Source organism: Paenibacillus sp. BAC0078 (genome assembly GCF_054483875.1).
This window is the reverse complement of sequence record NZ_JBTLRW010000011.1, coordinates 57,672-115,342: the sequence shown is the minus strand read 5'-3', so window position 1 is coordinate 115,342 and position 57,671 is coordinate 57,672. Positions and strand designations below refer to the sequence as shown.

The following is a 57,671-nucleotide window of genomic DNA, read 5'->3' as shown; positions in this document are numbered from 1 at the left end:
TTCCCGCAGCTTTTGCGTGGCTTCGACACCATTCTCAACCGGCATATTGATGTCCATCAGCACGATATCCGGTTTGTTTTCATTGCAAAACTCAAGCACCTGAATACCGTCACCGCATTCGCCAATGACCTCAATATCCTCCTCCATATTCAAAATCCGCTTAAGCCCCTCACGAAACAACTGATGATCATCGGCCAAAAGAACTTTTATGGGCGACTTGCCAGGGTTCTGGTTTTCCATCACATTACTCCTTTCCCTTCTCTACATTCGTCGGAATGTGAATGATGATTGTTGTGGCCTGATTCTCGGCTGACAATATTTCCATTCTTCCTTCGAGCAGCTCCACGCGTTCCCGCATGCCTACCAGCCCAAAGCTTTCCCGATTGCCCTGCTCGCTTACCTTCTTCACATTAAAGCCTAATCCGTTGTCCTTCACGACGATCTTGATCAACTGTGCCTGATAAGTAATTTCTACCAACACGTAGCTAGGGAACGCATGCTTCGCCGCATTGGACAAAGCTTCCTGCACCAGACGGTATACCGCTGCCTCCATGGCTGAGGTCAGCCGGTGCTCTTTCCCTCTTGTTTCAAAAGAGGTACGGATCTTCGTCTTCTCCTCATAATCATGCACGTATTTTCTCAGTGTCGGAATCAGGCCTAAATCGTCGAGCGCCATCGGACGCAGATTAAAAATCACCTTGCGCATTTCTTCCAGGCTGTACCGAACCTGACCTTTCAAGTCTATTACTTCGTCCTGTACCAACCCAAATTCCTGCTTCACCAGCATTCTTTCTACAATTTCCGTCCTAAGGACTAGATTCGCCAGCATTTGAGCGGGACCGTCATGAATTTCCCGGGCAATTCTTTTCCGTTCCTCTTCCTGAGCCAGGATAATCTTGAGGCCGATCATCTGCCGATTCTTCGCAGATTCGACAATTCTCGTCACTTGACCCAGTTCCCCGGATAAGTACTCCAAGACAACACTCATCTGGGAGCCAATCGACTCTGCACGCTCTACTGAATTTTCCACGCTGCGGACCCGCAATTGCAGTTCGTCCCGCCTGCTCCGAAGATAGACCTCCCTTTCCCTCGTCATCATGAGTTCAAGCTGTAGCTCCGTTGCTTTCTCATAAGCGACCCGGATATCCTTCTCGGAATAGCGGACAAAATCCCGGCTGACCTCTGTCAGCCGGATACGAGAGCGGTGATACTGCAGCTCAAGCTTGTCTACCTTTTGCAATGTTTCATCCGTTTCATCCATGACCCGCTGCAGTTCTTTGTTAAGCGCAACAAGCTCATCCCGTGCAACCTGCAATATTTCAAATATCTGATACTTGCTGCTCTCCATCACGTCGATGGTATTCTTAATGACGCGATCTATCGCATCGGCTTGAAATTCCACGGATGCTTGCCCCATTTCTATCGGATCGTATTAAAGGCTTTCCTTTAATATTACCATATCACGATTCGATAGTTACGGTCTTCGTTTTCTGTTCCCATTTTACGGATAATCCAAGCTGCTCCGATACCAGTCGAAGAGGTACTAAAGTCCTGCCCTGCAGGATCACAGGCGCTACTTCTGCACCCTGGCGTTTTCCGTTCAGCACAAACTCCTTCTTGTTCACAGTCAGATCGAGGACCTTGGCTCCGCGCAGCACCATAATTTTCTTCGTGTTCGGGTCCCATGCCGCACTGCCGCCAAAAGCATCCAGCACATATTTGATCGGCACATATGTGCTTCCATCTTTGACAATTGGAGAGACATCTATCGCTTTCTTGGTGCCGTTCACAGTCATCGACTTGGAGCCGATGCTCATTGCGGCTGTGCCCTTCGGAAGACCGGCTTCGCTGGACAGCGACGGCATTACGAACGACAAATTGTCAAAAGCAACTGTTCCTGTCTTCGCCCGCTCATCCTGTCCTTCCTCCACATTCACCACGTATAGCCGCTTTAGGGTTGCCGGGAATTTAATGCCGGAGCCTGACAGATCAATATTGAGGCTCTTCCAGCCATTCCAGTCAATCACCTTGGCCAGATCGATATAGGATGTATTTCCGCTTCCGTCTACGACTTCAGCACGCAGCCAGTTTAAGCTCATATCACCCATAACGTCCAGCGACATGGAGGTTGCCGCAGCCGGAATGCTTTTGCCGCTTGTCCCGTTGAACTGGGCATAAGCGTACATTTTACCGCTGCCTGCGGTCATATCATAGCTGAGGGACAGCACCTTGGAGCCTGCCCGCTCAGCGCTGCCCGCTTGGACTGCCGCGGTTCCCACGACACTGCTCACATTGGATGTGAACGCAATCGGGTAGCTCACATTCTCAAAATCCTCCCAAGGAGTAGCTGCCGCTGTGGATAACACAACCGCCGTGCTGAAGCCGTCATAACGGGCGATAGCATATCCTGTAGTAACGCCTGAATCTACCGAATTAACCGTCAGCTTGCCATCCTGCACACTGCCCTTAAAGCCAATAAATTCCCACTTTAGCGCTGATGCCGGAACAGTGAGCGTTGCTCCGCTGCTGGCTACAGCGGTCACTGGGACGGACACGGAGGTACCGGCCGCAAGCGGTGCCGTCGCCGTGCCGACAGTGAGGCTGGAGATATCATCTCCGCCAAGGACGGTAATCTTGGTGGAAGCGCTGGCAGCGCCGCTAGTGGCTGTCAAATTCACAGTTCCCGGCTTAACTCCGGTGGCTTCTCCACCGTTTACCGTCACACTGCCGCCGCTTGACGACCATACTGGACTTAAAGCTGCAACATCAATTGGATTATAGTACGTATCATAGCCTTTTAATGAATAGCTTGCCTTTTGACCGATCAGCAGCACAGAGTTACCGCTAATCTTGATCCCTTTCACTTCCCCTTGCGGAGCCGAGGTATAGACCCCCAGTCCGTTGACGATGCTGCGTTGCTCTGTGCCGTATTCGGTATTAAAGGTCAGGGTAGTCGAGGTTTCGGCAAGCGGCCGGTCCACCATGGTTGTAGAGCCGCCTCCGTCCAGATTCATTCCTTTCCAGACACCGATGTCCGTCATGAAGGATTGCAGCTCGGTCAGCGACATACCAGCACTGTTCGCATTATCTTCGACTGCTACCACATACACATAGCGGCCATCCTGCGAATAGCCCAGAGCCGTGCGCGCGCGGTATCCCCCGATACTGGATGTGGAACGAGAGAACGTTGCCGCCTTACCGTCGTTCACCAGAATGGTGTGTCCCCCGATCATCATCTGCAAGGATGCCGGATCAAGCTCCTGCTGTGTAGTTTTGGAGCGCAGGGTGTAGACACTGCTCAGCTTTTGCCCAACAACCAGATGATTCTTCACGAACGCAGCCCCAAGCCCGTGTGTCCGTAAAATATAAGCTCCTTTTGGTACGGCTATAGGCAACGCCTTATCCGCAGAAATTTGGGTAATAACGTCATTCTCCACCAACACCTCTGTAGGGGTAGTGGAGCTGTTCTTCGGACGATCCAGTGCGGTCCAGGCATCCGTATATATGTATGCGGCATTGGCGTGGCTATAAATGGAACTGCCGCCCTCTGGACTGTACGCTCCTTTGTTGATACCGGATAACGGAAACTGTGATCCGTCCTCTGCGGTTACCAGACCTTCGAAGGAATACTCGTCAATTACCGGTTTCCGGTCTTTGGTCACGGCAAAAGCGTACATTCCGTCGAGCTGCGAAGGTGATGAAACAACGACGCCACCAGATACCTGGCCGCCGATAGGCGCCCCCTCGCCTCCTGTATTGAAATAGTCACCGTTCACGGCAGCAACGGCTCCCGTCTCTTTTGCCATCCCGCCTGTGCTTTGCCGGGTCGTTAATTTCCCGCCTTTACCGGTCATTACATCAATGGAGACATAAGGATTGTTTAGATCTACCCGAATCACATCTGCCAGCCCTGTGGCTGTTTTGCCGGAACGAGACGTTGTAAATTTATATTTCATCATAATGGCACCTGAAGTAACTACCTCTTCACCCAGCTTGGTTACAGCAAAAGAGCCCGCTGCGTGAGCCACAGGTGCCGGTCCGGAGCCAAATTGCGGGATCCCTTCACTGCCGATGACCGGCATAATCCACAGCACTCCTGCCAGTGAGGCAGCAATCCATTTTTTTGCATGCAGCTTCTGTAATCCCCGCGATTGCTCTCCGCGTTTCTTCTCCATGAAAACTTCATTCATTTCAGCGTAACTCTCCCATCTCTTTTTTTAAATACAAGAATCTTTCAAAGTCTGGGAACACGTTCCTAGTTTCCCGCTATACCTTTAATAGACTGATTTTCAGAGGAAAAGTTGCGAATATTGCTAGATTTAAGCCAAAATAGCCCCCTGCTGGAATAGCCTGGTGAACGCAAGCAGAAACGGCTGCGCCGTCTTTAGAAGGATAGCTCAGCCGTTTCTGCGGGAAATTTGCCAACTCTTAATCACAAAAAAAAGGCCCCGCAATAGCGGGACCTCCAGATACATTACTATTTTAATAATCTACAGATACCCTGCAGTCGTAAGCATCCGCTGCAGCATCACCGCAGCTTGAGCTCGTGTAGCATTGCCCTGCGGCTCAAATTTAGTGGTGGTCATGCCCAGGATAATTTTTTGCTGCACCGCTTTGGCTACGAATTCAGCGGCTTGGCTTTGAATTCTGGCACGGTCCTTGAAGGCAGCTAATGTTGACGATGGGGGGCCATTCAAGGTTACCGGATTACCGCTATACTCCATAGCCCGGATAATCATAATCGCCAGCTGCTCACGGGTAATATTATCATTAGGACGGAATGTTGCATCTGTATTTCCGGTAATAATCCCCGCTTTGGCCGCTGCACCAATATAATCGCCAATTTGTGTGGAGGTCTGCACATCCCTGAAGCTCTGCGCTGTCTCACGATTTCCCAGCAGACCCAGACCACGGCTAAGCATAACAGCAAATTCGGAGCGGGTAATTTTCTGCTCAGGGTTGAAGGTGCTGCCATAGCTGCTGTCGATGATATTTTTGGCAGCCAGCTGAGACACAATGGATTTACTCCAGTGACTGCTCATGTCGGTAAAGCTCCGCGTGGAGAGGAACGTTCCTACAACCTGGTTGCCGATCATATTAGCACGGATTACAGTATAGCTTCCTGACGAGCTGAGCTTGGTAGGAAGATAGGCCGCATCATAATAAGCAAGATCCAGTCTGGCGGCTGAAGTCTGATCACTGTTCAGAGTAGAAGTTGTACGCACGGTGTACTCAGCCGGTACACTCAGTGCCTTGGCATTGGTGTAATTATTGCTTACCGCAGCGGACAGACGGACATCCACAAGTCCGGTTATCGTCCGCAGTCCCTGAGTCTGAAGCTTCTGTTCAAACGGTGTGAAAGTACCGGCTGGCACCTTATCGAGCCGCAGAACAAGCGAGATATTTTGACTGTCCGCAATCAAGGTGGCGGCAAGACTGGTCATATTCACATCATTCAGAGCAAGCTTGTATAAGTTATCCCCATAGCGTATCAGGATTTCAGCTTTCTTATCACGATTCACTGCATCCAGCAGCGGCTTGAGCGGCAGCGTCACATAGGCTGCTGGTTCCGTTGAAGGTACTTCAAACGCCAAAGAAGGAGTCCCGAGCTTGATTAAGTAATCATAACTGGCGGTCAGACGGTCGGCGGTCAGGCTGTATCTTTTTACCGACTGGCTGTAAATCGAACGGTCATCTGCCGGTGTCGCCGAGTCGCTTTTGAGAAGGGCATACTCTTTTCCGAACTCACTGGCTGCCAGTGTGCCCAGGTAAGCCGGACGGCCTGCCGCTGTTGATGAGCTTATTCCTGTCAGATTCTGCACGGAAAGCCCGCTAAAAGAAGAAAACGTATTGCCGTTCTGATCCTTAATCACACCTGAGCCGGACATATAGGACAAATCGACGGTTTGACCTGCTTTTATCACACTGGATAGTGTTAATTTAAGGGTATTGCCGGAGAGATAGTAAGACTGTACTCCAATACTGCTGCTATCCGCTCTGACTCCAAACTGATTGGCATACAATGTATTGGACGCCTGCATCGTTTTGCTGAAGGTTACGGTGAGCTCGTCCCCTGTTACTGTTGCAGAACTGATATCCGGTACGGATGTACCGCTGCTGCTCGCTGAAATGCCCAATGGCTGTAGGTTGATGTAGGCGGCACGGTTGCCGTTAAGATCGCTGATTCCGGCTGTTCCCGGTACGTATGAGATGGTAGTCGCCTGATTAGCCACCAGATTGCTTTGAAGCGTCAGCGTCACCTGATTGCCGCTTACCGCAACAGACGTTACGTAATTTGGCGTACTGCCCACCAGCACGGAAAACTGGCTGTTCATCGGCAGATTCGTTGAAGACAAGCCCTCATTATAGGTCAGCACTATATTTTTGCCTGAACCGGTAGCACTTTGAAACAGGGGTGGAGTTGTATCCGCGGCGTTGCGGATATAAAAATCACTGAAATTCCCTATATTCAAGCCATTCACATCCTGCAGCGGATAAGAGCCTGCGGAATAGGCTACGCGAATCGTTTGTGCACTTGTTGCTTCGTTGTTCAAACCAAGGGTTACAGCGCCACCGCTGGAGCTAATAGAGTTAACCCCAAGCGAGTAGCCGTCCGCATACACATTAAACTGGCTGTATGCATTAGGCGAGACCGCCTTTAGAGCATCATTAAAATTCAAAACAACTGTTTTGGAAGAAATCACTCCGTCTTTGGGCATAGACAGTACGGATTGAACACCATTTGTAACTTGACGCAGTGAGAAAGCAGCCGCATTGTTCCCGCTCAAATCCTGTATGTTCCGCAAACCGCCCGTATAGCTGATTTTTACAATCTGTCCAACCGCCACACCTGTACTAAGCGTAATATAAACACTGTCTCCCTGAACGTAGATACTGTCTATCGCACGTTTCTCATCATTAACCGTCACCGTGAAGCTGGAAGGGAGCAGAGCGGCACCTGCACTTAAGGCTTCGTCATATTTCAAGCGAATGGTGCGGTTATTATCCATCTGCGCTGCAGACAACACAGGGGCCGTCTTATCCAATACAGCCGTCCGGAAGCTCCAATTGTTCTTGCCGCTAATCCCACCAAAAACTTCCTGGTTATTCTTGGCGTCTACAAAGGCTCCGTTTGCGATGTCCACATAATAGGTCGTGTTATTTTCTAATGCCGCAGCAGGTGTAATAATATATTCACTTGCCGTAGCACCTGCCGATAAAGGTGCAGTCAGCTTGGTTCCATCCCCTTTATAGAGGACTACCGGATTGGCAACCGTACTATTTAAAACGACATCGCGGTTGAATGTGATTTTAATGGCCGGATTGAGACTTACACCTTCACTGCGGTCCGCCGGACTGAGGGCCCCTATGCCAAAGCTCGTTAGCTTAGCCGTCGTAAAGCTCCAAGTATACGTCCCTGACGCGGGAAATAAATTCCCGTCCTGATCATGAAAAGCCCCCTGTGGTACGGATACCGTATAAAAAGTATTTTCTGGCAGCGGATTCGCAGTTGATGCTGTATCCAGTGTTATAGTACTGGTTCCCCCGCCTGTAACAACCGAAGAGTTGACGTTGAAATATTTAGTATTACCTGGAGAAAACAATGGTGTTAACGTAATGACGCCGGAAGCAGGCATCATCGGACGGTCAAAGACAAGCTGAACATCCCCTGTAGGCGACACTCCAGTAGCCCCTCCAGCTGGCAGGACTGTCACATTTACTCCGGCAGCCTTGGTCGAAAAGCTCCACACGCTGCCACTGGATATTCCGGAGAAGGTTTTATTCTCATCATCTTTTAGCGCATAATTATCGACTAATACATAATAGGTGCTGCCAACTGCAAGCTTATTCGCCAGTGTTAGTCTTACTGTGGTGGAAACCTCGTCAGTCTGCACATCCACCCAGGGTTCGCCGTCTTTGATCTTAAACTCCTGGATCAGTGAATTATTAGCTGAAGAGATAAGCTTGACAGAGCCGCCGCCCCTCACTAGCCTCTTGTTCAGCTTAAAACTGAGCTGCGTCAGCGCTGCCGCATCAACCCGTGAGTTATTCGCCGGTGAGTACTCACTTGAAATAAGCGACGGGTTAGCTATCGGCGCCGTGATAAAGGTCCAGGAAGTAGCCGCAGATTCCGCCCCTGCACCATCCTTGAACACTCCCTTAGGAATGGATACCGTATAACTCTTGTTGGGCTCTAGTTGCTTACCTGCTCCCCACTTGATTTCATAGTCCTTGGCGCTGCCAAACAGTCCGGCACTGCCAACAGAGATTGTAGCAAATGGCGTACCTGAACCTACCGGGGTAATAGTGATATCTCCACTCTGCGGATTCACCACACGGTCAAAGCTTAGTTTGATCGAGGAAGCAACATTAATATTTGTCTCTCCCGCAGCTGGCGAAGTTGCGGTTATGCCAAATTCACTCGCAGCAAAAACTGCCGGTGTTCCGATTCCGACTGATGAAGACACAGACCCCAAGACCAAATCTCCTGCCAGAATGAGTGCCGCCAATATGGAAATTTTTCTTTTCATGCAGTGATAGACTCCTCTCAAGCCATAACTTCGTCTTTACATATATTCTTATATTTCGGCAAAAGAGCTTCCAAAGTTTAGAAGACTTCTATATTGAGATACAGCCAGGCACTCTTTAGTCCATTTTTAGACACACCAAAAAGCCCGCAGAAGCAGCCTTCAACTATCGAAGAGCCGTCCTGCAGGCATTCATACAATATTTTAGTCGAGCATTACGCTGAAAATAGAAAGCAAAGGCATACTTATAGGTCTGCTTGCGCTCTCAGCAACTCAGCTTTGTCTACACGTTCCCATGGAAGATCGACATCAGTCCGTCCAAAATGACCATATGCTGCGGTCTGTCTATAAATAGGTTTGCGCAGATCCAGCATGGAGATGATGCCAGCCGGACGAAGATCAAAATTGCGGCTGATCAGCTTGGCCAATTTCTCTTCACTGATTTTGCCTGTTCCGTATGTATCCACATTAATCGAGACAGGATTAGCTACACCAATTGCATAAGCCAGTTGAATTTCACATTTGTCAGCAAGACCTGCAGCTACCAGATTCTTAGCTACATAACGAGCGGCATAAGCTGCGGAGCGATCGACTTTGGTCGGATCTTTGCCTGAGAAGGCACCGCCTCCATGACGGGCATATCCGCCGTACGTATCGACAATAATTTTACGTCCAGTCAGACCAGCGTCGCCTTGCGGACCGCCAATTACAAAACGTCCCGTCGGGTTAATGAAATATTTGGTATTCTCATCAAGCAGCTCGGCAGGAACCACTGGCAGAATCACATTTTCCTTGATGTCAGCCTGGATTTGCTCAAGCGAGATTTCTTCGGCATGCTGGGTCGATACAACGATTGTATCTACACGTACCGGCTTCTCACCATCGTACTCAATCGTAACCTGTGTCTTGCCATCAGGACGCAAATATTCCAACGTTCCATTTTTGCGGACCTCGGACAAACGTCTAGCAATACGGTGAGACAAAGCAATCGGCAGCGGCATTAGTTCAGGAGTTTCATTGGTAGCAAAACCGAACATCAAACCTTGGTCACCGGCACCAATATTGGCGGTTTCTTCAGCAACCTGTGCAGGATCACGGTTCTCCAAGGCGGCATTTACCCCTTGAGCGATGTCAGCCGACTGCTCATTAAGCGAGCTTAAGACTGCACATGTATTATAATCAAAACCAAATTTCGCACGTGTATAGCCAATTTCCTTGATCGTATTGCGCACAATCGCCGGGATATCTACATATTCAGACTTGGTACTAATTTCCCCGATCACCAGTACTAGGCCAGTTGCAACAGCTACTTCGCAGGCCACACGGGCATTAGGATCATTAGCCAAAAAAGCATCCAGTACCGCATCAGAAATCTGATCGCAGATTTTATCCGGATGCCCTTCCGTTACGGACTCGGAAGTAAACAAATGACGTCCTTTAATAGACACTACAACAACCTCCCATATTGTTAGTCTGACACTGCATAAGGGGGCTCTCCTTAATAGATAACAGGCCATAGAAATAAAATCAGATAAGTTCAAAAAATGAACCTTTCCCAATCGGAAAAGGTTGATGGCTTTCCTCAAAAGTCATATTAACTTATTTGCCGGATGCTGTCAATTGAAGCCAGTCCCTTCACGCTTCGATATTATTGGAAAAGAGACTGCTCGGCCTGCTTCACAAGCCTCTTGGTTATTTCCCCGCCTACAGATCCATTATCGCGGGAGGTGAGGTGTCCCAGATATAATCTGCCACCCATCCCACCACCTATTGTTCCAAGTTCGGAAGCAAATTCTGTATCTGCCCCGCCGCCATAAGAAGCGCCATATAAACCAAATTCAGAAGCAATTTCATACTGCATTTGTTTCAGCATTGCCCGGCTTTCCGGTACCACTGTACGGTTAGTACGTGCCATGATAACGCCACCTCCTGAAGATTTTTTAAGATTACAGGAAGTATTGTACGCGGAATCCATCAGTCTCAATCGCTTCAATCTTTGTCAACTGTGGGAATGAGTGCCGAAGTATACTGCACCAAATAAAAGGGCATCCTATTTTATAGGAAAACAAAATTCTGAAATACCATAATCATTAACCTGAATTTTGCTTATTTTAAGGTATATGTGCCACGGACCATTACAACCAGACCTAATGTTTGTCCGTCTTGAACAGCTATACCCCGACCTTCACGTGGAAAAGACAACAAATGATTGGAAGGAGCAGCAACGCCGTTAGCAAGGTCAGCACCATCCGTTAAATCTGCTACGCCATTGGCATCATTCGAATAAATAACGGCCTTACCGGCTCGAACAATAAATTCTGCACCTGCTCCGGCAATCAAAATTTGTCCAGGTTTTACGTCAACAATTTTGGCCTCGTTACCCGCATTTTGAGCTGGCGTTGCCGTTGGTGCAGCCGTTGCTGCCGGAGTAGCCGTGGCAGTAGGCGCTTGAGTAGCAATGCTACCGCCTTGAATGGCTTTCTGAATCTGTTGATCTACATAGCTCTTGGTAACCACCGGATCATCCGCCGTTCCAGGCTGCGATCCAACACTGGCCCCTTCGGCAAAAGGATTCAATATTGATCCTGCAACAAGGGTAATACCAATAACTGCGGTCACTGCAGATATTTTTGTCAATTTATTCATCGGACAATGGCTTCCTTTCTACTCATGATCGCAATGATGATAAAGAAAAAGGCAGAGAGCATTACTGCTCTCTGCCTTAATTTGAAGCTTAAGTGAAAGGTATTATTTCACTGCGATTGTTGTACCAGTAGTGATTGGGTTAGAGAAAGTGCTTGGTGCTTTAACAACGTCAGTTACAGTATTAGCTGCATTGGAAACTCTAACAGTTAATGTAGCAACCTTGTTCACATCAAACGTTCCGTTAGAAGCAGAGGAATTGTTTTGAATCAGGATGTCACCAGCAGTGTAAGTGCCGCTACCATCAACATCCAAGAACAATTGACCAGCAGCATTCACAAGTTGTTTGAAGGTAACAACATATTTACCTGCGTCTGTACCAGTACCGTTATCAAATGTAGCAATGTTTTGAACATTAGAGCCAGCTACAGTTACGCCATTGATTACGAATTCGAAGTCATCGTAAGTTCCGGCAGTTACTGAAGTAACAGCTTCAGAGAATCCAAGAACAACCAAACCATTGCTGGAGATAGTTGCAGCATTCAGAACTGGTGCCACATCATCATTCAGGCCCAGACCGCCAACAGCAACCGGGTTAGCGATATTTCCAGCTTTGTCCTTAACATTGGTGACATTCAGTGTGTAGTTTTCGGTTTTAGCGATAGAACCAGCTGGCAAGTTGATAATTGCAGTAACATTGGTTGCCGCACTTTCAGATACGCCAGTTCCCAATTCAACTGTCACATATGCGCCAGCAGGAAGAGCCTTACCGTTCAACAAGTAGTTGCTTACATTTTGAACAGATACAAGATCAAGACCGATGTTATCTGTCAAGCCGATCTTAATTTGGTTACCAGCCAAACGATTTGCAGCTGGCACTGCAGTTGCAGTACTTGCTACTACTGGTTTACCGCTATCGGAAGAAGCACCCACAGTGAAGTTCAGAACAGCAGCACCGTTAGCATTTGCTTGAGTGGATTTATCCTTAGCAACACCACTATTTACACGCAAAGTGTAAGTGCCAGAAGTCAGGGCAGTACTTGTAGTAACACGCAATTGCGTGGAATCATTAGCATCAATAGTCGCTCCACCAAGTGTAGGGTTAGAAACTACCACACCGTTAGCATTGATCAGGCTGAAAGCACCTGCAAGGCCAGTAGAAGTAACATCTTCACTAAACTTGATAACAACTTCGCCAGCAGCAATTTTGCTAGTGTCATAAGATGCAGATTGAACTACAGGAGCTACTACGTCTTTAGTCAACGAAACAGAATGACTTGTAGTTGTTTTAGCATTACCCAGAGTGTCTTGAATAGCATCTGTAAGGATCAACGTTCCAGTGAAAGTACCGCTGGAGTTGAATGGTACAGTTCCAATCTCGATAGAAAGAGTTTTGCCGTCAACAGTAGAGTTCAATACTGTCTGAGCATTACCGTTACCATCAAGAAGCTTAACTGCGCCAGTAACTGGAGCTGCAACATTCTTGTCAAATACAACTTTGATCAAGTTATCGCGAGCTGCTGTTACGCTTTGAACTACTGGAGCTACTACGTCAGAGGACACTGCCACGGACAAAGCAGTCGGATTTGGAGCCAGGAAGTTTCCAGCGAAATCTTTGAAGTTCAATGCGCTAATTTCGTAGGATTTTCCAGCATCCAGAGTTTGACCAGTTGATACTTTAATTGTTGTAGGAGTGGAACCAGCTTCGGATTTTGCAGCAACGCCACCTACATATACGATTGCGCCAGTTGGGTCAACTGGTTCAGAGAAAGTAAGAGTAACAACATTTGTTGTTGTCTTAGCTGTTGCACTTGCAGCAGTCAATACTGGAGCCACAGAATCACTGGAAGTCAAAGTTGCTGTATAATCAGCAACTGTTGCAGCAGACGTATCTTTCACGCCAGTCACAGTAAATTTGAATGGAGTTCCAGCAGTGATTCCACCCAGGCTGGAGTTCAAAGCAGCTGGAGTTGTGATTGTCACAGTTCTCTTATCAGCGCCCAATTCAATAACAGTACCGTTTGTTCCTTTGGCAGGAATAGCTTCAGCTTTAGCCATTCCATTGGTTTGGTAAGTATAGTTAGTTACTGTTTTTGCTGAATCTTCATTTACAGTTCTGTTGAATACTACTTGGATTTGCTTAGCATTCAGAACAGTTACAGATTTAACTTGCGGAGCAGTCAATGTAACTGTGTATTTGTAGGAGTAACCGTTGTAAGTGAAGCTTACTTCAGTTGCTTTGTCAGCTACAAGAGCAGTAGTCAATTTGATTTCGGCAGTTTTACCGTCAACAAATGTTACGCTCAAAGTTGTAGCATCCAAAACTTCTACAGTTTTGATTGCTGGCTGTTGAGTCAAGTTGCTAACTGCATAAGCTGCTTCTACTACCAAAGAGCGAGTAGCGTTAGCTTTGAAGTTAGTGCCTTGAGCAACAAGACCTTTATTGATAACTGCTTGAGCATAGCCCTTAGCCCATGCGGATGCAGAGTTATCAGTTGTAGCTGGAGTTTCAAGTTTCAGAGCGCGGAACAATACAGCCGCTACTTCTTCAACTGTTACTTTACCGTTGTAGTCGAAGATACCTTTAACAGTATCTTTACCTTGCATCAATTGAGCTGCAGTAGCAGCTTCGATGTAAGGAACTGCCCAGTTCTTAGCTGTGTAACCTTTGTCTTTGTAAGACAATTTGCCAGTTACTTCAGTAAGATTGAACAGCTTAGTAACGATCTTAGCGAACTCAGCACGAGTCAGATCTTTTTCAAGGTGAGCTTGACCGTCTGGATATCCGTTAAGGATACCTTTAGCTGCCAAAGCATCAAATTTTGCTTGTGGAGTTGTTGCAGTTTCACCAAACGCTACAGAGGCAAACATCGAGAATGCCATTGCTGTAGATAATGCTACGGATAAAATTTTCTTCATAACCTTTTTTTCTCCTCCTTGGACGTTCATGAACTGAGAATTTTCTTTAGTTGGGTAGCTCATGTCACTCATTAGCCGATGCACCCCCTTTCCCGAGTTGAGCATATTAAGTATAAATAATGTCTGTGACGGGTATCACAGAAACTTGTAAACAAATTTAAGGCATGACAATAGTAGATTCCTAATTCTACCTAAGTATTATACAATGTGCCTCAAGTCACGTAAAGCTAATTTTTCCATTCGGCAATGTTCTTTAGCTCCGAAAGCTGTTTAACATGTACCTTGTGTAAATGACTCTACACCTTAAACGCAAAAGTTTTGAGAAAGTTGCGCATTATTCAAAAAATAATTTCAAATTTTGACCTGAGCTTGTTCCAATAGAAGATACATATGTATGTTCTACTAACTATTGTTAATGTTGGGCGGCTACGGAAAACAGTATAGCATAGAGGCTTTAAAAACGTCATTAGCAATATTTGTTAGCAAATAAAAATCATTCGTTTTCAATAGCCCATTAAGCCGCCTCTAAGGGCAAAACAAAAAGCACCGTCTCCGGCGCTTTTTTCTATAGCTATGGACTAACGGATCTTCATCGAAAGTTGGATCAATTCCTGACGTTTCTCCGGACTGGAATTTACATTCTCATACATGGCATCTATTGCCCCGCGATTCTCACGGTAGCTCTTCTCGTGCTTGATTGTGGCATGAGACCACTCAATCAAAGCGTTCTCGGCAATCACAAGATCATTGTACGCGTCATGGAACCCTGTAGCTTGTACAAGCTCTTCCATAAGCTCCTGTGTAATTTCCTGCAGCGCCCGTTTTGCGGCAATCTCCTTCTCCATAACCTTTGCTCTATTCTCAAACGAATTTTTGGCTTTCATGTAATCCAGCTGTGCTTTTGATAAAATCGGCTTCATCGATGGCTTTCACCTTTCAGAAAATAATATTTTCTAAGTTATTGTAACTTAAAACGGTGCAGAATACAAAGTTAATGTCAGCGGTATGTAATTTTATTACAAAAGAACAGGTCCGCGAACAGTTTTCGCGGACCTGCTGTACTATTGCAGCATTAGTTGAAGTTTTTCGGGAAGATGCTTGTGCTCTTCTGTAAGAGCGCTACGGCAATTTTCCCCGCTTCCGCTCTAGTCAGCTTGCCCTTTGGATTGAAATTATATACAGGCTTGGTTTGGCCAGCCATTGTTACCGCGCTGCCTTCCATGATCTTGGCTTTAGATACTGCCTCGATGGCCGGTCTCGAATAGAAGTCCATGCTGCCTGAATCGACAAATGACTTGCTAAGACTGGTTAGCAGCTTGGCATCGTTCAAGGACATTTTAAGCTTCAGCGCTCTTGCGATCATTACCGCACCCTGCTCTCTGGTCAGCGGCTGGTCTGGGCCGAAGAATCCGTCACTTAAGCCCGTAATAATCCCTGCTCTTGCAGCTGTCTCAATATGTTTGAAATCCCATGTGGTTGAAACTGCCTCCGGTACGATATCAAAGAAGGTTTGCTGGCTGTTATTATAGTTCAACGGAATATTCAGCCCTTTGACCAGCAGAGTAGCGAATTCACCACGTGTTGTCGTATCATCCGCTCCAAATTGGTCAAAGCGCAGATTCTCCATAATTCCTTTGGAATAAAGTCCATTAAGAATATTTCTTGCCCAAGGATGATTGGTGATGTCTGAATACCCACGGCGCAGCTTCATTACCGTGTAGTAACCAAATTGATCAAATGGCACTGTAATTGTATGTTTCTTCGTATCAACCTCACCGCCGATGTTCTCCCACTGTCCGGAATCTGTATAACGGAACACTGTAATTGAAGTACCCACCTCATCTACAATGTTCGGATTGAACGTTAGTGTGAGTTCTCCCCGCTGAGAAGGAACGATTTTACGTTCAGCCTCGATTTGTGTAAAGTTACCTTCTATTGAGTATGGCGCAATACCATTGGTAGCCGGCTTATAAAGAGCATCGCCTTTAATGCCTTTTTCTCCAAGTCCACCGCTGAGCCAATAAATATCAGATACCCGGGAGAAATTATTAGTTTCCACTGTTGAGTTGAACCGCAATACCAAGTCAGAAGGTATCAATAATGTGCTAAGGCCTCCTGGTGTTCGGGCATCAGCATCTACGTTAATCGTATTTCCATAATCATTTTTGCGTTCAACGACACCATCTACTGGGTCTGCAATACCAAACAGCAGCTTGGTATCTGGATAGTACTTAGCCGCCCCTGAAGTGGTATAGCCTTTCATTAAGGTTCCTTTCGGGAACGACAACTCCAGAGTCTTGTTGAATACGCTATATTTAGCTGCTACCTTCTCAGCCATGAACTGCGTGTCTATTTGTACTGCACTTGCGTAATACACGTTAATTGTATCATTTAAAGTTGAACCGGCACGCACAATTTGAATTTTGATTGCTGTAGCCTTATCCGGCTTCAATCCCACATAATCCAGAGTGAATCTGTTCGGCAAATCTGAGCGCTTTACAGCTTCAAACTTATCGATCATGACTTTAGTTGCACCTTCAGCCTCAATATCAAAACGGACAAAGTTTTTGTTGACGACAATCTGTGTTCCAACCGTTGCTACCGGAGACAGGATGCGGTATGCGGAAACTTGCCGTTCCACTTCCATACGTTGATTAGTACGCGCACCGGTTTCATTGATCAGCTCCAGATTATAGACGATACTGCCAGCAGTTTCGGCTGGAATGTCCATGATCCGCAGAATGAAATCCTTGCTGCTGCCAACGAAATCATAGTAGTATGTTTTTCCTTTAAAATCAAACGGCAGCGGCCCCTGCTTATCAGACGTACTACCTAGTAGTTTATTATCTAGGGAAAGAAACAGCTCCGAGCCCTGATATAGGTTCAGCTTGGTTGCCGCTCCACCTCTTAGGACGATATCATAGCTGGTTTGACTTGTAATAAACTTTTCGTCCTTATACGTGAATTCTGAAGTCAACCCTAGGATATCGTTCAATTCTTTTTCGGTGTAATCCTTAATGTTCGTATGAGTCAGTGAAGCTCTACCTTTGGATACTTTAGGATGAAATTGCGACAGGTTGGAAACATTGGTATCTACGATATAAATCTTCAGCTCTTTGCGTATTTCTCTCTTGTTCCCCACATTATCCATAGAGGTCCCGGTAAATACAATCTTGTTTTCCCCGTACACCAGTGGTCCATCTGCTTTTATTAGCAAGTCAAAGGAAAATATTGGATTGCTAGTCGGATCAAAGTCAGTTCCCCCAATCGCCGGAGTCAACTTGTTATTCGAAATTCCGTTAACGAAAAATTGTGCATTACTAATATTTTCAAATCCGATGTACTCACCCGAAATTTTCAAAATATTAGAAGCATTCGCTGAACTAAACGTATAGGTCTGACCATCGTTCAAGTTGGCTACATAAATATAGTTTTTGGAGACATAAGCAATGTCTGCATTGTAGAAGGATTGCGATCCTGAATATTGGAATTTCACCTTCTGTTGTCCATTGGAGAACCCAATAACCTTATATACAGCCTCATTAGGTGCCAGCCCTGTGACACTAGTTTGTTTCTCCAAATTAAGTGCAGCACCCAAAGGCAGGTAGGAAGCTACCAGATCTTTTGTTGGTACAGCACTCGACTTGACCAGAATGTAAAAATTAGGTTTCTCAACCTGTGCACCATTTAAAGCCAGCTTGGAAAGTGCTGTACTGGCAACAGCCTCACCATTATATCCGGACAAATAGTACATATCCGTAATAACAGTCTCGCCTGGTAAATATTTATAGGATTCTTTTACCGACGTATTATAGGTCCCGTACTTGATTCCCACAGTTACAGTGGATGTTCCTGCAGTAAGTGTAAACGGAGCAGTGGCCTGAAAGGTAACCAGACGGTACTGAGGGGTTACACCATCTGGGGCCGGTATAATAATTTCTTTTTGTGGTGATGTACCAGAACCTAAATTCACTCCACCATCAGCTTCGATTGTATAAGAGTCGAGCACATTGACCGGAACCACTGTGTCATTAATCTTCACTTCATGATCATCTTCAAAGGACTTGGTACTCGCATTATAAGGCAAAAGCACTTGCCCAATAATATTGGCAGTGGTGTCTGGTGCTGTCAGTGTAGGAACGTTATCAAGTATATTATAAGCCATGTCTTTAGCGCTTGCTGTTTTGCCGTGTAGGATTCTCAAATCAGTAAATGGCTTATTGGTATCAAAATAATACACCGAACGTTTGATTGAAATCGAGTCAGCTGCATTCTGCACTACAATGTCCAGTGTATTCTCTCCAGACTTGAGTGTTAGCGCCGGGGTGAAGAAGGTTCCATCCTCAAGCAGAGAGGTCTGCATGGAAGAGCCACCGTTCAGGGACACGCCTACCTTTGTAGCATTCGTTACTTTACCCTGGAGTGTAATCTGCTGGTTCGGCACAACAACCTTAGTACCCTCATTCAGGTTAATGGCAGTAGGACCGCCTCCAAGCACCTGAAGGGACGAGATAAAAGGAACCTTATCATAAAGAACATAAAATGATTCAGAGCGTTGCAAGGAGCCTTGCATCCCTGAGAAAGTGATTTTATTAAAACCTGTAAACAATGTGAGTCCGCTTGCGATAAACCGGTTATCCGGATTTGTGGTGTCGGTGGTTACCGCACCAGTTGTGGTATGTGTTTCATCGGTCACCCATTTACCCCCACTCTGGGTCATCTGCTGTACAGTAACTTTCATAGTAGAGGCTGTTACCTGTGCATATGTACCCGTAATAGAAAAATTGGGGGCGTTTGTCTTGTATACAGTGTCTCTTGTAATAGAACCGCTGACTTCCATTTGCAGTGCCGCTGTGTTCCGTAGCGTGAGATCATCCGGACTGAAGTAAGTCGTGGTAGCTGCTGCCGCTATGGGCGTGTATTTGCCTGGAAACATAGAAACGATCAGAGCCGCCAGCAGCAGCCATACGAATGGTCTCTTAAAGCGTAACATGTGTATATCTCTCCTTTGAGTATATATTCTCGTTATTCTTCACTTTTTTCTTTATCGGTCGTTACCACAGAATTTTTTAGAAAAAAAGCAAAAAACTCATCCTGAAAAGGATGAGTTTTGTCAGAGAAGGAAGATAATAGCATGGTGCCTATTGAAGCCTGTTACGATTTGGAACCGCGCTCCGGACTAAGTTTTACTCGCATTCTTAGGAGGAAGTCCAACACAGGACGTTTGGTCTTGCTGATGACTCCAGTGATCTCCGCCCCAATCTGCAGGAAGAAGAGCATCACGCAAATTACCACAAAGGTAACCCAGTTCGCTTCGTTCAGAGACGCAGACGTCTGAATAACAGCCAACACTCCAAAGAAAGCGGCAATACCGTAAATAATCAGCACCGTTTGGCGGTGGCTAAAGCCAAGCTCACGCAGGCAGTGATGCAGATGGCCCTTATCCGGGGCAAAAATCGGTTTCTTCTGCAGCTTCCGCCGAATGATGGCAAAAAAGGTATCCGATAGCGGAACTCCAATAATTAAAAGTGGTGTTATAAACGATACAACTGCAATTTGTTTGAACCCAAGCAGTGCAAGCAGCGCTAAGCAAAAGCCCAAAAATAGCGAGCCAGTGTCGCCCATAAATATTTTGGCAGGATGAAAATTAAAGAACAAAAAGCCTACAATACTGCCCAGCAGCAGCAGACAAAGAAGTGCAACCATAGTGTTGCCCATCAAAAATGCCATTACTGCAATTGTAGCAATCGCTATACCGGACACACCCGCAGCAAGCCCGTCCAACCCGTCAATCAGGTTAACGGCATTCGTAACACCGACAATCCAGAAGATTGTCAGCGGAATGGCAATCCAGCTCTCCAAAGAGGAATACGTATTATGAAATGGAATGTTAACGAAATCAACAGTAATTCCAAACCCGAAAACAACGATACAGGCCGCAGCAATCTGGCCCAGCAATTTCACCTTTGCCGAAAGCTCGAACCGGTCATCCAGCCCGCCGATAAGAACGATCAGTCCGCCGCCTGACAGCAGCGCTTTGATGAAATTAGCCTCTCGCGTAGTAAACTCGTAAGGAATGATCGGCAATACGGCAAGCAGGCCGAGCACAAACGCCAGAAAAATACCTAATCCGCCAAGGCGGGGCATAATTTTAGTATGCACTTTACGGGCATTCGGCACATCTGTTGCACCAATCTTGATAGCGAATTTCTTCACCACTGGTGTCAAAAGCAGTGCAAGTCCCATGCACACAATAAATCCGGCGATGTATATGATAAGCATTTGATCAGTCGACCCCCATTTCTCTACCGCATTGAATTATACGCTGAAGTAAAAACAAATTCCAATTCCGTTTTTAGGCTGCTGAAGGGATTTTCACGGTAAATATCCGTATTTCGCTAAGCTTTTGTCACTTTATCTTTCTCACGCAGCACTTTTACTGCGAATTTCGGCAGCGCAAGCATTCTTTTGTACCGGGTAGGTTCCTTGAGAAGACGGTATAACCACTCTGCACGGAGTTTTTGGAAGGCTTTTGGAGCCCGGCGGCTCTTGCCCGAGATTACATCAAAGCTTCCGCCAACGCCCATCATAACCGGGATGTTCAGCCGGGATTTATATTTGGCAATCCAAGGCTCCTGGCTATCAGCTCCTCTGGCAACAAAGAGCAGATCAGGCTGAGCCTGAATAATCTTATTCAAGATTTCTTCATCCGCTTCCGGTCCAAAAAATCCGTCATGATACCCTGCAATGGTGATACCAGGATATTGGGCTTGCAGCCGGGCGGCCGTCTCACGGACCACTTCAGGTGTTGAACCCAGCAGATATACCTTCCAGTTATAGCTTTCGCCTTGGTGCAGCAATTCATGTAAAAGATCAAAGCCTGCTACACGTTCAGCCACAGGATCGTGGCAATACTCTGCTGCCCATACAACCCCTGTTCCATCCGGCACCACCAGCTCCGCCGACTTCATAATTTCCATATAAGCGGGGTTATCCAGAGCGGTCATAACCATAATCGGGTTGGCTGTAATCACCTGATGCGGCTCACGGTTTTTTACCGCTTCCGTCAAATAGGAGACAGTGGCCTTCATATCAACTTTGGATACCCGGATGCCAAAGATTGGCACAGTGGGTACCCTACTATCTGCTTTCACTTATCAATCACCCTTTACGGCGGAAATATTCAATAATCTGGCGGGACGGAGCCTCAGCCTGCTCAGCCAAAGAAGCAATCTGCGGCTCCCGCTTACGCTTCCATTCCTCACCTGACTCCAAAAGCTGAACCACCTCGGCGGCAACTCTATTGCTGTCCAGAGCAGCAGTTGTACCGATAGGCTGGCAGCCAACCCTCTCCAGAAAATGGTCAATCTTCGGGTCATAAGAAATGCCAATGAGGGGAACTCGTCTTCCTGCGGCATAGATCAGGCTATGCAGGCGCATCCCAATCAATACATCACATTGTCCCACCTCACGGAGCATCTGCTGCGGATGAAGAGCATCCTCACAGATACTGAGTGTTCCACCTAGCCCGGATATTTCCTTCTCCAGCTTCAGCATCATATAGCGGGAGGCTTCATTATCTGAAGGATGGTGGAAAGGCAGAAACCGCAGATGAAGCGGCGACTGTGCACAGGCCTTCAGCAAGCCTTCAGCCAAAGCATCCAGTTCCTTGCGGGACTGTTCCCAGAAACGCACTGATATTCCGACAGTTTGCTGAGCCTGGATTTCCAGGTCAGTTGTCCGGCTGGAAACCCCGCTGTCTTCCGGCAGATTCAAGCCCATAACCGGATCGGGAACAACTTCAATCTGGTTTCCGCTTAATCCCATAGTTTGCAGCAGCTGGCGGGACTGCTCGTCCCGCACAGATACATAAGCGCATTTGCGAAACACGGACTTGATCAATGGGTGGAACAGCTTGCGGTTAACCGGCCCTATACCCTGGGCATAGATGAAGGTTGGTTTACCCAGCCATTGGGCAAGCTTGATGATGCCCAGGTAATATGGGATGCTTTTGCTGCCCGTCACATCCTGCAGCAGGCTTCCTCCCCCGCTGATTAGACCGGCGCTGTCCTTGATTGCATTTCGCACCTCGCCGAGCTTCATTCGATGAACGGACTTCACACCGTAAGTTGCAGTTGTCCACTCTGGATCTATGGATAATACAACGGGTTCAATCATTATACCCGCAGCCTGCGAATGCTTCTGCAGTGCGTTCAGAATGGACTGCAGCACCGCCTCATCCCCGCTGTTGCGGAAGCCATAATAACCAGAGATAATTATTTTTTGAGCTGAGGCGACCATCGTCTCCAACATCCTTCCACAAGCTGCCATACACCCACGGCGATGACACCAATGATCAGACCCAGTCCCAGACCCAGCAAGCCGCGAACAAGCGAGATCAGAATCGGTGAATGAATATGTGCAAAGGTATCAATCATCGAAAGCTGGCCAATAACCGCGATAATCATGATAAAAGCTGCATTTCTGTATTTGTAAGCCATAAAAGCTCCCAAGATAAACAGTGGGTGTGCCAATAGGAATTCTTTATTGCGCGGCCGGACTCCGGCGGTATTCTCCAGGAAGGTACGGAATGACATTTCCAGCGAGCTTACATTTCCGCCATTACCGGTACGGCTCAAATAATACATCCCCAAAATCCCCAGGATACCAGCAGCAATTACCCAGGCCAGCGTAATAGGAGTGCGCAGCAGCTTGCCGGTCTTGCTAAAAGCAAACTCTCCACGGTACAAAAGCACATACAGAGCAGTCAGCGCAATCGGCGCCAAGTGAAGCAGACTAACCCCCCGGAACTGATTAAGCACCAGACTGTAGGTGATGTTGTTCAGCAGCGCAATCACAAAAGGTACAGCGCTGAGCGAGATTACCGCTGTCTTGATATACAGCACAAGGCTGTGCGCCAGACGGCGGCGCGGCCCCATAACTGTGTAGGTCAGCGAGTTGCCACGCACCGGCGGCCCCATTTCATTAATTTTCCGGACCGCCAGCACGGTAGCAACAGTAGGCGCACTAATGGCCACAGCAAGCGCCAAGGCCTGCTCGAAAAGCGCTGGCTTAACCAGCATCAGCCCCGCACTACCTACAAGACCAAGCGCCAAGGCCGGCAGAGTAAGCAGCGGAATGAAATAAGAAACAAGCAAGGCTACCATAGCGACAGCGCCAATAACGGCAACCAGCTTGAAGTACCTTTGATAAGAAGAATCCACTACATCAAACGCGGTGGCTTGTCCTAAGGTGAATCCGTTATCCTTAATCTTGTCGACTGCTCCGCCAGGCTCGCTCAGACTGGTTACAAGGTTATCCAGAGTATCGGTAATCTGTGCCTTGGTGGTGTCCCGCGACGGAATTGTATTGAGATAAATCATGCGGATATTGCGGTCCTTGGTAGCAAGTGCAAAGCGGTCAGCTATCGTTTCCGGAGATAAGCCGGAGTCGCCTTCGCTGAGCGAGTATAGCCTTGCTACATTATAATCCAGTTGATAGGCCAATTTATTGAAGCCTTTTTGCTGTACTTTAATATTCTCAATCGTAGCAATACCAATCCCGCGATCTTTTAGAAGCTTGGCAAATGCGGTGATGCTGCCTTGATCGGCGTCATCATTAAATCCTTTAACGGACTCGCCTTCAAAAAGAATACGTTTGACTCCCAGCTCTTCATAGCGGTCGAGAAGCTTGGTAACCGCAGCCTCATTATATGGCAATGAGTCCACAAGACGGGGCACGATGCTAAAGCCTTTACCATGCAGCATATCCAGCGTGAACGGGTCCGGCTGCAGCGGCTTCAGTGTGGCATCCTCCAGCGGAGTTTTTACAATAAGCCCCTGCTGCCCGCGGAAGCTCCAGTCTTCCGTTGCAATTCCCAGGCTGCTGAAGGCATCTCGGATTATCGGTGCAAGCACCTCGTTATTTTTCGGACTGGTAAAAAGAATATACGTATAATTCTCGTTCTCTGGAATCACAGAATCCGTCAGGTTGGCGATATCAGTCGCTCCCCACATCATCAACCGGCGGGCTTTGCGGTAATCATCCAGTGTGTTCTCATAAATCGCCATGCTCTGCACACCGGCAGCCTTTAACCGGTCAAGCTGCTGGGAGATGTAATCCTGCGGATTCGCCCGGTAGCTTGCTGCATCCACCAGGTCACGGTAGTCAAAAACAAATTCAATCGTTTTGGAAGATTTCTCCGTTTGCAGACGATCATAGACAACCGGCAATGCGGCAATAACACCGATCACCACAATAATCCACAACCACTTCCGCGAAGCTATATTCCAACGTTGCCATTTCTGCTGCACCCAAAAGTACCTCCTCTATTACTTCAGCTTGCTGACTCAAGAAGAAACGGATGCACGTCCTAATAAGAGACTGTATCCGTTTCTTCTTGAAGCCTAATAACTTGTATTATTTCCCGTCAACACGTGCCATAACCTGCTGTGTGAGCGCTGTAACCTTGTCTTTGGCATTCTGGAGGGATTCTCCGCGCACCGCAAAATACACCTTGATTTTTGGCTCTGTACCCGATGGGCGGAGGCAGAACCATGATCCGTCAGACAGCAAATATTTCAGCACATTCTCCTTAGGCAGACCGTTTAGCCCAAGCGAATAATCCAGAATCTCGCTCACAGCGGCTCCGGCAATCTCCTGCGGAGGGTTGCTGCGCCAATCACTCATGATCCCCTGAATTTGCGCCACGCCATCTTTCCCCTTCAGAGTACGTGATTCCAGGCTTTCCAGGAAATAGCCGAATTGCTCGTACAGCTCCTGAAGCACATCATACAGCGTTTTGCCCTGTGCTTTGTAGTAAGCTCCCGCTTCGGCGATCAACATGGAAGCAAGCACGGCATCCTTGTCACGGGCATAATTACCGGCAAGGTAACCATAGCTCTCTTCATAGCCGAACAGATACGTATATTCACCGGACTGCTGGAATTGGGTCATTTTCTCCCCGATATATTTGAAGCCAGTCAATGTATTAAATACAGTGGCGCCATAATGCTCTGCTACAGCCGCCCCCATTTCGCTTGTCACAATGGTTTTGACGACAGCTCCGTTGCTTGGCAGCTTGCCCTGTTCCTGCAGACGGCTCAGGTAGTAATGAATCATTAGCGCGCCGGATTGATTGCCGGACAGCACAACGAACTTGCCCTCATTATCGCGCACAACAGCGCCCATGCGGTCTGCGTCAGGGTCTGTACCAATCAGCAGATCAGCACCCAGCTCCTCCCCAAGCTTCATTGCGATGGTAAAAGCTTCACGCTCTTCGGGATTCGGCGATTTCACGGTGGAGAATTCAGAATCCGGCAGCTCCTGCTGCGGCACTACATGAACATGAGTGAACCCAATTTTCTTAAGCACACTGCGGACCGGCAAATTTCCTGTCCCGTGCAGCGGTGTATAGACAATTTTGAAATCACGGCCGAGGGTAGAAACGATCTCCTCACGTCCGACACTGACAGCAGCCACAGTATCTGTAAAAGCTTCATCCTCTTTATCGCCCAGCCAATGCAGCAGTCCCTGAGCCTCTGCTTCTTCACGGGAAATACGCTTCACGCCATTGAAGGAATCAACCTCCAAGATGTGGGAGATCACCTTCTCCGCTTCATGCGGAACCAGTTGTCCACCCTCGGAATTATATACTTTGTAGCCGTTATACTCAGGAGGATTATGGCTTGCGGTTATAACCACGCCGCCCGTAGCCTTCAGGTGACGGACCGTAAAGGACAACTGCGGAGTAGAACGCAAGGAGTGGAACAAATGAGCCTCAATACCGTTTCCGGCTAATACCAATGCAGCCTCAAGCGTGAATTCCGGTGAAAACCGGCGGGAGTCATGGGCGATTACAACAGAAGGTCTGCCTTCTCCCTTATGCTGCTCAAGAATGTAATTGGCGAACCCTTGAGTCGCTCTGCCTACCGTATACCGGTTGATCCGGTTGCTGCCCGCACCGATAATCCCGCGCAGACCACCTGTACCGAACTCCAAATCTCTGTAGAACCGTTCTTCCAGCTCCTGCGGCTCATTTGCAAGAAGTTTCAGCTCCGCCTTTGTGTTCTCGTCAACGGAAGGGTCCTGCAGCCAGCGTGACAGCGTTTCTGCGGCTTTTGGGCTTAATTGAGTCATATCAAAATCTCTCCTTCTCCATGTATGATATATGATTGTATAACAGGTGCTAGCTGAGCGCGAACATAATTTCACCGGAGGCTACAACCTTACCGTCTACCTTGGCGGTAGCTTGGCCTTTTCCAATGCTGCCCTTAAGCCGGGTAATCTCCACTTCAAGCACAAGCGTATCCCCCGGAACAACCTGACCCCGGAAACGGAATCCGTCCAGTCCAGCCAGGAACCCAATCTTTCCTCTGTTGGCTTCCACACCAAGAATAGCCACAGCTCCAACCTGAGCCAGCGCTTCGGTGATCAGTACGCCGGGCATCACCGGAAAACCTGGAAAATGACCGGCAAAAAAAGGTTCATTCACCGTTACATTTTTGATGCCAACAGCCCGTTTTCCCATTTCTATTTCGGTAATTTTGTCCACCAGCAGAAATGGATGCCGATGGGGGATTATTTCTTGAATTTCATTGATATTTAGCATTTGTGGCAAAGCTCCTTTCGGATGTAACCGCGTCTTGTACAATCTGCCGGTGCTGCATTTCTGCGTTAATCTCTGCTGCCCTGCATAAATATGGACAGCTTCGGCAAAAACTATAATTATCCTTCACCACCTGCAGCAGTGGAGGTTGAGATAAGGGGCTTTCTCCACCGCACACGGCAATATGGCGGAGAGGGCCCTTTTTGCTCTCAGGGGCCTCCATCATTATACATTTTCCAGTATAAAAAAGAAAACTCCCCTGTACAACAAGGGAGTTAATGAACTTACTGCATATTATGGTGAAAACACCAAATCGTAGACATGCTTCCAGGTACTCCACTCAAGCACATCACTGAATTCTTTTTTGCCCAATACTACATAACCGACCACGAGGCCGCTTGATAGCGCAGCAACAAGCAGCAAAGGAATCAGAAACCACTGAACAATGGTCCATTTGGCGATTCCGCGGCGCCTTACAGGCTGCTGCTGTTCTTCTTCCGGTTTGTTGCTGTTCTGACGAACCATTCCTTCACCTACCCGCGCAAGTTATTAGCCAGGCCAAGCATCTGATCACTGGAGGAAAGCGCCCGGGCAGCGAGCTGATAGTTGCGCTGAAGCTGCAGCATTTCCGTTATTTCACTGCCTAAATCCACGTTAGACCGCTCCAGATATCCGGAACGCACACCTATATTCGAAGCCGTACCCGCCGCTCTTTGCACAAAGGCCTGCTGAGCCGTGACTCCCTCAGGAAGCACATAAAAATTACCATCTACAGCCTGCAAAGTACTCTTGCTGGTTGGCTCTACAATCATTAGGGTGCCTGCTACCCGGACCGGCGCATTCTCACTCGTCTTGGTCAGTACCCGGCCCCGTTCATCAATCGCGGCACTTACATTATTCGGTACCGTCACGGGATTGCCCTGCGTATTCAGCACAGGATTGCCTGAGTAGTCCACCAGCATCATAGTGTTAGGAGTGTTAGTATCTGGAACAAAGTGAAAGTCCCCTTGCCGTGTATAGGCAGTAGCTCCGTTCACCTGAACCCCAAACAATCCATTGCCCTGAATGGCCAGATCCGTTGGGTTGCCTGTTTCCTTAAGCGTACCTTGCTCCCAATCGTTGGTAACCTTGGACACACGAACACCAAAGCCCATATTAAAACCGAGCGGCATGCTCCGGCCAGGCTGATCATATTCCTTGGACTGCTGCTGAACACGGGTTAGCGCATCCTCGAAGGAGCCTTCCTTTCTCTTATAGCCGCTTGTATCCATATTGGCGATATTATCAGCGATAATATCCAAACGCTGCTGGAGGCTGGACATTGAGACGGCTGCACCGATTGCTGAGTTATTCACGGGTTACTCCTCCTGTCCTATACTCTTCCGACTTCATTAACAGTCTTCTGCAAAGTACTGTCATAGAACTGAATCACTTTTTGATTCGCTTCATACGCCCGGTATGCTGCATTCAAATCCACAGTTACCTGCGTGACATCAACGTTGGAGCTTTCCAGAAAACGCTGGCGCACCTGCAGGTTATCCGTTGCGTTAGAGTAGCGGATACCCGCAGCCTGGACATCATCGGCATGGAAGACGCCGTTCCCGTCACGTATCAGCTCCTGCGGTTTTGTAATCACGCTGACACCAATCTTTGTCCCTGAGGGGCGACCGGTCTGCGGATCAATCAGATTGCCCTGTTCGTCCACTTTAAGGTTGTCCTGCGATCCTGTCAAGACCAGAGGTCTGCCGTTGCTGTCCAGAACCTTGAAGCCGCCTGCACTAAGCACCTCTCCATTCGGGCTCACAGTGAAGCTGCCGTTCCGAGTGTATAAATTGTTCCCGTCGTTATCCTGAACCGTAAAGAAGGCCTGAGGACGGTAAATAACTTCGCCTTCAGGAGTTACATATTTGCCAGAGCCGTCAAAAACAATATTCCGGCCAGTTGCCGGATCTGTGACCTGCAGGTCCGTAGAGAGTGCAAAATCAGTGGTCTTGCCGCTTTCGATAATATCTCCTTGCAAATACTGAGAGATGGACTGTTCGGCAAATACCCCTGTATTCAGGTGGCCAACAGGCTTGATGGTGCCATTGCTCATGGCGGAGATGAGCACATCGGGAAATGCATGGCTGACGCTGTCAACCTGCTTGTACCCCGTTGTTTTCAAATTTGCAATGTTCTGTGTCGCCGTATCATGTCTGCGCTGCTGTGTAACCATTCCGGCAGCGGCCGTATATAATCCTCTAAGCATGAGGGCAATTCCCCTTCCTGAGTCTGCTATTATCTTATATTATCGGCAGCCTAGAACTTTTTCTTAACGACTTTGTCCAAATGATCCAGCATTATTCCCGTTCCCTTGACGACACAGTGCATCGGGTCCTCTGCGACCCAGACCGGAACATGCAGTTGTTCGGAGAGCAGCTCGTCCAGCCCGTTCAGTAGTGCCCCACCGCCGGTCAAAACAACCCCGCGGTCAATAATGTCCGCCGACAGCTCCGGCGGTGTGCGCTCCAGCACCGATTTGGCGGCAGCAACGATGGAGGAAACCGGGTCCCACAGCGCTTCCTTCACTTCGGCAGAAGAAATGCTCAGCGTCTGGGGAAGTCCGCTAACCATATCACGCCCGCGAATATCCATTTCGGCTTTCATGCCGCCTGGACGGACGGAGCCGATCGTAACTTTAATGTCCTCTGCTGTACGTTCACCGATTAACAGCTTATATTTCTGTTTAATATATCTTAAAATGGCCTCGTCGAACTTGTCCCCTGCGACTTTGATCGAGGAGGCGGTAACGACGTCGCCCATGGAGAGCACGGCTACATCCGTCGTTCCGCCGCCAATATCGACGACCATATTTCCACTCGGCTGATAAATGTCCATACCCGCGCCGATTGCTGCGGCTTTGGGTTCTTCTTCCATAAAGACTTCCTTAGCCCCGCTGCGTTCAGCCGCTTCCCGGATTGATTTCTGTTCAACGGAAGTTATATTCGTGGGGGCACAGATCAGAATGCGGGGCCTTGCGTACCAGGTACGTCCGCCAACACTGTCAATAAAATACTTCAGCATCGTTTCCGTAATTGCAAAATCAGCTATAACTCCATCCCGGAGAGGACGGATTGTAGTAATATTTCCCGGCGTGCGTCCAACCATGCGGCGCGCCTGTTCACCTACCGCAAGGACCTTCTTCGTATCACTTTCAAGCGTGACCACGGAAGGTTCATCCAGAACGACTCCCCTTCCCTTGACATGAATGAGCACATTGGCCGTGCCAAGATCAATTCCGATATCCTTGCTAAGCATAATGAAAGAGCCCCCAAAGTGTTATTTTAAAATATAAGAAAATTCTTCTTGGATGAGAAAAATAGTTAGTTAGTCCCAAATTTAAAAATACCATACTTTAGGGGAATTATACAATGTAATAAACCTGAATTATTCCTCAAATTTCCGAAAATCTCATGGCTTTGACGCTACGGCCACCTCACGCTTTTTTCCCGTCGTTTTCTTATATTTAATTTTTGTAGCTTCTCCCCCCCGAAGATGACGGATTGACTTGTGATATTCAAGAATGTGCTTCACCTGATCAGCCAGATCAGGGTTGATCTCCGGCAAACGCTCGGTTAAATCCTTATGCACCGTGCTCTTTGAAACGCCAAATTCTTTGGCTATGGTCCGGACCGTGTGCCTGGTTTCCACGATGCAGCGTCCGATTTTGATCGTACGTTCCTTGATGTAATCGTGCACGCTCCCGCCTCCCAACTGTGGATAGTTTGGTACATTATATGAGGGGCGGGCCTATATATTCGCGCTTTCAGGACGTGACAAGCTTCGAAAGGCTCATTTTATTTAGTGGACAACCGTGAACAAGCCTTCCGTGGGAAGAGGAGGAAACTGATGCTTTCTTATATTTGAACAAAAAAAGGAGGCTGTACAGCCTCCCAATGAAAGTTAATCTTAACGCTTCGGCAGCAAATCCGAAGGATTGACTACCTTGCCATCCTCGTACACTTCAAAGTGCACATGATTGCCAAGATTTTTCTCAATTTCACTTCGGCCGGCGGTTGCCAGCAAGTCGCCTTGCTTCACTTCATCATTTTGCTTGACTTTGGTGTCGCCGAGACTTTGGTACACAGTCTTCAGATTGCCGGGGCTTGTGACCTCTACAACCTTGCCGAACACTGCAACATCCTCAACTCTGGTAACTTTGCCGCTGAGCGCGGCCTTGACGTCAAACGACTGATTATCCTCACGGGCGATGTCGATACCGGCATTCGGCACGAAGGTGTCATTATACTGCACCATAGCTGCCACATGATTCTCTTCGGTCCCTTTCTCATCATAGAACGGCTTAACCACTTCTACTTCACCTGGATTTGCTACAGGCCAGGCCATGCTTTCAGCCGAAGCAACCACTTCGAGTGCCGCAGGGTCATCCTTGGCTGTACCGGCTTCATTGCCGGAGCTTGCGGAGTCCTGTGAAACGACGGCGGCGGTGTCTTGCTTCAGCGGCTTCTGGCCGGCGTCCTGATAGACCCACACCAAGGTTAGTATAATTGCCGCTGCCGCCGTGTAGACTGCCGGGAATACCCAGCGTTTGGATAACATTCTGTTCCATGAAGAAGGCTTTGCGCCTGAATCTCCCTGCTTATTTTTGAGAGATTCATCATGGGTTGTTTTGTTTTTGTCTTGTTCATTCATATGCTTATCACCTCAGTAACCAGTGTTACCGGGCGCTTCGCTTTTATACGTATCTTGCAAGTTATTTTTTCAGAAGAGTTGAGACTTGGTTAAAAGAGATGCCGCTGTAATAGTGTTTGAGAATTTGTGTAGCGGTTCTTCCCTCCATGGCCATGCCGTTGGCTCCCCACTGGCTCATGCCAACCCCATGCCCGTTGCCGTAGGTGGTAATCAGAACTTTGCCGCCCTGCCGCTTCCAGGTGAACTGGCTGGAGCGAAGCCCCAGCTTCTCGCGTACCTCCCGTCCCGTAAAGACGGTGCCTCCGATGGAGATTTCCTTGACCCGGTGTCCGGCTGTGAGAGACAGCACCTCAGCAGGCAGGGCTGAAGAGGAAGAGACCGGCTTCACTAAGGAAGAGACTGCCGGATCTCTCGAAACGGGGAGGGCTGTGTCTGCAAGCCCCAGCTTCTTCATCAGTTCTGAGGTCGTGAATGTATATGTCGCCGCCAGATTAGGCGTAATCTCCTTATCCCACGGGCTGGCGACGCTGCGCAGATAAGGCACAGATGCATTCCAGTAGTCTTCTGAATTCTCTGTATACCCTCCGCTTGAGGCGAAAAAGGAAGCCGTGATCGGCTGGCCCCGATAGGTCATGATGACACCGCGCGTCTCCAGGACCGCGCGGCGGAGTTTGTCCAGCCCGGCGTGCTTGCCGCCGCGCTTCCAGTCCCGATCCAGCGCGGCCTTGGATATGTAAGCCTGGTGGCTTACCGTATCCGTCACATCCGCGCCCGGAACGGGCACGCCGCTTCTGTCGCCGGCCAGCAGGCGGCGGACAATAAAGGTGCGGGCCGCAACGGCCTGGGCTTTGAGCGCTTCGAGCTCAAAGTCAGCCGGCATCTCGGCCGCCACCACGCCGCTGACGTAGTCCTCCAGCGACAGCGTCTCTATTTGTCCGCTGCGCGACAAATAGACGGAGACCCTCGGCTGCGGGGCGTCCTCCGCAGCCGTTCCCGGCGGCGCCGGGGAGGCCGTGGCCTGCGGCACGGCCGGGGGCGCCGGTTGTCCCCCGCGCAGCGGGACAACCAGCAGCGGCAGCAGCAGCCCCGCCAGGAGGGGCGCTGCGAGCCAGGCGGCGGGCGCAAGCCGCCTGAGCCGGGGCGAAACGCGCTGCGCGCGCGCAGCGCGGCGTCGCGGGTTCATGATACGCCGCAGCAGATAGCGAAACTCTTTCATCTCTTAAGCTCCTTCCAGTTGTCATCGGTGATTCTTATAGATATGAATTTCCGGCAACTGCTAGAACGCTATTCTGAGAGAAAGAGAGTTAATGAATCATTGCCAAAAAAAGAGACCGAGCCGCAATACGCGGTCCGGTCTCTTCAGATAATTTGCGATTATACCCAGGTTGGCTGAATCTGAAAGCGAGACTTAATCTCTTCGCTTTTATGGGATTCAATTCTGGCAGCTTCCGGTTTGAGGGTTTCTTCCTTCGCAGCCGGAGCAGCAGATTCCGAGTCTTCCATGGAAATCCGCCATATGTCTGCACCAAGTCCTGACAGCTTCTCGGCCAAATGCACGTAACCACGGTCAATATGATGGGTTCCGCTAACCTCCGTAGTGCCTTCGGCAACAAGGCCTGCCAAAATAAGCGCAGCGCCCGCACGCAGGTCTGTAGCGCACACTTTGGCGCCGACTAGCTGAGCATTACCGGTTACAATAGCGGAACGGCCTTCAATCTTAATCTCGGCGTTCATATTATGGAATTCATCTACATGCATGAACCGGTTCTCGAACACCGTCTCCGTTACAACACTTGTGCCTTCGGAACGAAGCAATAGAGCCATCATTTGCGATTGCATGTCGGTAGGGAAGCCGGGATACGGCAAAGTCTTCAAATCTACAGCCTTCAGCGGCTTGTCGCTGATTACACGGACACCGTTCTCATCAGGAATGATCGTAACGCCCATTTCCTCCATCTTCGCAATAACAGGTCCGAGGTGATCGGCGATTGCGCCTTCCACATAGACATCGCCGCCAGTGATCGCTGCAGCCGCCATATATGTGCCCGCTTCGATCCGGTCAGGAATGACATTGTGTCTTACCCCATGCAGACGTTCAACGCCTTCGATGCGAATAACTCCGGTTCCCGCACCGCGCACGACTGCGCCCATACCGTTCAGGTAATTGGCCAAATCAACAATCTCCGGCTCTTTAGCCGCATTCTCAATCAAAGTCACGCCTTCGGCGAGTGCCGCCGCCATCATTATATTTTCGGTCGCACCTACGCTGGCCACATCCAGATACACCTTAGCTCCACGCAGCCGTCCGTTTGATTTCGCTTCAATATAGCCCTGGCCAAGACTGATCTCGGCACCAAGCGCTTCAAACCCCTTCAAATGCTGATCAATCGGTCTTGTGCCGATGGCACAGCCGCCCGGTAAAGAAATACGCGTACGGCCCAGCCGGGACAAAAGAGGACCCATCACTAAAAAAGAAGCCCGCATTTTCCGCACCCATTCATAAGGCGCTTCACAGGAGGTGATGTTTCTGGCATCTACCTCGATAATATCGTTCTGGTATGTAACGCCCGCACCCAGAGATTCCAGCACTTTGCTGATTGTCATTACATCGTCTAACGGAGGTGCGTCCACAATGACGCTTACCCCTTCTTCTGCCAATAGAGAGGCGGCTATGATCGGTAGTACGGAATTTTTTGCGCCGCTAACTTTCACGCTCCCGGTCAATCTGTTGCCACCGCGGACGATAAATTTGCTCATTACGGTTTCCCTCCGCGTCCATTATTTCTGATATTAATTTTCGAAGTTAAGATGCATGTGTTAATAAGTGTTAACATTATAAAACCTTATTATTCGACAGCTTTCTACGTCAAGTAGCCGGCAATACTTATAACCATCCGGCCATTTTTAAAACATGTTGCGGATTTGCACACTCCAGCCCAGGTAATCCAGCAGAAATCCGGCCACAAAATGGCCCAGGACAATAGCCAGCAATAAATGCAGCAGCCTTCCTTGAGGGCTCTTGGGATATCTTATGACCAAATCGAGCTTAAGGTTCTGAAGTGCCCACCAAGATAATACTACACAAAGCAAAGAAACAACCATCGAAACTAAACTGCTGCTGCCGATTGTGCTGGACAACTCATCGGATAACCTTTGATTCATGTTAGCCCCCCGTGTATTGCTTACTCGGAAATCGACTCTTATATCATACTTGTGCAGGGGAAAAGAATCCAGTACTTTTACAAACTTTTAAACATTTCATGCTATGGAACATCTGAAACTTACAAAATAGCCACTTTCAATTAAAAACAAGCAGAAACGGCCAAGCCATGGGCTTGACCGTATTGATATTACTGTTGTCCTTTTCCAGTGGACACTTTGATCCGTGTAACGGCGCGCTGAAGCGCCAGCTCCGCACGGCGGTGATCAATATCATCCTGCTTGCTGCGGGACTGAAGGCGGCGCTGTGCCCGTTCCTTCGCTGCTTCGGCGCGTTCAAGATCAATATCCGTAGGCAGCTCGGCACTTTCAGCCAGAACGGTTACCTTGTCTTTATGCACTTCCACGAACCCGCCATGAACAGCGATAGTGATTGTAGCACCATCCGCTTTGACGAACATCGGAGCAACCTGAAGTGGAGTCACAAGCGGAATGTGTCCCGGCAAAATACCCAGGTCACCATCAGCTCCCCGTACAGTCAGGCTGTTAACCTGCTTGGAGAAGACAAGATGCTCCGGCGTGACAATTTCCAACAGAAAGGTATTCACTTCCATTCCTCCTCAAAGCTTTACAAAGTAAAGCTTGCATCGAAAGCATTATCCGAGATTACATTGATTTCGCTTTTTCCACCGCTTCTTCAATTGTTCCAACAAACAGGAACGCTGCTTCTGGAAGATCATCATGCTTGCCATCCAGAATTTCTTTGAAGCTGCGTACGGTTTCTTTGATTGGCACGTATTTGCCTTTGAAGCCGGTGAATTGCTCAGCTACGTGGAAAGGCTGCGACAGGAAACGTTCAACCTTACGGGCACGGGCCACAATGACCTTATCCTCTTCACTCAGCTCATCCATACCCAGGATGGCAATGATGTCCTGAAGCTCAGTATAGCGCTGCAATAGCTGCTTAACGCCCTGAGCAACGTTGTAGTGCTCTTCTCCGACGATTTCCGGAGCCAGGATACGCGAACTGGAAGCAAGCGGGTCTACGGCCGGGAAGATACCTTTCTCGGAGATCTTACGTTCCAGGTTGGTTGTAGCATCCAAGTGGGCAAACGCCGTTGCCGGAGCAGGGTCAGTGTAGTCATCCGCAGGCACGTAGATGGCCTGAATGGAGGTAACAGAACCTTTTTTGGTGGATGTGATACGCTCTTGCAATTGGCCCATTTCTGTTGCCAGCGTTGGCTGGTAACCTACCGCGGAAGGCATGCGGCCGAGAAGCGCGGATACTTCGGAACCCGCTTGGGTAAAGCGGAATATGTTATCGATAAAGAGCAGCGTGTCGCGGCCTTCCACATCACGGAAATACTCCGCCATGGTCAGACCGGTCAGAGCTACACGAAGACGTGCGCCCGGCGGCTCATTCATTTGTCCGAATACCATTGCTGTCTTCTTGATAACGCCGGAATCGGTCATCTCATGATACAGGTCATTACCTTCACGGGTCCGTTCACCAACACCAGCGAATACGGAAATCCCGCCGTGCTCCTGCGCGATGTTGTTGATCAATTCCTGGATCGTTACTGTCTTACCAACGCCGGCACCGCCGAAGAGACCGATTTTACCGCCCTTGGCATATGGAGCGAGCAGGTCGATAACCTTGATCCCGGTTTCCAGAATTTCCGCTTGTGTCGACAATTCATCAAAAGTCGGAGCAAGACGGTGAATCGGATTTTTGTCAGCAACAACTTCCTCGCCGTTATCAATCGGATTGCCCAGCACGTTAAATACCCGGCCAAGTGTTGCAGCTCCAACCGGAACCGAAATCGGTCCGCCCTGGTCAATTGCATCCAATCCGCGAACCAGACCATCTGTGGAAGACATGGCGATACAGCGTACCAGATTGTCACCCAGATGATTGGAAACTTCAAGGGTCAAATCAATGGTGCGGCCGTTTGCCTGGCTGGTTACAATCTTGATAGCGTTGAAAATCTCGGGCAGCTGGCCGCGTTCAAATTCAATATCAACAACCGGACCCATAATGCTTACAACGCGTCCTTTGTTCATCTTAATATTTCCCTCCTCGAAAGCTGTTGCATTACTTACACTTTAAGATTGCGCGTTCGCTCCGGCCACGATCTCGGTAATTTCCTGCGTAATTGCCGCCTGACGGGCACGGTTGTACGTAAGTGTAAGTTCCCCGATCATTTTCGACGCGTTCTTTGTTGCACTGCCCATCGCTGTCATTTTCGCACCCAGCTCACTGGCCTTGCCGTCCAGAATTGCGCTGTAAATCAAAGTTTCCGCATATTTCGGAAGCAGTACACCCAGCACACCTTCCGGTGAAGGCTCATACTCGTAGCTCGCAGTTGCTCCTGCGTGCTCTTTACTTCCTACTGTGTCCATAGGCAGCAGACGGTCAATGGTCGGCACCTGGCTGATGGCATTGACGAAACGGTTGTAGCAGATATACAGCTCGTCGTACACGCCATTCTCAAACTGCTGCACTGCCGAGTAAGCAATCGACTTGATGTCTGAGAACTTAGGCGTATCGGACAGCTCGGTAACTTCTTCTACAATCGGATATTCACGGCGGCGCAAAAAGTCACGGCCCTTGCGGCCGATTACAAACAAAGCATACTCATCCTTGGACTTGTGGCGCTCTGCGAGCAATAGCGTCAATTTACGAAGAATATTGGCGTTGTATCCCCCCGCAAGCCCTCTGTCCGAGGTGACGATTAGATAAGCGGTCTTTTTGACAGGCCGGCTGACCAGCATAGGGTGGGTCAAGCCTTGTGTACCGGCAGCAATGTTCGCTACGACCTCTTTCAGCTTCGCCGAGTAAGGACGCGCAGCTTCCGCCTTCTCCTGTGCTTTGCGCAGCTTGGAAGCGGCAACCATCTCCATAGCCTTGGTGATCTGTCTGGTGTTCTGAACGCTCTTGATTTGACGTTTAATATCACGCATGCTTCTTGCCATGATTTCACCACCTTAGAGCTTTGGCGGAGCCAAAGCTAACTTCGTAAGCATAACCTTAGAGCTTTGACTTTAGTCAAAGCTGACTTCGTAAGCATTCTCTGAGCTTTGACCCAAGGTCAAAGCTCACTTCGTAGCATATACTAGAGCTTTGGCAAAGCCAAAGCCCGATTAGCAGCATTAGTTAAATTCTACCCTAGCTTAGCTGGTAGCAAAGCCTTTTTTGAACTTCTCGATAGCTTCTTTGAGGGCAGTTTCATTATCCGCAGTCAAATCCTTCGTATCCGTGATGGATTTGAGGATGCCGGCAGCGTTGCTGTCCACAAACGCCAGGAATTCCTTCTCAAAGCGTCTAACATCTTTGACAGGAATATCATCCAGATGACCTTTGACAGCGGCATACAAGCTGATAACCTGATGCTCAACCGACAATGGCTGGTTTACGCCCTGCTTCAGAATTTCCATCATACGCGCACCACGGTTCAGACGGGCCTGCGTAGATTTATCGAGGTCGGAACCGAACTGGGAGAACGCCTGAAGTTCGCGGTATTGGGCCAGATCCAGACGGAGTGAGCCCGCAACCTTCTTCATCGCTTTGATCTGCGCGGAACCACCGACACGGGATACAGAGATACCGACGTTGATAGCCGGACGTTGACCGGAATAGAACAGGTCGGATTCAAGGAAGATCTGGCCGTCCGTAATCGAGATAACGTTCGTAGGAATGTAAGCCGACACGTCGGAGGCCTGTGTTTCGATAAATGGCAATGCAGTCAATGAACCGCCGCCAAGCTCATCGCTAAGCTTAGCTGCACGTTCCAACAGACGGGAGTGCAGATAGAATACGTCACCAGGGAACGCTTCGCGGCCCGGTGGACGGCGGAGCAGCAAGGACAATTCGCGGTAAGCGGACGCTTGCTTCGAAAGGTCATCATAGATGACAAGGACATGCTCGCCTTTGTACATGAAGTATTCGCCCATTGCGCAGCCTGCGTATGGAGCGATATACAGCAACGGAGACGGCTCGGAAGCCGAAGCGGTTACAACGATTGTATATTCCAGCGCACCGTGGCGGCGGAGGGTTTCCACTACCTGTGCTACTGTGGATTGCTTCTGGCCGATGGCAACATAGATACATTTCATGCCATTGCCTTTTTGGTTGATAATCGCATCAATTGCGATTGCTGTCTTACCAGTCTGACGGTCACCGATGATCAGCTCGCGTTGACCGCGGCCGATTGGCACCATCGCATCAATAGCTTTAAGACCTGTCTGCATCGGCTCATGCACCGATTTACGGTCGATAACACCTGGAGCATTATGTTCCACAGGACGGAATTCAGTGGTTGCAATTGGACCTTTGCCGTCTAGTGGCTGTCCCAGTGCATTCACTACACGGCCCAGCATAGCTTCACCAACCGGAACCTGCATAATTTGTCCTGTACGTTTTACTTGATCGCCTTCGCGAATTTCCTTGTACTCACCCAGAATAACAACACCCACGTTGCTTTCTTCCAGATTGAGCGCCATGCCTACTACTCCGTTGGAGAACTCCAGCAGTTCTCCCGCCATCGCGTTTTCCAGACCGTAGACACGGGCGATACCGTCGCCGACTTGAATGACGGTGCCAATTTCGGCAACTTCGATATCGGCTTTATATTGCTCAATTTGACTTTTGATCAAAGTGCTGATCTCTTCAGGTCTGATGCCCAATATCCTCACCCCTATCTTCTTAGCTTATCGTTAAAAGATTTCTCGAGACGCGTAAGTTTACCGGACAGACTGCCGTCATACAGCGTATCGCCGATCACGACCTTCAGTCCGCCCAGAAGGCTCTTATCAATCAGATTCGTAACACGAATCTTGCGATTGGTAAGCTGGCTGAACTCTGCAGCTACTGTATCCTGCTCTTCTTGACTCAGCGGATAAGTAGAATACACCGTTGCATCGCCGATGCCGAGGGCGTCTCCTTCTATTTTGATGTACGTTTCCAGCAGATCAGCAAAAATATCGGTTCTGCCCCGCTCAACCAGCAGCTCTACCGTGTTCATCACCGTTGGAGAGACCTTATCTTGAAGCGCCGTACGCAGCACCTTCAGCTTGTCGGACTGCGAGATCCGCGGTGCAAGAATAAACCGTTTCACCTCTTGGTCATTATGAAGCACTTCGACTACTGTCTTTAGCTGATCTTCCACTTCAAGCGTAATGCCCTTATCCACCGCTGCACTATACAAGGCGCCCGCGTAGCGCTTGGCAACTACCGTATCGCGGCTCATGATCGGCCTCCTACCTCTTTGAGGTACTGATCAACAAGCTGTTCCTGTTCGCCATCGGCTTTAACTTCTTTTTCAAGCAGCTTGGATGCAATCCGAACCGATGCAGTTCCGAGCTCGCTGCGCAATGCTTCCACAGCTTTGTTCTTTTCGTTATCGATATCGCGGACAGCTTCATCCTTAAGACGTGCAGCTTCAGCCTTGGCCTGCTCCAGAATACGGTCAACCTGATTGCTGCTGGTTGCCTGCGATTGCTGGATAATTTGCTGTGCCTCCTGGCGAGCCTGCTGCAGAGCTTGCTTCTGTTCTTCAACATATGAAACAGCCTGCTCTCTGGTCTTCGCTGCTTCATCCATTTGCTGCAGCACAAGCTCACGGCGTTTTTCCATAACGGAGAACAACGGCCCGAAAGCGTACTTATTCAGCAAGAAGTATAAAATCCCGAAGGCAATGATAGCCAGTACGAGAGATTCCCATTGAAAAGACAATTCTAGACACTCCTTTCCGATGCACGTTCATGTCTTGGGTCGTTCCTAAAAAGAAGGCGCGGAGGGCTGTGGCCTTCCCCGCCAAACATGTGTAATTCTTAAGCTCCAACGTAGAACATGAACGCAAGTACTACACCGATGATCGGAAGGGCTTCTACCAGTGCGACCCCGATAAACATTGTAGTTTGCAGTGTGGATTTCGCTTCCGGTTGACGGGCGATACCTTCTACTGTTTTGCTGACGATCAGACCGTTACCGATACCGGCACCCAGCGCTCCCAAACCTACTGCAATTGCAGCTGCCAAATAAGCCATAACTCCCATTGTGTAAATCCTCCTCAAAGATATGTTTTAGTGTGTATTAATGAGCCAGACTTGAAGTTTTGCTCCCGCCTTGGCATGAATCTTAAATTCTTACAGTTGTTACGCTCAATGCTCGTCATGGGTTTCCAGCATTTGCGAGAAGTATACCATGGTCAGCATTACGAAGATGAAAGCCTGGATTGTTCCGATAAACAAACTGAAGCCTTGCCATACAATCAGACCCAGTATGGAAGCAATCCACCCGCCTATGCCGAGTGCCCCCAGCTTGAGGATAACCGATATCAGAACCTCGCCGGCAAAGATATTACCGAAAAGACGCATGCCGTGTGTCAGCAGCTTCGATACCTGCTCAATCAGGTTGATGGGGAAGAAGAACGGGTAAGGCTGGAAATAATGTTTGAAGTAATTTTTGGTATTGCGGGTAATGCCCAGAATGTGCGACATCAAGAAAATCATCAGCGCAAGACCCATTGCTACAGCAGGATCGGCAGTTGGCGATTTCCACCAGGCTACGCCTACCTCAATCTCCTCGTGAGAACCGGAAGAAGTTCCAGCTTCAGCAGCGGCATGGAGTTTGTCCAATTCCTGTGTTACAGAAACGATTTCCTTGCCGAAGATCTTGGCATGCTGGGCATCATGATAATCTGTGACAATACCGAACGGAAGTCCGAGCATATTGCCGACAAACAGGAACATGATCAGCGCAAGACCCAGTGAGAGAAAGGGTTTGCCCTTTTTCAAATCCATCGTGCTGGAAATCAGACCTTGAACGAACTCAACTGCCCATTCCAGGAAATTCTGCAGCTTACCGGGATTCTCGACCGACAAGTTGCGTGTTGCCAATAGTCCAAGTACAAAACAAATGGTACAGGTAACTAACAGCATCAGCACGATAGAAAGGTCGATATGTAAGCCGCCTAGCATAATAATTGGTGATTTATGCATTTTTTCTCACCCCTTTCTCCGTTGGAACCTTTATCTTTCTCTACGCAAAAAACCAATCCCTATTATAATAAGAAGAATTGGAGCCAAGAGCAAACTGCCAGCCACCGCAATCATGTTAAAATACTGCGGCGTTTTAAAGGCCACCATCACACCCAAGAGACTAAGGGCGGCACGGGTCAGAAACCCGAGATTTACGCGTCTCTTGCCTTCACCCGCCATCATATCCGCCACTTGCCGGACCTTATAGCCGAGGTAGGTCACATTGATACAGCCAATAGCTCCGCCAAGTGCCATACCGAGAGCAATACTCCGGAAGTCCGGGAATAAAGCCGCAGCCAGAACGCAAAGGACCACGAAGCAAAGTGTTGCTATTGCCAATACCTTACGGTATCTGGATAAATCATCCATCACTTTCCTCCATGACAGCTTTAATTATGAAGATGACACCCGCTATACCACACAGCACACCTAAAATAACACCAAGCGCTACTCCGAGCCCGGAGCTGTTCCACTTGCGGTCCAGCCATGCCCCCAAGAAATAACCGCCCAGAGTAAAGGCGGCCAAATCAATCCCGACAGCACTGACAAGACTCATGGCTTTTAGCGCTCGGCCCGTTTGTTTATGCGGTTCTTGAGGCTTATCAGGGCCCTTCATTTCAACACATCCTTAGAAGTCCCATTCATTTTACTGAATGTTACAAGAGTTTGTCAATCCAGCGCAAATCATGGCTTTTTCGGATGAAAGTATGAAAATAATCACAGCAAAACTCTCCAAAACCATATAAACCGTACAGTTTTACTGTATGTTGATTTTGGTCAATTCAGAATATCGTTTTCATGCTTTATAGCTTATTTTGTGAACATTCTGTGAAACTCTTCCGGACGTTCCTTAACCACACCGAAATGGTGCAAAATCGCATTGACAATTCTCTCAGAGGCTTTACCGTCTCCATACGGGTTGGCGGCCCGACTCATGGACTGATACAGATCCTGATCAGTCAGCAGAGCATGTGTCCGTTGATACACCTTCTCCTCGTCCGTTCCCACAAGCTCCAATGTTCCGGCTTCGATCCCTTCCGGGCGCTCGGTTGTATCACGCAGCACAAGCACAGGAACTCCAAAGGAGGGAGCTTCCTCCTGCAGGCCGCCGGAATCGGTCAATATCAGGTGGGTATGCGGATAAAAGTTATGCAGGTCAACGACATCCAGCGGATCAATCAGCTTGATTCTCGGGTGTCCGCCGAGTATTTCATGTGCCGGTTCCTTAACTGCCGGACTCGGATGCACAGGATAAACTATGGCCACATCTTCAAATTCATCAGCGATTCTTTTGACAGCACGGAAAATATGACGGTGCGGTTCGCCTTGAGATTCCCTGCGGTGCGCCGTCATTAAAATAAGTCTTTTTCCTGCAGCAAAATCCAGTACAGGATGCCGATAGTCCGGCTGTACGGTATATTGAAACACATCAGTTACAGTATTGCCTGTGATATAAATACTTGATTCTTTTTTGTTCTCATGTCTTAGGTTGCCCGCCGACCAATCCGTCGGAGAGAAGTGTAAATCCGCAAGCACACCGGTAAGCTGGCGGTTCATTTCCTCCGGATACGGAGACAGCTTATTCCAGGTCCGAAGACCTGCCTCCACATGACCTACCTGAATTTGCTGCAGGAAAGAAGCATAGCTGGCAAGGAACGTGGTGAGTGTATCCCCATGCACCAGCACCAGGTCCGGTTTGGCCTCCTTAAGCACCGGCTCCAGTCCCTCCAGCACCCTAATGGTAATTTCATTCAGCGTCTGGCGGTCCTTCATCACGTCCAGATCATAATCAGGAGTGATTTTGAATACCTCTAGCACCTGATCCAGCAGCTCACGGTGCTGTGCAGTTACGCAAACAACAGATTCAATTTGTTCGGGATGTTTTGCCAGCTCCAGGACCAAAGGCGCCATTTTGATCGCCTCGGGGCGCACTCCGAAAATCGTCATCACTTTAATTTTGGACATAACCCCTACCCTCTCTTCAAATGCTGTATTATGTTTAGTTTATTTGGTTCCATACAAACGGTCCCCGGCATCACCGAGCCCTGGCACGATATAGCCATGATCATTCAAATGATCATCCAGCGCAGCGACATAGATATCAACATCCGGGTGGGCAGCTTGTACAGCAGCAACGCCTTCCGGAGCAGCAATCAAATTCATCATCTTGATCTGAGTGCAGCCGCGCTTCTTAAGCGAGGAGATCGCCGCAATAGCAGAGCCGCCAGTAGCCAGCATCGGATCAATTACAATCAGTTCGCGTTCCTGAACATCTGTAGGAAGCTTGATGTAGTATTCAACCGGCTGTAGTGTATCGGGATCACGGAACAAACCAACATGTCCTACCTTCGCTGCCGGGAGCAGCTTCAGCACGCCTTCAAGCATCCCCAGTCCGGCACGAAGAATCGGAATCAGACCCAGCATTCTTCCAGAAATCACTTTGCTCTCCGTTTCTGCTACAGGTGTCTGGACTTTAATGGTCTCCAGCGGAATGTCCCGCGTAATCTCATATGCCATAAGTGTAGCGACTTCGTCGACATGCTCTCTAAACTCTTTCGTATTTGTCCGCACATCACGAATAAATGTAAGTTTGTGCTGAATCAAAGGATGATCGCAAATCACCAATTTTCCCATTCTTGTCCCTCCGGTAATTGTCTGTCTTTTTATAGCCATAGAAAGCGCTTTTGCTTCCTCTAAGGCTAAATCTTGTTTATTATATCATCACCGAGGGCGCTTTTCACCTACGAAGGACTGGTTCGCCAGACCGAATTACAATCTGCTGTAAATCATTATGTGTAGAATCAATCCAAGCAGGCCTCCGTTACTCCCCATATAAAACGAGGCTTAGTTTATGTCATTTTGTCAAAATAATACTTTTCACATTTCTTTCACCACTATTGTTGAAAATTCCATGAACTTTCATGAATATTTCATGATGAAATTCGACATTTTTCCCTTCAAAATTGTGAACATTGTGCAACACATTGCGTGCAGAAGCCCAGATTCTGGTCTATTGGGACAAAAAGCTCAAAGAAACCGGGGTGAAACGGAGGTAAACGGTCAAGTTGGCTGGAGGTAAAAAAACGGTTAGACCCGATTCTACAGGTGGCATTTCTGCTGTTTTTCTGGTCAAACCAGCCGTACTTGTTTCAACAACGGCATTTCTGCCGTTATTCCTCATCAAACTAGCCACACTCGCTTCAGCAACGGTATTTCTGCCGTTGTTCCTCATCAATCTAACCACACTCGCCTCGACAACGGCATTTCTGCCGTTGTTCCTCATCAAACTAGCCACACTCGCTTCAGCAACGGTATTTTTGCCGTTGTTCCTCATCAATCTAGCCACACTCACTTCAGCAACGGTATTTTTGCCGTTGTTCCTCATCAATCTACCCACACTCGCTTCGACAACGGCATTTCTGCAGTTAGTCCTCATCAAACTAGCCACACTCGCTTCAGCAACGGTATTTCTGCCGTTATTTCTGATTAAATATTTCCATTATATAGTCAATCAAACAACTACGTTTAGCTACGTTTCCCAATCATATGTACGTGTCTCATCCATAACACAACAAAATCATTATTTCCTCAAAGACAAAAAAAGTCTCTGCAAAACTGGAAGAACCAGATCCTGCAGAGACTTAATATGCTACGTCTAATTCAAAGGTAGAAGCTTAGTATTGCAGCCCCGGATAGATCGGATATTGCTCAGTAAGTGCAGCCACTTCACGGGCAGCCTCGGCGAGTTTGCCCTCATCCTTAGGATTCTTCAGCACATTGGCGATAATATGACCGATGGTCACCATAGCCTGCTGGTCCATCCCGCGCGAAGTGACGGCAGGTGTACCGATGCGGATGCCACTGGTAACGAATGGACTGGTAGGATCAAATGGAATAGCATTTTTGTTCACGGTAATGCCGATGGAGTCGAGTACCTTCTCCGCATCTTTACCTGTAATGTTCAGGCTGCGGGTGTCGATCAGCATGAGGTGATTATCCGTGCCTCCAGATACGATGTTAACTCCTTCACCGATCAGAGTTTCGGCCAGCACCTTGGCGTTCTTCACCACATTCTCGGCATATGTCTTGAATGACGGCTGGAGCGCTTCGCCAAAGGAAACGGCTTTGGAAGCAATCACATGCATCAACGGTCCGCCTTGTGTGCCAGGGAATACGGCCTTGTCGATTGCCGCTGCCCAAGGCTGTCTGCACAGAATCATACCTCCGCGCGGACCGCGCAAGGTCTTATGCGTAGTTGTGGTTACAAAATGGGCATGCGGAACCGGACTCGGATGAAGACCTGCTGCTACCAATCCGGCGATATGCGCCATATCGACCATAAACAATGCGCCAACATCATTTGCGATTGAACCAAGCGCTGCAAAATCAATCGTACGCGGATACGCGCTTGCTCCAGCTACAATCAATTTAGGACGGTGTTTGAATGCTGCTTTGCGTACTTCATCATAATCAATCAGGAAGGTATCCTCCTGAACGCCGTAAGCCACAAAGTTATACAGCAAGCCGGATGCATTCACCGGGCTGCCGTGGGTCAGGTGACCGCCATGAGCCAGATTCATGCCCAGTACAGTATCACCTGGATTCAGCGCAGCAAGATAAACCGCCATATTGGCCTGAGCGCCGGAGTGCGGCTGAACATTGGCATGTTCCGCTCCAAACAACTGCTTGGCGCGGTCACGGGCCAGGTTCTCCACGATATCCACATCTTCACAGCCGCCATAATACCGTTTGCCGGGATATCCTTCGGCATATTTGTTCGTGAGCACAGAACCCATAGCTTCCATAACTGCTTCGCTGACGATATTCTCCGAGGCAATAAGCTCAATGTTGGCACGCTGACGGCTCAGCTCCAGTCCCATCGCTTCCAGTACTGCCGGGTCACTCTTACGCAATTGTTCCATGATTCTTATTTCCTCCCTAATGCTCTTTAGTTTATGTTGTGTGAAGACTAACCAGTTGTTGGTGTTCCTTGCCTTTCCTTAATCGCAATTCCGTGATCCGCTGATCTCCAGGGTGCGGTACACCGCGCGTTCCCCGCCAATAAGCGGAGGTCTGCTCCAGGCCGCATTCACCCTTGCTGAACCAATGTAGCGCAGGCTTGGCCGAAAAGGCACCGCAACCCGGCGCAAATGCATGCCGATCAGCGTCTCACCGATGTCTATCCCGGCATGGGCCTCAACGGTCTCAGCCAGAACAGGGTCAGCCATCGAACGGTACGCAGCAGCAGCCATCGAACCACCGGCTCCCGGTATCGGCACTGCCGAAACCTCCCGAAGCCCCAGCTTTTCAAGCAACGAGCGCTCCATGACCAAGGAACGGTTCAAATGCTCACAGCATTGATACACTGGATGAAAGCCCATCTCCTCAGCAACCTGAACCACGCCCTGCAGCAGCTCCTGCGCCACCTCAAGTGCGCCGCCGGTGCCGATACGGACCCCAGCCACTTCACTTGTGCTTGCACCGACAACAAGAATCTTGCCGGGTCCAAGCTTGCCGGCTTCCGCCAGTTCACGTACTACAGCAGCGGTTGCAGCAGTTAAAGAAAGCTCCGCTGCCCCCGGCTTACCGGCATTTCCAGATGAACCACCGGAGGCCCCGTTCTCCGATGAGTCCTGCTTCATGACTTCTTCCATCATTCTGCCTCCCTCAAGCGTTGCCTACTCTCAGCATAACAGCATTCCTACATTTTAAACAAAAAAGAGCAGTCCGCAGCCTTCTGCGGATGTGCTCTTTTGCCCAGGCGACCGGCCGTTTATTCCAGGTGCTCCATCGTGGTTTGATCCACACTTGTCGCCAGTTACACCGGAACCGGGTAATATTTATTTTAATCTTAAAGGAATGGCCGCGAAAAATCAACCACCTTTACAAACGACGTAAGGACTCCAGCTTATCCAGCAAACTATGCAGCGCTGTGCGAATCTCGGCAGCAGCAAGCTCGTAGTCCTCGCGAGAGCCGCCGAAAGGGTCGGAAATATCAAAGCTCGGGATTCTTTGACGGATCTCGATGATCCGCTGCATATCAGCAGCATCCGGCTCTACGCCCAGCGCCAGGTTAAGCTCTGCTGCGGCATACAGGCTATCCAGTTCGCGGATGTCCTGCTCCACCGAAGCTTCATCATGCACGTATTCCTTCAGCGTATACGTCTTCGTGACCGCACCCGGAAAATACTGCAGCACATGCCGCTTGTGCCCGCCTGTTAATGTAAGCACCAGATCGGCCCAGGACAAAGTCTCTGCGCTGAGCTGTGAGGATATTATATGATCATTCACGCCTTCGTCCCGCAGGATCGCTGCGGCATGTCTGGATATGGAAGTACCGGAAATGGCGGAGACGCCTGCAGACCGCACTTCCACATCAATCCCCCGTTCCTTTGCCAGCTTCCGCAGAAGCCCTTCAGCCATAGGACTACGGCATGTATTTCCCGTGCAGACGAATAAAATATGCAGCATACTTTCCACCTCCATGAAATGAAAATTATAATCTTGTGCCGTTATTGTATCAGAAGATGAACAGCAAGCCAAACGCAAGCAGGATCGCTCCGCCCAGCGCCTCACCGTAAACCCCAAGCCCCCGGCTGACCCGTCTTCCCAGCAGCAGGCCGGTAATCGACATCAGACCGCCGGTGGCCCCAAAGGCAAGTACGGTTAAAACTATGCTATTCACAAACATCCCCAGTGAAACCCCCACTGAGAAAGAATCTATACTTACGCTCAGTGCAATGAGCAGCATGCCCCAAAAGGACCGGTGATCCATAAAATGCCGATAACTGTAGCTCTCATTGTCCCGAAAAGAATTAAACACCATATGCCCGCCCAGCAGTACAAGCAGACCACCCGCAACGTAAGCCGTAACTTGTCCGAGCAAATGTCCTACGTAGCTGCCTGTAAACAAGCCCAGCAGCGGCATCAGCACATGAAAAAAAGCAACAAGCAGACTAAGCTGCAGCACATGCAAAAGACGGATGCCTTTCATCCCGATTCCAACACCGAGCGAGAAAGCGTCCATCCCCAGTGCGATTGCCATGATGGCAACCGTCACAAGCTGCCCCCAATCCGCATATACTCCCTCTATGCCCATGCCCATACCCCCAAGGTCCGAAAGTTCTTGTACAACCACGATATGCGGACAAGGGGGGAAACATGACTGTGCAGGTGAGAGCAGGTAGCGATACGGCGGAGAGAACCTGCTGCTGTCTGCAGTCAGCTCTCCTCTCCAGGCAACAACAGCCTGCAGGGTGGACGCAGGGGTTATCCGGCGTCGATGACGGTTCCGCCGGCGGCTTTCATCAGCCGGTTCATGATTGCTGCGCCGAGGCCGGTATCCGGGCAGGCCTCGGCCAGAATGTAGGTCGCTCCCGCTTCATCGAAGCGCCGCAGCGCGGCATACAGGGAGCGAGCCCCTTCCTCCGGCGAGGTCAGCGAGCCGAGAGAAACGACGCAGGCGGCCGGGACGGCGGGATACAGGGCCACATGCTCCTCGAAGAGGAGCAGGCCCGTAATCTCGCCAGCCCGCTGCGCCGCCTGCAGCAGGCCCGCGGCGGCTTCCGCCACGCGCTGCGGCGAAGCGCCGCGCACTACGCCAAGCGCTCCGCGCGGGGCGTAGTGCGTGTACTTCATGCCCGGTGCGCGCGGCGCCGGGCTGCTGTCCCCGGCGGCATGCGCCGCGCCGGGGGACAGGCCGGAAGCGCCGCCGGCCGGCGCTTCCGCAGAAGCCGGGGCCGTGCCGACGGCCCCGGGACCGAGCACCGCCGCAAGCTGCTCGGCGGTGATGCCGCCGGGACGGAGCACCAGGGCCGTCCCGTCCGGCTGCACCTGCACGACGGTCGACTCCAGGCCGACTCCGGCCGCGCCGCCGTCAAGCACCCCGCCGATATAACCGGCGAGGTCCTCCAGGACATGGGCGGCCAGCGTCGGACTGGGCCGCCCGGAGCGGTTGGCGCTGGGCGCAGCCACCGGACAGCCTGCCGCGCGAATCAGCGCCAGGGCGAGCGGATGATCGGGCATGCGCACGCCGACCGTATCCAGCCCCGCTGTAACGAGCGGCGACAGCACGCCGGGACGCACGGGAAGCACCACCGTCAGCGGGCCGGGCCAGAAAGCGTCAATCAGCGCCGCCGCTGCCGGATGCACCTCCATAACCAGCCCGTCCAGATCGCTGCGGCGGGCGATATGCACGATCAGCGGATTGTCGGATGGCCGGCCTTTGGCGGCGAACACTGACTCCACCGCAGCGGTATTGCGGGCATCCGCCCCGAGGCCGTATACCGTCTCAGTCGGAAAGGCGACGGTACTCCCCTTGCGAAGCATAGCCGCCGCTTCCTCTATAGCTTGCTCATCCTGTTCACACAGCGAAGCACCGGACAGTTTCCAATATACTGTAGAATCTATTTGCCCGCTGCGGCGCTGGACCGCAAACGAGTTCTCTTGATGTTCTGTCATTACATATCACAAGCTTTCTTTAAGGTTCGTTATTGCAGAAACTATGAAGAAACGGCCCCACCAGGTGGAGCCGCAGCAATTCCGCGCAAGTTCAGCTTATATCGTATCATGGACCGCAGTAGATTCATAGGATCTTAGCTGAATAATCCGCTGATCCAGCTCCATAGATTCTCCAGCAGCTCCCAGAGGAAGAAACGCACCTTCGGCGCTTCCGCTTCCCCACTGGCAGCGGCTGCGTCGGAACCCTTTTGTACCGTTCCGCTTGCTGCAGTCTTCACTTCAGGGCTATCCCCGGATGCATCAGCCAGGGCGGCTTTGGTTCCTTTGGCCGCTGCCGGCGCGGCAGCATCTCCTGAACCGGCATCAATGAAGCACAGCGGCGGAAACAGCACGCACCACCAGTTCTGTCCCTTGCCTGCACCAAGCGTCACGCGCACAGCTTCATACTCCCCGGCTGGATAGACCTTGCCGCCGTACATTTTGGTCGGGAACGGAACGACTCCCAGCTCTACTTTATAATCATACTCGATGCCCCGTTTCGCAAGCTCACCCGCCACCAGCGTATTCAGCTCCGGCAGATGCTGTCTGATCAGAGCGCGTGCCTGCTCCAGGCTTTGCGGGTCTTCCAGCGCAGATACCCACTGATTCATCTGCTCCACAATGCTGTCCCGAATCTGGCGTTTGACCAATTGATCACCTGCCGCATCCGAGTTCGCCAGAATCCGCAGCCGGATTGAATCTTGGGGAATGGAGGCCTCCGCCACAGCGGCATCGCTTTTTTGCCCTTCCCAGGCCATCATAAGAATCATAAAAAAACAAATTAAAATGGCAGTATACTTAAAGGTTACGCGCAAGGAATCCTGTTGTCCCGGCTTGTTCATTTCCATTTTCAGCAGCCCCTCTCCCTCTGAATCTCTTATGTCCTCAGTATGTCCAGAGAAGAGAGAGTGCAAACCTATTAATCTATCAGAAATAACGATGTCTTCGTCTAAAGTACCGCGAACGAGCGGCATGGTTGCCTATTAAATGCTGTGGGTACACCTATAGATGCAAGGCAGGCGACGCGGGCAGGTCTTCCTCTACATCCTGTCCATACAGCAGCACACTCATCGCTATGCCCATGCTGGACATATTGATCAGGACTGAAGTCCCGCCGTAGCTGATGAACGGAAGGGTAATTCCCGTCAGCGGCATGAGGCCGATATACGCGCCGATGTTCTCAAGAATCTGATACAGCAGCATTGCCACAATCCCAATAATCAGATAAGGACCGGCCCGTTCCTTGCATTCCAGGGCAATCAGAATCATCCTATGAATCAGAATAAAAAACAGCAGCAGGAGCAGCGCCGCCCCCACGAAGCCGAATTCTTCGGCAATCTGGGCAAAAATCGCATCCGTATAGAGCACCGGTATTTTACCCGACTGGACGGAACCGCCCTTCATATACCCTTCCCCGCTGAGCCCGCCCGATGCAATGGCGATTTTGGCATTACGCGTTTGGTAGCTGTCGTCACTGCTCGCCAGCTCCGGCACCAGCCAGGGATCAAAGCGGGACACAAAATGCTCGCGGCCAAGCGTTTTACTCAAAAAGTTCGTAGTTTGATCATGATAGTTAATGTAGCTGAAAATAAAGCCGCCTATTGCCAGGGCCGCAACAACCAGGCCAATCAGCGCATGAGATAATCTAATCCCACCAATCCACAAGAGACCGAGCAGGATAATCAAATAGCTGAGCGCGTTGCCCAGATCGTTCTGAGTGATCACAATCACGAACGGAAGCAGCGCAACCAGACTGAGCGGCACAACATCGCGCCAGAACTGAAGCCTGCTCTTATTTTTGCGGACCAGCAGAGCAGCCAGCCCAAGAATCAGAATCAGCTTGAACAACTCCGCCGGCTGAAGGCTGAACCCCCCTACCTCCAGCCAGCCCCGGGCACCGTATTTCACAGTCCCAACAAAACTGACCAGCACCAAAATCCCTACGCCCAGAATATAAATATAGTTCGCATATTTTACAAGCAGGCGGTAATCAAATAAAGACAGCCCTATGAAAGCAAGAAAACCCACTCCGTACCACTTGATCATCTGAATGTGCAGGCCGTCATCTTTGCGTCCGTGGGTGACACTGTATATGGATAAAATACTGATGACCATCAAAAGGATCAGAACAACCACAATGACGCCGTCAATCTTTTTGAAACGCTGCAGCATGTGAGGAGCTCCTAACTGTATCCGGATTTAGGCTTCTTGCCGTAAAACGCCGACAGCACAAAGCCGTTAATTTCCATTGTAAAGCAAGATACAGTGCAAATACAATTTTATAGCACCCGGCCTTGAAATTGTAAAAACAAGTAGAAACGGCTACGCCGTCCTTACTTTATATTTAAAAAAAACCGCCGGAACCCATCTTAACGATGAACTCCAGCGGTCTATAGTTATTCTTGGCTATCCTTGCTTGGCCGGTGAGGAATACACAGACGGATTCGGCAGTTCCTCCTCGACCTCTTGACCGTGCAGACGCACGCTCATCACCAGGCCAATGCTGGCCATGTTGATCATCAGTGAGGTTCCCCCGTAGCTGACAAACGGCAGCGTAATCCCGGTCAGCGGCATAAGGCCGATAAATGCGCCGATATTCTCAAATATCTGGTACAGCAGCATCGCAACAATGCCGACAATCAGAAACGGCCCGCCCCTGTCCTTGCTCTCTAGTGCAATCAGAATCATCCGGTGGATCAGGATAAAGTAGAGCAGCAATACGAGCGCAGAACCGACAAAGCCGAATTCCTCAGCAATCTCGACAAAGATGGAGTCGGAATAGGTGTAAGGCACCCGGTCCGTCTGCACGGAGCTGCCATTCATGTACCCTTCCCCGCTCATGCCTCCCGAAGCGATGGCCAGCTTGGCATTTTTGGTATGGTAGCTCGCCTTGGCAGTCGCCTCATCAGGGACGAGCCACGGGTCAAAACGTTCTACCCAGTGAGAGCGGCCGATATCGGTAAGAAAGGTTTTAATTTCGTCATGGTAGTGGATATAGCTCATGATCCCCGCCGCGGCAGTTGAACCTATTACCAGCAGTCCAATCAGGGCGTGGGAAAATTTGATATTGCCAATCCACAGCAGGCCGAACAGGATGACAATATAGGAAAGGGCGTTGCCCAAGTCATTTTGACTGATGACGATCAGAAAGGGAAGCAGGGTGAGCAGTCCGAGCGGAACCACATCGCGCCAGAAAAGGAGCTTATTCTTCATCTTGCGCACCAGCATAGATGCCAGGAAAAGTATCAGAATCAGCTTGAACAGCTCCGCCGGCTGAAGGCTGAAGCCCCCGAACTTAATCCAGCCCTGGGCCCCGTTCTGCTCCTTGCCGATAAAGCTGACCAGCACCAGAATCCCTATCCCCACACCATAAACGTACGGTGCATATTTAACCAGCAGCCGGTAATCTACAAAGGTCAGTCCGATAAAAGCAACGATACCCAGCACATAAAACTTGATCATCCGAAGATGCGCCCCGTCCAGCTTCTCCCGTCCATGCGTGACACTGTATATGGAAAAAATGCTGACGACCATCAACAGGATGAGAATGACCACAATGACGCCGTCAATCTTTTTAATCTTCTGAAGCATATTCTGTCTCCTTACTCCGTACTGGGTCTTCTGAATTTCATGTCTACAAACCGAATTCCCGTCATGTCTATTGTAATGGAAGGGGCAGCAAAAATACAATTTCACTGCATAGCCGAACTCTATAACCTGGAGTGGACATGCATGCTGTAACATCCGGCTGTACCGGGAGATTAAGGATACATGGAAAAAGTAAAGCTAATTCAGCGCCATTTGGCTCTCGTCAAAGCTTTAGTTGGAAAAAGTAAACCTAATGCCGCGTTGAGGGGCGATTGGGCGGGCTTTATTCGAAATTAGTTGGCGAAAATCCCATTAAATGCTGCAGTCGCGCGGATTTCAACACATTAGGTGGAGAAAATCCATTTAGCGTTTATTGGGTGCTTCACGAACTTCTCAGGCCAGACTCACGGTTTGCGAGCGCCCCTCTACCGGGCGATCCCCAGCACGTGGCGCGGGATGCCCGCGAGATCGTCGATTGTGACGATCTCCCCCCAGTGGCCGGCCGCCCGCAGCAGCCCGGCCACCTGCTCGGCCTGGCCTTGGCCGAGCTCGAACCCGACCAGCCGCGGCGGTGCCGGAAGCAGCCGCAGCTGGTCCATCATGCGGCGATACGGGTCCAGCCCGTCGGCGCCGCCGTCCAGTGCGGTGCGCGGCTCGTGGTCGCGCACCTCGCGCTGCAGCCCGGCGATATCTCCGCCGGGAATATAGGGCGGGTTGGAGACGAGAATATCCGTCTCCATCCCCGCAAACGGCTCGAGCAGGTCGCCGAGCCGCAGGTCCACGGCCGTGCCGTGCCGCCGCGCATTGCGGCCGGCCACGGCCAGCGCGCCGGGCGAGATATCGCCGGCGCAGACCCGCCACGCCGGCGCTTCCGCCGCCAGCGTGACGGAGATGGCTCCGCTACCGGCGCCGATATCGACGGCGGTCAGCGGACGCGGCGCAGCCACCACACCGTCCGGCCACAGCTCCGCGCCGTACTTCAAAATCGCCTCGACGAGCAGCTCCGTCTCGGGCCGGGGAATCAGCACATCGGGCGTCACCTCAAAGGCCCGCCCGTAAAATTCCTGCTCGCCGATAATATACTGCACCGGCTCGCCTGCCGCGCGGCGGGTAACACCGGCTTCCCAAGCCGCCTTCGCTGCAGGCGGAAAAGGATCAGCCAGTGCCATATAATAAGCCGCGCCGGACAAGCCCAGCACATGCTCCAGCAGAAGCTGGCTGCTGCGCTGGGGCTCATTGCACCCGGATTTGTCCAAAAAAGAAGAAGCCTCCGCAAAGGCTTCCCTGATGCTTTGCACGTCAGGCATGACATAAGAGTCGTGTTTCAAAGCATTATTCTCCTTTTTCCATTAACTCCGCTTGCTCCGCAATCGACAATGCCGAGATAATTTCCGTAATGTCTCCGTTCATCACCTGATCCAGACGGTGCAGGGTAAGGCCGATACGGTGATCAGTTACACGGCTCTGCGGGAAATTGTAGGTGCGAATCCGCTCGCTGCGGTCGCCGGTTCCGACTTTGCTCTTGCGTTCTCCGGCATACTTCGCTTCTTCCTCCTGGCGTTTCATGTCCGAGATCCGGGCACGCAGCACCTGCAGCGCCTTCTCCTTGTTGGAGTTCTGGGACTTCCCGTCCTGACAGGTCGCCACAATGCCGGTAGGCACATGGGTTACACGGACTGCGGATTTGGTCGTATTAACCGACTGGCCGCCCGCGCCGCTGGAGCAGAAGGTGTCTACGCGGATATCCTTGTCGAGAATTTCAATTTCGAACTCTTCCGCTTCAGGCATAACCGACACCGTGGAGGTCGAAGTATGAATCCGTCCGCCAGATTCGGTAGTCGGAATACGCTGAACGCGGTGTGCGCCGCTTTCGAATTTCATTTTGCTGTAAGCGCCGCGTCCGTTGATCATGAAGATAACCTCTTTGAAGCCGCCGAGGTCATTCGTATTGACATCCATCAGTTCAACGCGCCAGCCTTGGGCATCCGCATAGCGGGTGTACATCCGGTACAGATCGGAAGCGAACAATGCCGCTTCATCTCCCCCGGCTGCGCCGCGGATTTCCACGATTACGTTCTTATCGTCATTAGGGTCCTTCGGCAGCAGCAGGAGGCGGATTTTCTCCTCCAGCGCAACCTGGCGTGAGGAAAGATCGTCGATTTCCATCTTGACCATTTCCTTCATTTCATCATCAAGCTTCTCGGCCTGCATCATCTTCGCGGCTTCAAGCTCTTCCATTACATTTTTATATTCGGCATACGCCTCAAAGGCGGGCTGCAAATCGGATTGTTCTTTGGAATAGTCCCTCAGTTTCTTACTGTCGCTTGCAACATCCGGGTCACAAAGCAGTTCACTGAGTTTCTCATAGCGGTCCGCCAGGGATTGCAATCGGTCCAACAAGGGAATTCACCTCTCCTGATTCATTGTCAAGTTCAAGCATATTGCTTTAAATTGTTGATACAATAAAAATAGATATACGACTTTATATTATATCACCAATCCTGCCGATTGGCTACAGTGCTATATGTACGGCGCCAGGATTTTTTGTAGCCTGTGAAAACGCTCCTTATTATGTAAAAACTCCAAGGATGTTATTCATGTGCGCGCCGGGCCTATGCAAAAAAAGAAGCCATCCGGCCAGTAGAAACTCTACTTCCAGACAACCTCTCTGTGTTCCTTATTCTGCTATCAAAAATGTCAGCTTACACGTTGAAACGGAAATGCATAACGTCGCCGTCCTGCACCAGATATTCCTTGCCCTCGAGGCGAAGCTGCCCGCGTTCCTTGGCACCGTTCATCGAGCCGGCAGCCAGCAGATCGGCATAAGCCACAACCTCTGCACGGATAAAGCCGCGCTCGAAGTCTGTGTGAATTACACCGGCAGCGCCAGGCGCTTTGGTTCCTTTGCGGATCGTCCAGGCGCGAACCTCCTGCACACCCGCAGTAAAGTAAGTGTACAATCCCAGCAGCTTGTAGGCAGCTTTGATCAGGCGGTTCAGCCCGGATTCCTGCAGCCCCAGCTCTTCCAGGAACATCGCCTTGTCCTCGCCTTCCAGCTCGGCAATCTCCGCTTCCACCTTCGCGCTGATTGGCACCACTTCGGCGTTCTCGGCAGCAGCGAATTCACGGACCTGCTTCACGTAAGGGTTGTCTTCAGCAGTAGCAACTTCATCTTCGCCCACATTCGCCGCATACAGCACCGGCTTCAGCGTCAGCAGGTGAAGATCGCGCACGATCAGGCGCTCGTCATCGGACAGCTCCACACTGCGTGCAGGCTTATCTTCATAGAGAGCTTCCTTGACGCGCTCCAGAACTTCAACTTCCTGGACGTATTTCTTGTCGCCGCCCTTGATATTTTTGCGGGAGCGTTCGATCCGTTTCTCGATGCTCTCCAGGTCAGCCAGAATCAGCTCCAGATTAATGGTCTGAATGTCGCTAATCGGATTCACCTTGCCGTCCACATGCGTTACATTCTCATCCACGAAGCAGCGCACGACATGGACAATCGCATCCACTTCACGGATATGGGCCAGGAACTTGTTGCCGAGGCCTTCGCCCTTGCTCGCACCGCGCACCAATCCGGCAATGTCCACAAATTCAAAAGCGGTCGGAACCGTCTTGTTCGGCTGCACCAGCTCTGTCAGCTTATCCAGACGTTCGTCCGGAACTTCCACGACACCAACGTTCGGGTCAATAGTACAGAAAGGATAGTTGGCGGATTCTGCTCCCGCTTGCGTAATCGCGTTAAATAATGTGGATTTTCCTACGTTCGGAAGTCCAACAATTCCAGCTTTCAAAGCCATTTATATGACAACTCCTATTTTCGGTTGGATTGATCACCGCATAATTTCCGTAGCTTGATCTAAACCATTATATATTAGAACAAAACCGCCAGCAACAGCAATCAGCTTGGTATTAGAGTTCTTTTGACATCGTAATGTCGGTGACCAGATAGCCCATTTTCTTATAAAGCTCAAAAGCGCGGGTGTTCTGGC

General features: G+C 49.9%; 50 protein-coding genes and 1 riboswitch (2 of these 51 cut by a window edge). Of the genes, 1 reads left to right on the top strand and 49 read right to left on the bottom strand.

Annotated features, from left to right (window positions below):
- The 37 genes from ACX1DY_RS20350 to upp form a co-directional block, all read right to left on the bottom strand.
- On the bottom strand, nt 1–240 hold the 5' portion of the coding sequence (locus ACX1DY_RS20350; protein WP_458966021.1) for a response regulator transcription factor. It extends 483 nt beyond the left edge of the window; only the first 240 of its 723 coding nucleotides appear in the window; the start codon lies at nt 238–240; the stop codon falls past the left edge of the window.
- 4 nt (nt 241–244) lie between these two features.
- Entirely contained in the window at nt 245–1,402 is a 1,158-nt protein-coding gene (locus ACX1DY_RS20345) for a sensor histidine kinase (protein WP_458966020.1), read from the bottom strand.
- A 58-nt stretch (nt 1,403–1,460) separates the two neighbouring features.
- Nucleotides 1,461–4,190 carry a stalk domain-containing protein gene (locus ACX1DY_RS20340; RefSeq protein WP_458966019.1) on the bottom strand — a complete coding sequence of 910 codons (2,730 nt, stop codon included), beginning with the start codon at nt 4,188–4,190 and terminating at the stop codon, nt 1,461–1,463.
- A 300-nt stretch (nt 4,191–4,490) separates the two neighbouring features.
- Nucleotides 4,491–8,531 (bottom strand): Ig-like domain-containing protein, encoded by a 4,041-nt coding sequence (locus tag ACX1DY_RS20335; protein WP_458966018.1) that lies wholly within the window; start codon nt 8,529–8,531, stop codon nt 4,491–4,493.
- A gap of 242 nt (nt 8,532–8,773) precedes the next feature.
- Nucleotides 8,774–9,976 carry a methionine adenosyltransferase gene (gene metK / locus ACX1DY_RS20330; protein ID WP_458966017.1) on the bottom strand — a complete coding sequence of 401 codons (1,203 nt, stop codon included), beginning with the start codon at nt 9,974–9,976 and terminating at the stop codon, nt 8,774–8,776.
- A gap of 200 nt (nt 9,977–10,176) precedes the next feature.
- The gene (locus tag ACX1DY_RS20325) at nt 10,177–10,443 is read right to left on the bottom strand and encodes a small, acid-soluble spore protein, alpha/beta type (protein WP_458966016.1); all 267 of its coding nucleotides are present in this window, start codon (nt 10,441–10,443) and stop codon (nt 10,177–10,179) included.
- Nucleotides 10,444–10,634: 191 nt separating this feature from the next.
- Complete coding sequence (locus ACX1DY_RS20320; RefSeq protein WP_458966015.1) at nt 10,635–11,174, bottom strand: hypothetical protein; 540 nt, start codon at nt 11,172–11,174, stop codon at nt 10,635–10,637.
- Nucleotides 11,175–11,276: 102 nt separating this feature from the next.
- Nucleotides 11,277–14,162 carry a beta strand repeat-containing protein gene (locus ACX1DY_RS20315; RefSeq protein WP_458966014.1) on the bottom strand — a complete coding sequence of 962 codons (2,886 nt, stop codon included), beginning with the start codon at nt 14,160–14,162 and terminating at the stop codon, nt 11,277–11,279.
- Between the two features lie 506 nt (nt 14,163–14,668).
- On the bottom strand, nt 14,669–15,010 hold the full coding sequence (locus ACX1DY_RS20310; protein WP_458966013.1) for a hypothetical protein: 342 nt from the start codon (nt 15,008–15,010) through the stop codon (nt 14,669–14,671).
- A gap of 152 nt (nt 15,011–15,162) precedes the next feature.
- A complete protein-coding gene (locus ACX1DY_RS20305; RefSeq protein WP_458966012.1) occupies nt 15,163–19,083 on the bottom strand; it encodes an S-layer homology domain-containing protein in 3,921 nt (1,306 codons plus the stop codon).
- A gap of 161 nt (nt 19,084–19,244) precedes the next feature.
- Nucleotides 19,245–20,372 carry a glycosyltransferase family 4 protein gene (locus ACX1DY_RS20300; RefSeq protein WP_458966011.1) on the bottom strand — a complete coding sequence of 376 codons (1,128 nt, stop codon included), beginning with the start codon at nt 20,370–20,372 and terminating at the stop codon, nt 19,245–19,247.
- A 116-nt stretch (nt 20,373–20,488) separates the two neighbouring features.
- Nucleotides 20,489–21,244 carry a WecB/TagA/CpsF family glycosyltransferase gene (locus ACX1DY_RS20295; RefSeq protein ID WP_458966010.1) on the bottom strand — a complete coding sequence of 252 codons (756 nt, stop codon included), beginning with the start codon at nt 21,242–21,244 and terminating at the stop codon, nt 20,489–20,491.
- 7 nt (nt 21,245–21,251) lie between these two features.
- Nucleotides 21,252–22,391 (bottom strand): polysaccharide pyruvyl transferase CsaB, encoded by a 1,140-nt coding sequence (csaB, locus tag ACX1DY_RS20290; protein ID WP_458966009.1) that lies wholly within the window; start codon nt 22,389–22,391, stop codon nt 21,252–21,254.
- Nucleotides 22,367–24,403 carry a DUF5693 family protein gene (locus ACX1DY_RS20285; protein ID WP_458966008.1) on the bottom strand — a complete coding sequence of 679 codons (2,037 nt, stop codon included), beginning with the start codon at nt 24,401–24,403 and terminating at the stop codon, nt 22,367–22,369. The genes csaB and ACX1DY_RS20285 overlap by 25 nt, the downstream gene beginning before the upstream one ends.
- Before the next feature lie 106 nt (nt 24,404–24,509).
- On the bottom strand, nt 24,510–26,228 hold the full coding sequence (locus tag ACX1DY_RS20280) for a phospho-sugar mutase (protein ID WP_458966007.1): 1,719 nt from the start codon (nt 26,226–26,228) through the stop codon (nt 24,510–24,512).
- A gap of 49 nt (nt 26,229–26,277) precedes the next feature.
- Nucleotides 26,278–26,700, bottom strand: a complete 423-nt coding sequence (fabZ, locus tag ACX1DY_RS20275; RefSeq protein ID WP_458966006.1) for a 3-hydroxyacyl-ACP dehydratase FabZ — start codon at nt 26,698–26,700, stop codon at nt 26,278–26,280.
- 291 nt (nt 26,701–26,991) lie between these two features.
- The gene (locus ACX1DY_RS20270) at nt 26,992–27,222 is read right to left on the bottom strand and encodes a DNA-directed RNA polymerase subunit beta (RefSeq protein WP_458966005.1); all 231 of its coding nucleotides are present in this window, start codon (nt 27,220–27,222) and stop codon (nt 26,992–26,994) included.
- An 8-nt stretch (nt 27,223–27,230) separates the two neighbouring features.
- Complete coding sequence (locus ACX1DY_RS20265) at nt 27,231–28,052, bottom strand: flagellar hook-basal body protein (RefSeq protein ID WP_458966004.1); 822 nt, start codon at nt 28,050–28,052, stop codon at nt 27,231–27,233.
- A gap of 17 nt (nt 28,053–28,069) precedes the next feature.
- On the bottom strand, nt 28,070–28,945 hold the full coding sequence (locus tag ACX1DY_RS20260) for a flagellar hook-basal body protein (protein ID WP_458966003.1): 876 nt from the start codon (nt 28,943–28,945) through the stop codon (nt 28,070–28,072).
- 50 nt (nt 28,946–28,995) lie between these two features.
- Nucleotides 28,996–29,994 carry a rod shape-determining protein gene (gene mreB / locus ACX1DY_RS20255; RefSeq protein ID WP_019915030.1) on the bottom strand — a complete coding sequence of 333 codons (999 nt, stop codon included), beginning with the start codon at nt 29,992–29,994 and terminating at the stop codon, nt 28,996–28,998.
- A gap of 153 nt (nt 29,995–30,147) precedes the next feature.
- Nucleotides 30,148–30,435 (bottom strand): sporulation transcriptional regulator SpoIIID, encoded by a 288-nt coding sequence (gene spoIIID / locus ACX1DY_RS20250; protein ID WP_019915029.1) that lies wholly within the window; start codon nt 30,433–30,435, stop codon nt 30,148–30,150.
- Nucleotides 30,436–30,645: 210 nt separating this feature from the next.
- The gene (locus ACX1DY_RS20245; protein ID WP_458966002.1) at nt 30,646–31,389 is read right to left on the bottom strand and encodes a peptidoglycan DD-metalloendopeptidase family protein; all 744 of its coding nucleotides are present in this window, start codon (nt 31,387–31,389) and stop codon (nt 30,646–30,648) included.
- Nucleotides 31,390–31,450: 61 nt separating this feature from the next.
- Nucleotides 31,451–32,605 carry a stage II sporulation protein D gene (gene spoIID, locus ACX1DY_RS20240; RefSeq protein WP_458966001.1) on the bottom strand — a complete coding sequence of 385 codons (1,155 nt, stop codon included), beginning with the start codon at nt 32,603–32,605 and terminating at the stop codon, nt 31,451–31,453.
- Between the two features lie 158 nt (nt 32,606–32,763).
- A complete protein-coding gene (gene murA, locus ACX1DY_RS20235) occupies nt 32,764–34,146 on the bottom strand; it encodes a UDP-N-acetylglucosamine 1-carboxyvinyltransferase (RefSeq protein ID WP_458966000.1) in 1,383 nt (460 codons plus the stop codon).
- Nucleotides 34,147–34,293: 147 nt separating this feature from the next.
- Entirely contained in the window at nt 34,294–34,551 is a 258-nt protein-coding gene (locus ACX1DY_RS20230; protein ID WP_019915025.1) for a DUF1146 family protein, read from the bottom strand.
- Between the two features lie 188 nt (nt 34,552–34,739).
- Entirely contained in the window at nt 34,740–35,156 is a 417-nt protein-coding gene (locus tag ACX1DY_RS20225; protein ID WP_458965999.1) for a F0F1 ATP synthase subunit epsilon, read from the bottom strand.
- 58 nt (nt 35,157–35,214) lie between these two features.
- Nucleotides 35,215–36,612 carry a F0F1 ATP synthase subunit beta gene (gene atpD, locus ACX1DY_RS20220; RefSeq protein WP_458965998.1) on the bottom strand — a complete coding sequence of 466 codons (1,398 nt, stop codon included), beginning with the start codon at nt 36,610–36,612 and terminating at the stop codon, nt 35,215–35,217.
- A 42-nt stretch (nt 36,613–36,654) separates the two neighbouring features.
- The gene (gene atpG, locus ACX1DY_RS20215; protein ID WP_458965997.1) at nt 36,655–37,524 is read right to left on the bottom strand and encodes an ATP synthase F1 subunit gamma; all 870 of its coding nucleotides are present in this window, start codon (nt 37,522–37,524) and stop codon (nt 36,655–36,657) included.
- Between the two features lie 198 nt (nt 37,525–37,722).
- Nucleotides 37,723–39,234 carry a F0F1 ATP synthase subunit alpha gene (gene atpA, locus ACX1DY_RS20210; RefSeq protein ID WP_458965996.1) on the bottom strand — a complete coding sequence of 504 codons (1,512 nt, stop codon included), beginning with the start codon at nt 39,232–39,234 and terminating at the stop codon, nt 37,723–37,725.
- Nucleotides 39,235–39,245: 11 nt separating this feature from the next.
- On the bottom strand, nt 39,246–39,797 hold the full coding sequence (locus tag ACX1DY_RS20205) for a F0F1 ATP synthase subunit delta (protein WP_458965995.1): 552 nt from the start codon (nt 39,795–39,797) through the stop codon (nt 39,246–39,248).
- Complete coding sequence (gene atpF, locus ACX1DY_RS20200) at nt 39,794–40,282, bottom strand: F0F1 ATP synthase subunit B (RefSeq protein ID WP_458965994.1); 489 nt, start codon at nt 40,280–40,282, stop codon at nt 39,794–39,796. The genes ACX1DY_RS20205 and atpF overlap by 4 nt, the downstream gene beginning before the upstream one ends.
- A gap of 98 nt (nt 40,283–40,380) precedes the next feature.
- Entirely contained in the window at nt 40,381–40,605 is a 225-nt protein-coding gene (gene atpE / locus ACX1DY_RS20195) for a F0F1 ATP synthase subunit C (protein ID WP_025709067.1), read from the bottom strand.
- A gap of 105 nt (nt 40,606–40,710) precedes the next feature.
- The gene (atpB, locus tag ACX1DY_RS20190) at nt 40,711–41,550 is read right to left on the bottom strand and encodes a F0F1 ATP synthase subunit A (RefSeq protein ID WP_458965993.1); all 840 of its coding nucleotides are present in this window, start codon (nt 41,548–41,550) and stop codon (nt 40,711–40,713) included.
- Between the two features lie 30 nt (nt 41,551–41,580).
- The gene (locus ACX1DY_RS20185; protein ID WP_458965992.1) at nt 41,581–41,958 is read right to left on the bottom strand and encodes an ATP synthase subunit I; all 378 of its coding nucleotides are present in this window, start codon (nt 41,956–41,958) and stop codon (nt 41,581–41,583) included.
- The gene (locus ACX1DY_RS20180) at nt 41,951–42,205 is read right to left on the bottom strand and encodes an AtpZ/AtpI family protein (protein ID WP_458965991.1); all 255 of its coding nucleotides are present in this window, start codon (nt 42,203–42,205) and stop codon (nt 41,951–41,953) included. Before ACX1DY_RS20180 ends, ACX1DY_RS20185 begins: the two co-directional genes overlap by 8 nt.
- A gap of 194 nt (nt 42,206–42,399) precedes the next feature.
- A complete protein-coding gene (wecB, locus tag ACX1DY_RS20175) occupies nt 42,400–43,554 on the bottom strand; it encodes a non-hydrolyzing UDP-N-acetylglucosamine 2-epimerase (RefSeq protein ID WP_458965990.1) in 1,155 nt (384 codons plus the stop codon).
- 39 nt (nt 43,555–43,593) lie between these two features.
- Entirely contained in the window at nt 43,594–44,223 is a 630-nt protein-coding gene (gene upp / locus ACX1DY_RS20170; protein ID WP_019914994.1) for a uracil phosphoribosyltransferase, read from the bottom strand.
- A 431-nt stretch (nt 44,224–44,654) separates the two neighbouring features.
- On the opposite strand from upp, the gene ACX1DY_RS20165 reads away from it, so the two are divergent.
- Complete coding sequence (locus tag ACX1DY_RS20165) at nt 44,655–45,248, top strand: hypothetical protein (RefSeq protein ID WP_458965989.1); 594 nt, start codon at nt 44,655–44,657, stop codon at nt 45,246–45,248.
- 15 nt (nt 45,249–45,263) lie between these two features.
- Here the strand turns inward: ACX1DY_RS20165 and ACX1DY_RS20160 are convergent, their stop codons facing one another.
- The 12 genes from ACX1DY_RS20160 to ACX1DY_RS20105 form a co-directional block, all read right to left on the bottom strand.
- The gene (locus ACX1DY_RS20160; protein ID WP_458966097.1) at nt 45,264–46,514 is read right to left on the bottom strand and encodes a serine hydroxymethyltransferase; all 1,251 of its coding nucleotides are present in this window, start codon (nt 46,512–46,514) and stop codon (nt 45,264–45,266) included.
- A 75-nt stretch (nt 46,515–46,589) separates the two neighbouring features.
- Entirely contained in the window at nt 46,590–47,243 is a 654-nt protein-coding gene (locus ACX1DY_RS20155) for a TIGR01440 family protein (protein WP_458965988.1), read from the bottom strand.
- Between the two features lie 94 nt (nt 47,244–47,337).
- Nucleotides 47,338–47,421, bottom strand: a riboswitch (ZMP/ZTP riboswitch).
- A 51-nt stretch (nt 47,422–47,472) separates the two neighbouring features.
- Entirely contained in the window at nt 47,473–48,060 is a 588-nt protein-coding gene (locus ACX1DY_RS20150) for a low molecular weight protein arginine phosphatase (protein WP_458965987.1), read from the bottom strand.
- Between the two features lie 49 nt (nt 48,061–48,109).
- Nucleotides 48,110–48,688 (bottom strand): manganese efflux pump MntP, encoded by a 579-nt coding sequence (locus ACX1DY_RS20145; RefSeq protein WP_458965986.1) that lies wholly within the window; start codon nt 48,686–48,688, stop codon nt 48,110–48,112.
- Between the two features lie 170 nt (nt 48,689–48,858).
- Entirely contained in the window at nt 48,859–50,049 is a 1,191-nt protein-coding gene (locus ACX1DY_RS20140) for an L-threonylcarbamoyladenylate synthase (protein WP_458965985.1), read from the bottom strand.
- A 134-nt stretch (nt 50,050–50,183) separates the two neighbouring features.
- The gene (gene spoIIR / locus ACX1DY_RS20135) at nt 50,184–50,936 is read right to left on the bottom strand and encodes a stage II sporulation protein R (RefSeq protein WP_458965984.1); all 753 of its coding nucleotides are present in this window, start codon (nt 50,934–50,936) and stop codon (nt 50,184–50,186) included.
- 154 nt (nt 50,937–51,090) lie between these two features.
- A complete protein-coding gene (locus tag ACX1DY_RS20130; RefSeq protein ID WP_458965983.1) occupies nt 51,091–52,260 on the bottom strand; it encodes an FtsW/RodA/SpoVE family cell cycle protein in 1,170 nt (389 codons plus the stop codon).
- Nucleotides 52,261–52,494: 234 nt separating this feature from the next.
- Nucleotides 52,495–53,679 carry an FtsW/RodA/SpoVE family cell cycle protein gene (locus tag ACX1DY_RS20125; protein WP_458965982.1) on the bottom strand — a complete coding sequence of 395 codons (1,185 nt, stop codon included), beginning with the start codon at nt 53,677–53,679 and terminating at the stop codon, nt 52,495–52,497.
- Nucleotides 53,680–54,101: 422 nt separating this feature from the next.
- On the bottom strand, nt 54,102–55,004 hold the full coding sequence (prmC, locus tag ACX1DY_RS20120) for a peptide chain release factor N(5)-glutamine methyltransferase (RefSeq protein WP_458965981.1): 903 nt from the start codon (nt 55,002–55,004) through the stop codon (nt 54,102–54,104).
- 4 nt (nt 55,005–55,008) lie between these two features.
- Nucleotides 55,009–56,076 carry a peptide chain release factor 1 gene (prfA, locus tag ACX1DY_RS20115; RefSeq protein ID WP_458965980.1) on the bottom strand — a complete coding sequence of 356 codons (1,068 nt, stop codon included), beginning with the start codon at nt 56,074–56,076 and terminating at the stop codon, nt 55,009–55,011.
- A gap of 302 nt (nt 56,077–56,378) precedes the next feature.
- On the bottom strand, nt 56,379–57,479 hold the full coding sequence (ychF, locus tag ACX1DY_RS20110) for a redox-regulated ATPase YchF (RefSeq protein ID WP_458965979.1): 1,101 nt from the start codon (nt 57,477–57,479) through the stop codon (nt 56,379–56,381).
- 112 nt (nt 57,480–57,591) lie between these two features.
- Nucleotides 57,592–57,671, bottom strand: the final stretch of a protein-coding gene (locus ACX1DY_RS20105) for a GNAT family N-acetyltransferase (RefSeq protein ID WP_458965978.1). The gene runs 391 nt beyond the window's last position; only the last 80 of its 471 coding nucleotides appear in the window; its start codon lies beyond the right edge, outside the window — the gene reads right to left on this strand; its stop codon occupies nt 57,592–57,594.

What these genes read in the sequence shown, in the direction of transcription:
- ACX1DY_RS20340 (WP_458966019.1), bottom strand. Translation starts at nt 4,190, where the DNA reads ATGAATGAAGTTTTCATGGAGAAGAAACGCGGAGAGCAATCGCGGGGA.
- ACX1DY_RS20335 (WP_458966018.1), bottom strand. Translation starts at nt 8,531, where the DNA reads ATGAAAAGAAAAATTTCCATATTGGCGGCACTCATTCTGGCAGGAGAT.
- ACX1DY_RS20325 (WP_458966016.1), bottom strand. Translation starts at nt 10,443, where the DNA reads ATGGCACGTACTAACCGTACAGTGGTACCGGAAAGCCGGGCAATGCTG.
- ACX1DY_RS20320 (WP_458966015.1), bottom strand. Translation starts at nt 11,174, where the DNA reads ATGAATAAATTGACAAAAATATCTGCAGTGACCGCAGTTATTGGTATT.
- ACX1DY_RS20315 (WP_458966014.1), bottom strand. Translation starts at nt 14,162, where the DNA reads ATGAGTGACATGAGCTACCCAACTAAAGAAAATTCTCAGTTCATGAAC.
- ACX1DY_RS20310 (WP_458966013.1), bottom strand. Translation starts at nt 15,010, where the DNA reads ATGAAGCCGATTTTATCAAAAGCACAGCTGGATTACATGAAAGCCAAA.
- ACX1DY_RS20305 (WP_458966012.1), bottom strand. Translation starts at nt 19,083, where the DNA reads ATGTTACGCTTTAAGAGACCATTCGTATGGCTGCTGCTGGCGGCTCTG.
- ACX1DY_RS20300 (WP_458966011.1), bottom strand. Translation starts at nt 20,372, where the DNA reads ATGCTTATCATATACATCGCCGGATTTATTGTGTGCATGGGACTTGCA.
- csaB (WP_458966009.1), bottom strand. Translation starts at nt 22,391, where the DNA reads ATGGTCGCCTCAGCTCAAAAAATAATTATCTCTGGTTATTATGGCTTC.
- ACX1DY_RS20280 (WP_458966007.1), bottom strand. Translation starts at nt 26,228, where the DNA reads ATGACTCAATTAAGCCCAAAAGCCGCAGAAACGCTGTCACGCTGGCTG.
- fabZ (WP_458966006.1), bottom strand. Translation starts at nt 26,700, where the DNA reads ATGCTAAATATCAATGAAATTCAAGAAATAATCCCCCATCGGCATCCA.
- ACX1DY_RS20270 (WP_458966005.1), bottom strand. Translation starts at nt 27,222, where the DNA reads ATGGTTCGTCAGAACAGCAACAAACCGGAAGAAGAACAGCAGCAGCCT.
- ACX1DY_RS20260 (WP_458966003.1), bottom strand. Translation starts at nt 28,945, where the DNA reads ATGCTTAGAGGATTATATACGGCCGCTGCCGGAATGGTTACACAGCAG.
- mreB (WP_019915030.1), bottom strand. Translation starts at nt 29,994, where the DNA reads ATGCTTAGCAAGGATATCGGAATTGATCTTGGCACGGCCAATGTGCTC.
- ACX1DY_RS20245 (WP_458966002.1), bottom strand. Translation starts at nt 31,389, where the DNA reads ATGAATGAACAAGACAAAAACAAAACAACCCATGATGAATCTCTCAAA.
- spoIID (WP_458966001.1), bottom strand. Translation starts at nt 32,605, where the DNA reads ATGAAAGAGTTTCGCTATCTGCTGCGGCGTATCATGAACCCGCGACGC.
- murA (WP_458966000.1), bottom strand. Translation starts at nt 34,146, where the DNA reads ATGAGCAAATTTATCGTCCGCGGTGGCAACAGATTGACCGGGAGCGTG.
- ACX1DY_RS20230 (WP_019915025.1), bottom strand. Translation starts at nt 34,551, where the DNA reads ATGAATCAAAGGTTATCCGATGAGTTGTCCAGCACAATCGGCAGCAGC.
- atpD (WP_458965998.1), bottom strand. Translation starts at nt 36,612, where the DNA reads ATGAACAAAGGACGCGTTGTAAGCATTATGGGTCCGGTTGTTGATATT.
- atpG (WP_458965997.1), bottom strand. Translation starts at nt 37,524, where the DNA reads ATGGCAAGAAGCATGCGTGATATTAAACGTCAAATCAAGAGCGTTCAG.
- ACX1DY_RS20205 (WP_458965995.1), bottom strand. Translation starts at nt 39,797, where the DNA reads ATGAGCCGCGATACGGTAGTTGCCAAGCGCTACGCGGGCGCCTTGTAT.
- atpE (WP_025709067.1), bottom strand. Translation starts at nt 40,605, where the DNA reads ATGGGAGTTATGGCTTATTTGGCAGCTGCAATTGCAGTAGGTTTGGGA.
- atpB (WP_458965993.1), bottom strand. Translation starts at nt 41,550, where the DNA reads ATGCATAAATCACCAATTATTATGCTAGGCGGCTTACATATCGACCTT.
- ACX1DY_RS20185 (WP_458965992.1), bottom strand. Translation starts at nt 41,958, where the DNA reads ATGGATGATTTATCCAGATACCGTAAGGTATTGGCAATAGCAACACTT.
- ACX1DY_RS20180 (WP_458965991.1), bottom strand. Translation starts at nt 42,205, where the DNA reads ATGAAGGGCCCTGATAAGCCTCAAGAACCGCATAAACAAACGGGCCGA.
- wecB (WP_458965990.1), bottom strand. Translation starts at nt 43,554, where the DNA reads ATGTCCAAAATTAAAGTGATGACGATTTTCGGAGTGCGCCCCGAGGCG.
- upp (WP_019914994.1), bottom strand. Translation starts at nt 44,223, where the DNA reads ATGGGAAAATTGGTGATTTGCGATCATCCTTTGATTCAGCACAAACTT.
- ACX1DY_RS20155 (WP_458965988.1), bottom strand. Translation starts at nt 47,243, where the DNA reads ATGGAAGAAGTCATGAAGCAGGACTCATCGGAGAACGGGGCCTCCGGT.
- ACX1DY_RS20150 (WP_458965987.1), bottom strand. Translation starts at nt 48,060, where the DNA reads ATGCTGCATATTTTATTCGTCTGCACGGGAAATACATGCCGTAGTCCT.
- ACX1DY_RS20145 (WP_458965986.1), bottom strand. Translation starts at nt 48,688, where the DNA reads ATGGGCATAGAGGGAGTATATGCGGATTGGGGGCAGCTTGTGACGGTT.
- ACX1DY_RS20140 (WP_458965985.1), bottom strand. Translation starts at nt 50,049, where the DNA reads ATGACAGAACATCAAGAGAACTCGTTTGCGGTCCAGCGCCGCAGCGGG.
- spoIIR (WP_458965984.1), bottom strand. Translation starts at nt 50,936, where the DNA reads ATGGAAATGAACAAGCCGGGACAACAGGATTCCTTGCGCGTAACCTTT.
- ACX1DY_RS20130 (WP_458965983.1), bottom strand. Translation starts at nt 52,260, where the DNA reads ATGCTGCAGCGTTTCAAAAAGATTGACGGCGTCATTGTGGTTGTTCTG.
- ACX1DY_RS20125 (WP_458965982.1), bottom strand. Translation starts at nt 53,679, where the DNA reads ATGCTTCAGAAGATTAAAAAGATTGACGGCGTCATTGTGGTCATTCTC.
- ychF (WP_458965979.1), bottom strand. Translation starts at nt 57,479, where the DNA reads ATGGCTTTGAAAGCTGGAATTGTTGGACTTCCGAACGTAGGAAAATCC.